This is a genomic window from Phycicoccus sonneratiae, from assembly GCF_016887965.1.
Classification (GTDB): domain Bacteria; phylum Actinomycetota; class Actinomycetes; order Actinomycetales; family Dermatophilaceae; genus Phycicoccus; species Phycicoccus sonneratiae.
Genome location: NZ_JAFDVD010000020.1, coordinates 55,954 through 112,363, shown reverse-complemented (window position 1 = coordinate 112,363; position 56,410 = coordinate 55,954). Strand labels below are relative to the sequence as shown.

Genomic DNA, 56,410 nt, shown 5'->3' with positions numbered 1-56,410 from the left:
CCCGCGACCGCTACGTCGCGGAGGACGCGTGCGGTCGCATCTCGGTGGCGTACGAGCCGCTGCCGGCCGTGGTCGGCCTCGAGAACGCCCGCAGCGCAGCCCGGCTCGTGCACGACGACGTCCCCGGCAACGTCTCGGCGAACCTGCGCCAGGAGGTCGGTGACGTCGACACCGCGATGGCCTCCGCCCCCAACCGCCTGACCCTCGACCTCGAGATCGAGCGCAGCGCCTGCATGCCGATGGAGGGCAAGGGCGTCTATGCCCGGTGGGACGCCGACGACGGGTCGCTGCGCCTGTACTCCTCGACCCAGACGAGCACCGGCGTCCGGGCCGCCGTCGCCGCCAAGCTCGGCATGCCGCTCGCGAAGGTCGAGGTCGTCACACCGGACGTGGGCGGCGGCTTCGGCGTCAAGATCGTCCACCCGTGGCCCGAGGAGGTGCTCGTCCCCTGGGCCGCCCGCCGGCTCGGTCGCGACGTCAAGTGGACCGAGGACCGCCGCGAGCACTTCGTCTCCAGCGCGCACGAGCGCGGGCAGCTGCAGGAGGTCGAGGTCGGCTTCGACGACGACGGCCGTCTCCTCGCGCTCGACGTCCGCTTCTGGCACGACAACGGCGCATACACGCCCTACGGCATCATCGTCCCGATCATCACCGCCACCCAGCTGCTCGGCCCCTACAAGCCCGGCTCCTACCGGGTCGAGTTCTGGTCGATGTACACGAACACCGTTCTCGTGACGCCCTATCGCGGCGCCGGCCGACCCCAGGGCTGCTACGCCATGGAGCGAACCATGGACGCCATCGCCGCGCACCTCGGGCTCGACCGCGCAGAGGTGCGCAGCCGCAACTTCATCCAGCCCGACGAGATGCCCTACGACCACGGCCTGATGTTCCAGGACGGCCGGCCGCTCAAGTACGACTCCGGCGACTTCCCCGCCAGCCTCGCCAAGCTCAAGGCGCTCGTCGGGTGGGACGACTTCGCGGCCTACCGCGAGCAGGCGGCGCGCGAGGGCCGGCGGGTCGGCCTCGGCATCGGCTGCTACGTCGAGGGCACCGGCGTCGGCCCGTACGAGGGCGGGCACGTGCAGGTCGAGACGAGCGGGCGGGTCAACGTCGCCACCGGCCTCACCACCCAGGGCCAGGGCCACCAGACCGTCCTCGCCCAGATCGTCGCCGACGAGCTCGGCGTCAGGCTCGAGGACGTGCACGTGACGACCGGCGACACCCGCCGGATGGCGTACGCCGTCGGCACCTTCGCCTCCCGGGGCGCCGTGATGTCGGGCAACGCCGTCGCGCTCGCGGCGAAGGTGGTGCGCGAGAAGGCGTTGCGCATCGCCGCCGACGCCCTCGAGGTCTCGGCCGACGACCTCGAGATCGCCGACGGCGTCATCTCGGTCAAGGGCGCGCCCGGCACGTCCATCGACCTGCGCACCGTCGCCGTCCTGTCCAACCCGTTGCGCTACGCCTTCGACGCCTCGGCCGCCGCGGCCACGCAGTTCGCCGGCACCTTCGACCCCGACAAGCCGCCGGTCGCCGACGACGACGAGCCGGGCCTCGAGGGCCAGGACTTCTACTCCCCCACCCAGGCGACCTTCGCCAACGGGATGCACGCCGCCGTCGTCGAGACCGACCCGGTCACCGCCGAGATCCGCATCCTGCGCTACTGCGTCGTCCACGACTGCGGGGTCATGGTCAACCCGATGATCGTCGAGGGACAGGTCCACGGCGGCGTCGCGCAGGGCGTCGGCGGGGCCCTCTACGAGCGGATGGTCTACGACGAGGGCGGCCAGCTCCTCAACGCCTCGTTCATGGACTTCCTCGTCCCGTACGCCTCCGAGGTGCCGCACGTCGAGACCGACCACCTCGAGACGCCCTCGCCGCTCAACCCGCTCGGCCTCAAGGGGGCGGGCGAGGCGGGGACCATCCCGGTGTCGGCCGTCATCGCCTCGGCCATCGAGGACGCCGAGGGCTTCCCCATCCGCTCGATGCCGATCAGCCCCGCCGAGCTCTGGGAGCTCCGGCGCACCCGAGCCACCGACCCCGTTCCCGCGCAGGAAGGTCCGTCATGAAGATCACCGGCACCTCGACCCTCGACGCCGCGCCGGACGCGGTCTGGCGCGCGATCCTCGACCCCGCCGTGCTCGCCCGGTGCATCCCCGGCTGCGAGGCGCTGACGACGGTCGGCGAGGACCGGTACGCGATGACCGTCACCGCCGGCGTGGCCGCGATCAAGGGCACCTACACCGGAGAGGTCGCGCTCACCGACATGCAGAAGCCGTCTGCCCTGCGGCTGAAGGCCAACGGTGCCGGCGGGCCGGGCACCATCGACGCCGACGTCCGGGTGCACCTCACCCCGTCCGGCGCGGGCGGCACCGACCTCGAGTACGAGGCCGACGCCACGGTGGGCGGCACGATCGGAGGGGTCGGCCAGCGGATGCTCGCCGGCGTCACCCGGAAGATGGCCGGACAGTTCTTCAGCGCCCTCGACGCCGACATCGCCGGTGCCGGGGTCGGCGTCGGGACCGCAGCACCCGCGGTCGCCGCCGACCCCACCACCGCCGTGGCGGCCGGGTCCCCCACGGCCGTCGGCACGACCTTCGCCGGCCGGGCCGCGACACCACCGGGTGGCGCCACCGGCGGGCGTGACCTCGTGCTCGCCGCCGTCGCGGGCGGGCTCCTCGCGCTCGCCGGCGTGGCGCTCGGCTGGCGGCTGGGGCGGCGGTCCTGATGCGCGCCTTCACCGTCGCCGCCGTCCAGGTCGCACCCCACCCGGGCCCGCTGACCGCCGACTCGGTCACCGCCAACATCGACCGCTGCATCGAGTACACCCGGCGCTGCGTCGAGGCCACCGGCGCCGAGCTCGTCGTCCTCCCCGAGTCGTGCACCACCGGCTTCACCCCCGGCTGCCCCACCGAGGAGCTCTGGGAGCTGGTCTCCGAGGTGCCCGGGCCGGTCACCCGCCGGCTCGCCGACCTCGCCGCCGAGCTCGGCGTCCACCTCGTGTTCGGCACCTACGAGCGCGGCCCGAGCCCCGACGTCGTCTTCAACGCCGCCGTGCTCGTCGACCCGCGCGGCGAGGTCGTCGGCGTCTACCGCAAGACCCACCCGTTCTGCACCGAGGCCGTCGCCGGCGGCGGCTGGGTGACGCCGGGCGACACCGTCACGGTCGTCGACACCGAGCTCGGCCGGATCGGGATGATCGTCTGCTTCGACGGCGACTACCCCGAGCTGACCCGCATCCAGGCCGTCCAGGGCGCCGAGGTCATCGCCCGGCCATCGGCGCTGCTGCGCTCCGCGGACCTCTGGGAGCTCACCTCGCGGGCCCGCGCCTACGACAACCACGTCTACGTGGTCGGCGCCAACGCCACGGGCACCGACGCCGCGGGCGTGCACTACTTCGGCAACAGCCACGTCGTGACGCCGCTCGGACACATCGTCGCCAAGGCCGCGTCGCACGAGGGCTGGGTGTCGGCCCGGCTCGACCCGGCGGAGGCGTTGGCGTCGCTGACCCCCGGCTCGAACATCGGCCAGGGTTTCGACCACCTGCGCGACCGCAACCTCGACCTCATCCGCAACCACCGCGACGACCTCGAGGCCCCAGCCAAGACGTCATTCCCGCACGCCTGATACGCCTCTGAGGTTTAATCTGGTCCACTGATCCGATCCTGCAACCAAATGGGTTGCGGTCATCGGGGTGACCGCCTCACTTGGCATTGGAGGGATCATGACGCGAGCCGCGATCCTCGATGATCGCGCCTTCCTGAGCCGGATGGGATGGTGGCCACCGGCCCCCCGTGCTATCGACCCAGTAGGTTGGATAGCAAACTTCGACGGCGCCGATCGCAACCTAGCCTCTCACCTATTGGATTCGTTTCAGTTCTTTAATAAGGAAACAACCGACGAACTAGTTCTTGCGGCCATCGATGAAGCCGCAAGTCTCGTCCATGCCAGTTCCGAGCTGGCTTGCGACGACTTCCCTGAGAATGCGCTGATCAGTTTTCCGACTGGGGAGACGCCCAATGTAACTGACTCCGGATTCGCCATGGTGCGCAAACTGCGACAGTTGCTTCCCATCCGTGAGGCGAACTGCCTGAGCCCTGACTCCGCAGTGCGTCAACTCGCCGTAAGCGACAAAGTTCTCATCCTTGTAGATGATTTTGTGGGTTCGGGACAACAATTCCGAGAAACCTGGACTCGACGATATCAACTCGGATCCAGCCTCGAAATGAGCTTGATGGACGCCGCTTCCGGCTCACAGATCTTCTACTGTGTCGCCATAATAACGGATTATGGGCGCCAAAGAATCGCGGCGCTAGATCCTCGAATCAAGGTTTGTGCGGGTTACAGTCTGAGTTCAAGGTATTCCATCACAGATCCAGCCACGCACTTGGTTCCTTCTGGAAGGCAGGCAGAGACCATGGCCCTCATAGCCAAGTACAGCACCCGTTGTGGAATTCCTCAGGACCAAAGTCTTGGCTTCCACCGATTAGGTCTCGCAATTGCGTTCGAACACGGTACCCCAGACGCGACGCTTCCTCTCTTCTTTCACGAGGGTCCAGGATGGTCCTCCTTAGTTAAGCGCAGGTGACGATTCCGCATGACCAGTTCTGCGCCGGACAAGAGTAGCGGGACCGCCCACGACGTGGTTACACGCCTTTTCGGCGAACTCCGAGCAGAGTACGTTTCCGATGACGATACGTTCTCCCTACTGCGCAGACCAAGCTATTGGGCCGAGATCGTCGGCGTTCGCCCAGCCTTCCTGTTTGGGGGCCGGGGTACCGGAAAAACCACCGTCTTGCGCGGGCTTTCCTACTCTGGACAAGTGGCCCTATCCCAGGCGCCCCTTTCCGACTGGAAACATATCGGCGTCTACTGGCGAATCGATAGTCTCACGGTTCAGGCGTTTCGGAATGCAGGCCTAGGTGAAGACGTTTGGACTCGCATATTCTCTCATTACTTCAACCTAGTCGCCTGCCTAAAGATATGCGAATTTGTTGAGTGGGCGTTGAATGAGGGTCACATTTCATCCGCAATAACCCCGGACGCAGCGGAGGAGGTCGGACTCTCCCTACATATTGACGGGGCCACCGACATCCAAAGTTTGCGGAAGGGAATCCGGAGATCGATTGTCCGCATGGAGGCCTCGCTAAACAATGCCGCCGACGACCCCTTTGGCAGCCTCTCCCTCCTAGGGGCGCCGCTGTACGGATTAGTAACCGCATTACAGTCAGTACCTGAAATTGCAGGGAAGCCCATTTTCCTACTGCTTGATGAGTATGAAAACCTTCAAGACTACCAACAGCGAATAGTCAATACGCTCGTTCGCCATGCCGGCGACACCCGACTCACGTACAAGGTTGGGGTCAGGGAACTGGGCCTGCGCCAGCATGGCACCCTCGCGGAAGAGGAGTTCATTTCAGAACCAGCCGATTATGCATCGATTGATATTGCCAGACGTCTCGTCGCCGATGACTTTTCAAGATTTGCGCAGGAAGTCTGCGGGGCGAGGCTCTCTGTCCTAGCTCAGGCTCTTTCGATTCCCGCCGTAGGCCTGGAAGAACTGTTTCCCACTCTCTCTGAAGCCGATGAGGCCATTTTGTTGGGGGCTGAGCGGCGTGTCAATCAAGCGCTGTCGCGTATGCCCCAAACCGAACTATCGGCCTCCGCACTACGCGAGTTTCAATCTCTGCCACTTGCAGAACAGTGGCTTGTGGTTTACTGGCAATCGGGCCATCCTGAACTGCGCCTTGGGGATCTCATCGCTGATCGCCTGCAGCGCACCAAGGAGTGGGAGAACCGAAAGAACAACTATCTCTATGCTTCGCTATTCACTCTGTCAACGGGTAGGGGCGCAGCCAAAAAGCGGTACGCCGGCTGGGACCTTCTGTGCAGCGTATCCGAGGGCAATGTCCGATATTTGCTGCAGATTCTTGAGGCAGCTCTGAGATCTTCCATCGGCGAGAAAGGGGAGCTGCCTACTGCATTAAGTGCCCGTCAACAGTCGGACGCCTTGGTCGAGGTTGGCCGTAAGCGCGTCTACGAACTTCAGGGCTTCTCCAACCACGGTCGTGCAATTTCTCGATTGATCTTGGCGTTGGGACGGCTGTTTCAAGTAATGGCCGCGCATCCGGAGGGCCACGCCCCTGAGGTCAACCAATTCCGAGTGACGGGCTTGGAAGAGTTGAATCCAAGCGCTGAGTACGTGAGGGAGATTCTGAGGGCGGGCGTCATGCATGCTGCCCTGGTGCGCTTTCCCGGCGACAAGCGCCGTGGAGTTTCAGGTGAAGTTCGCGAGTATGACTACAGGCCCCATCCGATATTCTCAGCATTCTTTCAATACAGCCACAGGAGCAAGCGACGCCTCACGCTTACGCCAAGCCAAATTCGATCGCTCATCGAAACCCCGCGCAAGGGGATTGACGATGTTTTGGCATCACAGAATCGATCCCCCATATCTGCATTGGATTCGTTACCGGATCAGCTCCTACTACTCGAGGATTTCTACCTAGATGGCGATTAGTCGACACAGGCCATCGTCGGCTCTGCACACTGCTGACTTTCATCCGGGCATATCGAACTTGATCGTCGCCGTGACGAGCGAGCCTAGGACGGCCCTCGGGTCCCAGGAGCGGCTTCGTCTAGAAGCCGAGGGCGCAAGGATCGTGGATATCCACACGTCGCGGGGGGGAGGTTTCGTTGAAAGTGTAGTCGTCGATGGTATGGACAATATTCCTGCCTATCTCAATCTGCGGTCAGAGATGGGCCTGAGGGCGCTGGCATCCGAGTTGCGTGAACGCCATACTTATGTGGACGTAACGGGCCTGAGTTATTCCGTACTTGCGCCATTAATCCGGGCGATGGTGAACGCCAGCGCTCCGTTCTCTGTCCTATACCGCCAGCCTTTGAGGTACGTCGCTGCCGAATCTCCCTCTCCCGGAAGACTCTTTTCAATGCATCCTTCGAGTGCAGGGATGGCCCCACTCCCAGGTTTTGCCTCTTTACGGCCAGATTTAAGCAGTGTGTCCGCACACACTGTAGTCATCTTAGGCTTCGAAGGCAGCCGCATCGATTACCTGATTAATGAAATCGAACCAGACATGGAGCGGCTTCACATTGTCCTAGGTTCGCCTGGCTTTCGTCCCGAATACCCCACCTTTAGCCTTCTCGCTAATAGACAGGCCATTGAGCGCTTCTCCCTTCACGCCAGAATCTGGTTTGCGAATTCTGCTTGTCCATTCTCGCTCTATGAGACACTGGGGCGGATCAAGAGGAAGACGCGTGCGCAGAGACTGCGGGTAGCGCCATTCGGCACCAAGCCACATGCCGTTGGATCCGTTCTCTATCAACTGAAGAACTCGGATAGTACTGAATTGGTCTTTGATCATCCTGTCGCATCGGAAGTTCCTGGCACCGAGGGACGTGGCCGCCTACATCGGTTCGACGTCTCGGACTACCTCGACGCTTTATGAGCACGCACCGTGGCTCGAGTCACCGGGATGACCGCCACTACACGCCTCGTGAGTTGGCCCGGGTGATGACGAAGTATGCGAGGACGTCCCCCCGAGTGGTTGCCGATCTGGCGTGCGGTGATGGCTCCCTCCTTGCCGCGGCAGAAGAGCGCTGGTCTGATCGTCTCGGTTCAGTCCGGGGTAGTGACGTGTCGCGCTCGGTTATTGCTGGACTTCAGTCGATGTATCCGAGATGGAGTCTCGGGACAGCTGACGCTTTCCGCCAGCGGTCTAGATCTGCAAGCCCAATCTGGCGGGGCTTGCCGGAAGTCGACCTACTTCTGCTGAACCCCCCGTTTTCTCACCGCGGCGGTCAGGGGGTCCGAGTAGCGGTCGGTTTGGGCCGGCATCACGCGCTCTCTCCGGGGGTCGCTCTGATTCAGTTGGCTGTGTCTCAGCTCTCTCAGGGTGCAGAGGTTGTGGCTATCCTGCCTAGCAACTCGGTGCGGAACCTACAAGACGAACCTGCCATCGATTTATGGCGACGTTTCCACAGGTTCTCGATCGGGGATGAACTTCCGAGCAGCACGTTCGACAATGTTCGCGCATCGAGCATTCTGGTGCGACTCGAGAAGGGCGCAGGCCCGTCCACCGATCCAGCCTCCCCTCCTTTGTTGCGACGTCTACCCGAGCGGCCAGAAGGATGCCGTTGCATCACCGTCAGACGCGGCCGTGTCAAGATGCACCGAGTCCGTGGCATCCCTCGTTCAGCCTCTTCAGTAGAACTGTTCCATACGACTCAGCTATCCAATCGCACCCCCGTGGAGAACAACGTTCCGGCGGCTTTTGCACACTCGGCACCCTTTGTGACGCTACCCCGCGTGGGATTGCCGAACGAGTCTCAGGTTCAAGCGTTTCATCGCTCGGTAGCTTTGAGCGATTGCGTTTTTGCCCTGACGCCATGCCTCGATCACAATGTTGATTCGCTTGTCAACGACCTGCGGTCGAACCTATCTGTCCTTCGGGCCGCCTACCACGGATCGTGCGCTGCCTACCTGACTATTGGCGACGTGTGTGAAGTGCTACGCGCAATGGGCTGGCACCCGGTTACTGCAACTTGCGAGTGCGGGTGTCGTTGACAGGAATGTGTTCGCCACCTGCATACTCGAATTTGTTGCTGATCCGAGCCGTCTTGGGAATCTAGCGGTGACCGTGTGCGAAGGCGAACGACATCACCTCGCGGGCCCGCGCCTACGACAACCACGTCTACGTGGTCGGCGCCAACGCCACGGGCACCGACGCCGCGGGCGTGCACTACTTCGGCAACAGCCACGTCGTGACGCCGCTCGGGCACATCGTCGCCAAGGCCGCGTCGCACGAGGGCTGGGTGTCGGCCCGGCTCGACCCGGCGGAGGCACTGGCGTCGCTGACCCCCGGCTCGAACATCGGCCAGGGGTTCGACCACCTGCGCGACCGCAACCTCGACCTCATCCGCAACCACCGCGACGACCTCGAGGCCCCGGCCAAGACCTCGTTCCCGCACGCCTGACCGGGTCGGAGCCACCCCACCGGCGTGTCGCGGGCGCGGAGGGCGCACACTGCACTGTGACGTCACGACGCCCAGCGGGCCCCACCACCTACTCCGCACGGAGCCCGTTCCGGGCCGCGGAGGTGGTGCCGGACGAGGTCTTCGAGGTCGGCGACCGCGTCACGCACGACCGGTTCGGCCTCGGACGGGTCATCGTCCTCGAGCCGGCGGCCGTCCTCGTCGACTTCGGCGCCCAGCGGGCGCGCGTCACCAGCCCGTACACCCGGCTGACCAAGCTCTGACGCCTCGCGGAGGCCGTCAGGACGAGGCGGGGTCCCGGCCGGCCCGGTAGTCACCGAACGAGATCCGGCCCTGAGCCCGGTCCAGCACGTGGGCGACCTCGTGCTCGGGCCAGAGCCCACCGTCGCGCGTCGTGCCGAGCACGGCGTCGACGTAGCGCGCCATCCGGGGCTCGAGGCCGTCGAAAAGCTCCGGGTAGGCCCGGGCGTAGCGTGATTCCATCGTGTGAGAAGCCCCCGACCACCGATCCGCGTGCAGTTGTCGTCGGACACCGAACCACACCGTCGCCGAGGGGGGCCGCCGACGACGGAGTCCGTGGCCGTTCGGCCGATGCGGGGGCCGCCCCCGGGACCCGCCCACGCCGGACTTCCCCGGAGGTCCTCCCCCGCCGCCCCGCTCCCGGTAGCCTCGCCGCGGAGGCGTCCGTCGAGGGGCGGCGCCCGACACCCGGGAGGAACGCGCGATGCAGGTCACGATGCTCGTCATCGGAGGCGTCGGCATCCTCCTGCTGCTGGTCTCGCTCGTGCTCGGCGACCTCGTCGACGGGGTCCTCGACAGCGTCGGACCCGACGCCCTCTCCGGGCTGGCCGTCGCCGGCTTCCTCGCGGCCTTCGGGTTCGTCGGGGCCCTCGTGCTCGACGCCGGCGCGTCGAGCACGGTCGCCATCCTCGCCGGACTCGTCGCGGGGGTCGCCGCGGGCGCCGGGGCCGGGTACGCGAGCACGCGCCTCATGCGCGGCGGCGACGAGGCCACCGTCCGGCCGGCCCGCCTCGTCGGCCTCACCGGCACCGTCGTCGAGCCGGTGCCCGTCGACGGCTACGGGATGGTCAGCGTCGTCGCCGCCGGCCACATCACCCGCCTCAACGCCCGCTCCGACGAACCGCTCGGCAGCGGTACCGCCGTCGTCGTCACCGCCGTCCTCAGCCCCACCTCGGTCAAGGTCGCCCGCCGGCAGGACTGACCGGAACCCCCACCGCCCCACCGCAGCACGGAACCGGGGGACCGTGCCGCGCGTCCATCACGTCACCCCACTCACCCTGGGTGCCACCGCGCACCCGGAAAGGTCAGGAACCATGTTCGGGTTCGACGTCTCGGTCGGCCTCGTCGCCGTCCTCGGGCTCGTCCTCCTCGTCGTCCTCACGGGCCTCGTCATCGCCTCCCGCTACCGCGTCGCCGGGCCCAACGAGGCCTTCATCGTCACCGGGCGCAAGGGCAAGGAGGTGAAGAACCCGGAGACGGGCGAGATGTCCACCGACCTGTCCGGCCAGAAGGTCGTCATGGGTGGCGGCATCTTCGTCGTCCCCTTCGTCCAGCGGCTGCACATCCTCGACCTGTCGAGCCGCCGCATCATGGTCCAGATCCGGGGGGCCGTCTCCGGGCAGGGCGTCAAGCTCAACCTCGACGGCGTCGCCATCGTCAAGGTCGGCGGCAACGAGGACTCCATCCGGGCCGCCGCCCAGCGCTTCCTCACCCAGCAGGGCGAGGTCGAGACCTTCACCCAGGAGACGCTCGCCGGCTCGCTGCGCTCGATCGTCGGCTCGCTGACCGTCGAGCAGATCATCCGCGACCGGGCGGCCTTCGCCCAGCGGGTCGCCGACGAGGCCGAGTCCTCGCTCACCGGCCAGGGCCTGGTCCTCGACACCTTCCAGATCCAGGACATCACCGACGACGGCACCTACCTGTCCGACCTCGGTCGCCCGGAGTCGGCGAAGGTCGGCCAGCTGGCCGCCATCGCCGAGGCCAACGCGCGGCAGGCCGCCGAGCAGGCGCGCATCGTCGCCGAGCAGGAGATCGCCGTCAGCCAGAGGCAGCTCGCGCTGAAGACGGCCGAGATCAAGGCCGAGACCGACGCCGCGCAGGCCCAGGCCGCCGCGGCCGGCCCGCTCGCCCAGGCCGACCGTGACCAGGCGATCCTCACCGAGCAGGAGAAGGTCGCCGTCCGGCAGGCCGCGCTCAAGGAGCGCCAGCTCGACACCGAGGTCCGCAAGCCCGCCGACGCCGAGCGCTACCGCGTCGAGCAGGCGGCCGAGGCGTCCCGCAACGCCTCGATCGCCGAGGCGGAGGCCCGCAAGGCGGCGAGCATCGCTGCGGCGCAGGCGGATGCCGAGAAGGCGCGGCTCACCGGTGAGGCCGAGAAGGCCCGCCGCACGGCGCTCGCCGAGGCCGAGGCCGTCGAGGGTTCGCGCCGTGGTGAGGCCGACAAGGCGCTGCGTGTCGCGCAGGCCGAGGCGACCCGCGCCGAGGGTGAGGCGCAGGCCAGCGCCATCCTCGCGACCGGTCAGGCCGAGGCCGAGGCGATGAACAAGCGCGCCGACGCCTTCGCCCGGTACAACGAGGCCGCCGTGCTCCAGATGCTCGTCGAGGTGCTGCCGCAGGTGGCCCGCGAGATCGCCGCCCCGATGGCGGCCATCGACCAGCTGACGGTGCTCTCGACCGACGGCGCCGCGGCGCTGCCGAAGCAGGTGACCGACAACCTCACCCAGACGATGGCGATGCTCAAGAGCACGACGGGCGTCGACCTCCAGTCGCTGCTCCAGAAGTACACGGCCGGCACGCCCGGTGCGTCGGTGTCGGCCGTGTCGGCCGAGGTCGTCCCGGCCGGGGACGCCCCGACGGCCTGACCCTCCCGCTCGACGCGCTCCGCCCCGGCACCCGTGCCGGGGCGGAGCCGTGTCGTGGCCTACCCTGCAGCGGTGGCCAGGGGACTGCTGAGGTGGGGTGGCGCGCTCCTCGTGGTCGCGCTGCTCGTGGCGGGGGCCGGGTGGCTGGGGTACCGGCAGGTCCTTCCGTCGTACCGGCCGACGCTCGCGGCCGGCGAGTCGTACGGCATCGACGTCTCGACCCACCAGGGGTCGGTCGACTGGGCGGCGGTCGCGGGCGACGGCATCGACGCCGCGTACGTCAAGGCCTCCGAGGGTGCCACCTTCGAGGACGACCGGTTCGTCGAGAACTGGCGCGGGGCCCGGGAGGCCGGACTCGAGGTCGGCGCGTACCACTTCTTCACGCTCTGCAAGGACGGCGACGAGCAGGCGGCCAACCTCCTCGGGCGGCTGCGCGAGGTCGGGGCCGACGCGTCGTCGCTGCCCCCCGTCGTCGACCTCGAGCTGAGCGGCAACTGCTCCGCGCGTCCGTCGCGGGCGGTGGTGCAGCAGCGGCTCTCCGACCTCGTCGCGGCGGTCGAGGAGGCCACCGGCCAGCGGGTCGTGCTCTACCTCCTCGACGACTTCGCCGAGCACTACCCGCTGCCGGACGCGCTCGCCGACCGCGACCGCTGGGTGCGCCGGCTGCTGCTGCGGCCCGCCGACGACGGGTGGGCCTGGTGGCAGGTGAGCAGCCGGGCGTCGGTCGAGGGGGTCGAGGGCCCGGTCGACCTCGACGTCGTCGCGACCCGCCCCTGACGACCGCGCCCGGCCGGTTGGGCGAGGATGGCCGTCGACCGGGCGGTCCGTCGGCAGCATCTGCCGAGGCAGCCCGCCGGGCGGCTCGGTTGGATCGGGACATGGCCCAGCAACGACGGATCCGCGTCGGCATCGACACCGGCGGGACGTTCACCGACGTCGTCGCGGTCGACGAGGACTCCGGGGAGGTCGTCACGACGAAGACCCCGAGCACCCCCGCCAACCCCGCGGACGGGTTCATCTCCGGCATCGAGAAGATCCTCGGGCTGATGGGGGCCTCCGGGCACGACCTCACGGCCGTCTCGCACGGCACGACCGTCGCGACGAACAAGCTCCTCGAGGGCAAGGTCGAGCGGCTCGGGTTCGTGACGACCGAGGGCTACGAGTTCATGCTCGAGATCGCCCGCCAGGCGGTGCCGGACGGCTACGGCAACTCGTACTTCTGGGTCAAGCCGGCCCGCATCGTGCCGGCCGACGCGGTGCGGACGGTCCGCGGGCGGCTCGACGTCTCCGGGGCCGAGGTCCGGCCGTTCTCCGAGGAGGACGCCGTCGCGGCCGCCCGCTTCTTCCGGGACCGGGGCATCACGACCATCGGCGTCTGCTTCCTGCACTCCTACGCGAACGACGCGCACGAGCTCGCGATGCGCGAGGTCCTGCGCCGCGAGCACCCCGACGCGGTCGTGTCGATCAGCAGCGAGGTGCTGCGCGAGTACCGCGAGTACGAGCGGGCGATGACGACGCTCGTCGACGCCGCCGTCAAGCCGAACGTCAGCCGCTACGTGCGCAACATCCACGAGCGGCTCGACGGCTTCACCGGTGGGCGGCCGGTGCCGTTCTACGTCATGAAGTCCAACGGCGGGGTGCTCTCGGCCGACGAGGTCGTGCACCAGCCGATCACCACGGTGCTGTCGGGGCCGGCCGCGGGTGCGCTCGGGGCGGCCCTCGTCGCCGAGCGGGCGGGGTTCCCGCGGGTGCTGACCTGCGACGGCGGCGGCACCTCGACGGACGTGTCGGTGGTGCTCGACGGCGAGCCGACGCTGACCACCGAGGGCTCGGTCGGGGCCTACCCGAGCAAGATCCCGATGATCGACGTCGTCACCGTCGGCGCCGGCGGCGGGTCGGTCGCGTGGGTGTCGCCCGAGGGCTCGCTCAAGGTCGGGCCGCAGTCGGCCGGCGCCGACCCCGGGCCGCTCTGCTACGGCCGCGGCGGCACCGAGCCGACCATCACCGACGCGCACGTCGTCCTCGGCCGCATCCCCCCGCACCTGCTCGGCGGGGAGATCCCGCTCGACGTCTCCGCTGCCCGGGCCGGGCTCGAGGCGCTGGCCGAGCGGCTCGGGCTCGATCTCGAGCGGTGTGCCGCAGGGGTGCTCGAGATCTCGGCGTGGAACCAGGCGAACGCGCTGCGCCAGGTGTCGGTCAAGCGCGGCCTCGACGTCCGCGACTTCATGCTGACGACGTTCGGGGGCTCGGGGTCGCTGCTGGCCTGCCGGCTCGTCGACGTCCTCGACCTCGCGGGCGCCGTGGTGCCGAGGGACCCGGGCAACCTCAGCGCCTTCGGGCTGCTCACCGTCGACGTCCGCAACGACTACGTGCAGACGCACGTGGCGCGCCACGACGCGCTCGACCTCGCCGAGGTGGCGTCGGTGCTCGAGGCCCTCACCACGCGGGGCGCGGCGGCGCTGTCGGCCGAGGGGTTCGCCCCGGAGCAGCACGAGTTCGTGCGGACCGTCGACCTGCGGTACTTCGGGCAGGCCTACGAGGTGCGCGTGGCCGCGGGGTCCGGGGCCGTCGACGACGCCTGGGCCGCCGAGGTGGCCGCCCGCTTCCACGACGAGCACCGCCAGCTCTACGGCTACGACTTCCGCGATGACCCCACGCAGCGGGTCGAATGGGTCAACCTGCGCGTCACCGGGGTCGGGCCGATCACCCGCCCCGAGCTCCGCCCCCTCCCCGAGCGACAGAAATCGACGAATGTGTCATCTCCTGCACGGTCAGGCGTCCACGAACCGACGAATGTGTCAGTTCCTGGACACCTCCCGGGGCAGCGCTCGGTGCGGCCGGTCTGCTTCGACCCGGACGACGGGTACGTCGACACCCCGGTCCTCTGGCGCCCCGACCTGCGGGCCGGCGACACCTTCACCGGCCCGGCGGTCGTCGAGGAGTTCGGCTCGACCGTCCCGGTCCACCCCGGCTTCGCGGTGCGCGTCGACGGGTTCGGCAACCTCGTCCTCACCCGGGAGGCCACCCGATGAGCACCGACCCCCGCCTCGCCCCCGACCCGGCCACCGACGTCGACGCCTACCTCGCGAGCGCGCCGGCCAACCCGGCCGGACTGCCGACCGCGTACGAGCACGGCGGCCGGCTCAGCCCTGCGGGGACGGCGGTCGACCCGATCCTCGTCGAGATCGTCCAGGGCACCCTGGCCAGCGTCGAGATGGAGGTCGAGACGGCCATCGCCCGCACGAGCCGCTCGCCGATGATCCGCGATGCCCACGACTTCCGCGCCGGCATCCACGACCGGCAGCTGCGCAAGCTCACCGGGCGCTCGTACTCGGCGCTCGTCCACCCGGTCGTCCGCGACTTCCCCATCGGCGAGATGCACGAGGGTGACGTCTTCTTCCACAACGACGTCTACGAGTCCGAGGGCGGCATCGGGCACCTCCCCGACCTCTGCGTCACCGTGCCGGTCTTCCACGAGGGCGAGGTCGTCGCGTTCGTCCAGGCCTTCGGCCACCACGACGACATCGGCGGCGCAGTGCCCGGGTCGATGCCGAGCAACGCGCGGACGGTGTTCGAGGAGGGCCTGTCCGTCCCGCCGATCAAGCTGTGGGACAGCGGCGTTCCCAACCGAGCAGCCCTGCGCATCATGACGCGCAACAGCCGGATGCCCGACAGCCTCGCCGCCGACCTCGACGCCGAGTGCTCGGCCTGCCTCATGGGCGCGCGCCGCCTCGGCGAGCTCTTCACCCGCTACGGCCGCGACACCGTCGAGGCCGCGTTCGACGCCATCCTCGACGCGACGACCGAGACCTACCGGCGCGAGGTCCTCGACCGCATCCCCGACGGCACCTACGTCTGGGAGGACTACGCCGAGCACGACGGCGTCGACGAGCCGATGCTCCACACGCAGCGGATCACCTTGACCAAGACGAGCACCGGCGGCCCCGGCCCCGGCGACGGCGGCCCGCGCCTCGTCATCGACTTCACCGGGACGAGCGCCCAGGCCAAGGGCCCGATCAACCACTGCGGCGACTACGTCGGCGGCAACTTCCTCAAGAAGTGGCTGGCCCCGATCCTGCGCAACCTCGCCGACTCCCCGGAGCGGATGGCCGAGCTCGACGTCAACGAGGGCGTCGTGCCGCTCATCGAGATGCGGTTCCCGGAGAAGGGGACCCTGCTGACCCCGGTGTACCCCGCGCCGACGAACGCGCGCACCTTCGTCATCCTCCGGCTCCTCGGCGTGCTCGCGGGTGTCGTCGCCAAGGCCGTCGACGGCCGGATGCCCGCCGACCAGGAGACCATCCGCTACACGGGCGTGTACGGCCGGGACGCGCACGGCGACGACTACCTCATGCGCGAGGTGCTCGGCGGTGGCTCCGGAGGGCGCTACTACGCCGACGGCGAGGACACCATCCACGTCGTGCCGGACAGCCGGAACCTGCCGACCGAGTTCACCGAGAGCCGTTTTCCCTTCCGCGTCGAGCGGCTGGGGCTGGCCGTCGACTCCGGCGGCGCCGGGCGGTACCGCGGGGGGCTCGGGTACGAGAAGCACATCCGGATGCTCGAGGACGCCCACTTCATGTCCATCGCCGACCGCTCGATCCTCGCCTGCTGGGGCGTCAAGGGCGGGAAGGCCGGCCGGCCGTTCGAGGTCACCGTCGACCTCGGCGGCCCGGACGAGCGGACCGTCGACGCACTGGCCGACGCCGAGCCGGTGCGGGCCGGACAGGTCATCCGCATCCGCACGACCGGTGGCGGCGGCTGGGGCGACCCGCTCGAGCGCCCCTACGACGAGGTCGAGCGCGACCTGCGCTGGGGCAAGGTGTCCTTCGACGGGGCCCGCGCCGACTACGGCGTCGTCGCCACCGGGACGAGAGACGAGCCGGTCGTCGACGTCGCCGCGTCCGATGCCCTGCGCGACGAGCGTCGTGCGGCCCGCGGCCCCGAGCCGTTCTTCGACCGCGGCCCCGGGTACGCCAGACTGTCGGGAGGCGCCCGCGCCGCCGACGTCGACTGGCTCTGAGGAGGAGCACCGTGTCCGGACCGCTCGACGGCATCACCGTCGTCGACCTCTCGCGTGCCCTCGCGGGCCCGCACGCCTCGATGCTCCTCGGGGACATGGGTGCTCGCGTCATCAAGGTCGAGTCGGCCGGGGGTGACGACACGCGCGGATGGGGGCCGCCGTTCGTCGGTCCCGAGGACGACCCCGTGTCGACGTACTACCTCGCGTGCAACCGCAACAAGGAGTCCATCGTCCTGGACCTCAAGTCCGACGACGGCCGCGACGTCCTCACCCGCCTCGCCCGCCGGTGCGACGTCCTCGTCGAGAACTTCCGGCCCGGCGTGATGGACCGGCTCGGCTTCGGCGTCGAGCGGCTCCACGAGCTCAACCCGGCCCTCGTCGTCCTCTCGGTGAGCGGCTTCGGCCACGACGGACCCGAGGGCGGACGCGCCGGCTACGACCAGATCGCCCAGGGCGAGGCCGGGCTGATGTCGGTCACCGGGCCGGACCCCGACCAGCCGCAGCGCATCGGCGTGCCCATCGCCGACCTGCTCGCCGGCCTGCACGGGGCGTACGGGGTCGCGGCCGCGCTGCGCGAGCGCGAGCTGACCGGTCGCGGCCGGGTCGTACGCACCTCGCTGCTGGCCGCGGTCGTCGGGGTCCACGCGTTCCAGGGCACCGCGTACACGGTCGCCGGCCAGGTCGGACGGGCCCAGGGCAACCACCACCCGGCGCTCGCGCCGTACGGGCTCTTCCACGCGAGCGACGGGCCGGTGCAGGTCGCGGTCGGGTCGCAGGGGCTGTGGGTGCGCTTCGCGGAGGCTTTCGGCATCGACCCCGCCGACCCGCTGCTCGCGACGAACGCCTCCCGCGTCGCGCACCGCGAGCACCTCGTCGAGGTCATCGACGCCGCGTTCGCCGCGTGGCGGGCGGAGGACCTGCTCGCCCGGCTCGCCGAGCTGGGCATCCCCGCGGGCAAGGTCCGCACCATCGACGAGGTCTACGACTGGGACCAGACCCGCTCGCAGGGGCTCGTCGTGTCGGTCGACCACCCGGTGCTCGGACCCGTCGAGCTCCCCGGCCCACCGATCCGGTTCGACGACAACGCCTTCGGCGGTGGTCGCGAGGTGCACCTCCCGCCGCCCGCGCTGGACGAGCACGGGGCGTCGGTCCGCGCCTGGCTCGACGACCTCGACGCGCGCGGCTGACAAGCACCGGGGACTCCTTGGGCAGAACCTGACAACGCGGGCGCCGCGTCGGGCTCCCTAGGGTCGAGTCCTGGGCACCCGCCCGGTGACGGCGGAGGCGAGGTGACATGCGGGTCCTGCTGGCCCTCGGCGGCAACGCGATGACCGGCCCCGACGGCAGCGCCACGCCGGGCGCGCAGATCGCCGCCGTCACGGAGGCGATGGAGGCGGCCGCGCGGCTCGTCGCGGCCGGGCACGAGCTCGTCGTCACGCACGGCAACGGCCCCCAGGTCGGCAACCTCCTCGTGAAGAACGAGCTCGCGGCGCACGTGGTGCCGCCGGTCCCGCTCGACTGGTGCGGCGCCCAGACGCAGGGGACGCTCGGGTTCACGATCCTCGACGCGCTCGACGGGGCGCTCGCCGCCGCCGACGTGGCGCGCCCGGTCGCCGCGCTCGTCACCCGCACCCTCGTCGACCGCGACGACCCCGGCTTCACCCGCCCGACCAAGCCGGTGGGCCGCTATCTGCCCGAGGACCAGGCGCGGCGGATGGTCGAGCACGGCCAGGTCTGGGAGGACCGCGGCGAGAAGGGGTGGCGGCGGGTCGTCGCCAGCCCGGAGCCGCTCGAGGTGCTGGACGTCACCGCCGCCCGCACCCTCCTCGACGCCGGGTACGTCGTCGTGACGGCCGGCGGCGGGGGCATCCCCGTCGTCCGGGACACGGACGGCACCCTGCGCGGTGTCGAGGCGGTCATCGACAAGGACCTCACCGCCGCCCTGCTCGCGCAGGCCCTGCACGCCGACGTCCTCGTCATCGCCACCGACGTCGACCATGCCGCGGTCGGCTTCGGCACCGACGCCCAGCGCGACCTCGGCCGCCTCCCGCTCTCGGAGCTGCACGCCCTCGCCGAGGCCGGCGAGTTCGCGTCCGGCTCGATGGGCCCGAAGGTCGAGGCCGTCTTCCGCTTCGTCGCCGCCGGGGGCCCGCGCGGCGTCATCACGTCACTCACCCACATCACCGACGCCGTCGACGGGTCGTTCGGCACCGTCGTCGAGCCCGACCGAGAGGAATGACCGTGCCCGACGCCATCGAGGTCCGCAAGGTCCCGCTGCACTCCGTCTCCGACGCCTCCGAGCTCGGCGCCCTCATCGACGCCGGTGTGCTGGAGGCCGATCGGGTCATCGCCGTCATCGGCAAGACCGAGGGCAACGGCGGGGTCAACGACTACACGCGCATCATCGCCGACCGCGCCTTCCGCGAGCTGCTCGTCGCCAAGGGCGCCGACCCCGAGCGCGTCAAGGACGTGCCGATCGTCTGGTCCGGCGGCACCGACGGCGTCATCAGCCCGCACGCGACGATCTTCGCGACGGTGCCGGCCGAGAGGGCCGAGCAGACCGACGAGCCGCGGCTGACCGTCGGGTTCGCGATGAGCGAGCAGCTGCTGCCCGAGGACATCGGGCGCACGGCCATGATCTCGAAGGTGGCGGCGGCGGTGAAGGTCGCGATGGAGCGGGCCGGCATCACCGACACCGCCGACGTCCACTACGTGCAGACCAAGACGCCGCTGCTGACCATCGACACCATCCGCGACGCCAAGGAGCGCGGCCACGACGTCTTCACCGAGGACACGCTGACCTCGATGGACGTGTCCAACGGCGGGACGGCCCTGGGGATCGCGGTGGCCCTCGGCGAGATCGACATGCCGCGCGACGAGGACGTGCTGCGCGACCGGTCGCTGTACTCGTCCGTGGCGTCGTGCTCCTCGGGCGTCGAGCTCGACCGGGCGCAGGTGGTCGTCGTCGGCAACGCGCGCGGGGTCGGCGGGCGCTACCGCATCGGGCACTCGGTGATGGCCGACGCGCTCGACCAGGACGGGCTGTGGGCGGCCATCCGCGACGCAGGGCTCGACCTGCCGGAGCGGCCGCACCACTCGGACCTGGGCGGCCGGCTGGTCAACCTCTTCCTCAAGTGCGAGGCCAGCCAGGACGGCATGGTCCGGGGGCGGCGCAACGCGATGCTCGACGACTCCGACGTGCACTGGCACCGGCAGATCAAGGCGGCGGTCGGCGGGGTGACGGCGGCGGTGACCGGGGACCCGGCGGTGTTCGTGTCGGTGTCGGCGGCGCACCAGGGCCCGGACGGCGGCGGCCCGGTGGCGGCCATCATCGACCTCGGGGACGAGCCCACCGGCTACCGCGGCTGACCGCGGGGGCGCGGGGGCCGTCATCCACGATGCAAGCCCTCACGCTCGACGCGGGCCCTCACGCACCACGCGAGGAGCACGGTAGGTGCTCCAGCACTCCATGCCGGTCGCAAGCGATCCCTTGCCACCTGCAACGGTTTCCTGCCCGAGCGCAAGGGATCGCTTGCCGGGCGCACGGGATCTCTTGCCACCTGCACGGGATCCCTTGCAGGTGGCAAGGAGTTCTGTCGCACGTACCATCCCCCTCGGCGGGGCCGTGACCTGCGACGACGCCCTCGCATGCCCGGGGGTACCCGCGGGTAGGGGGAGGTCGTGCCGCCTCCCCACGAACCCGCCGCCCGACCACTCGAGGACCTGCTCTCCGACCGCCGCGCCGACCACCTCGACACCGCCCCCGACTCCACCGTCGTCGCCGCGCTCGCCGGGATGGTCGCCCACCCCGACTACCCCTGCCTCGGCGCACGCTCGGTGTTCCGGCGCGAGGCCGTCACCGCCGTCGTCCTCGACGACCTCACCGACACCTCGCCCGGCGGTGCGCTCGACACCCTCGGTGAGCGGCTGCGCGCCTTCGCCCGCACGGCCGACCCGGCGGGCGACCTCGTCTCCTTCGTCGCCTGCTTTCGCGGCCCCGAGCCGTCCGGCGAGCAGGCCTTCGAAGCCGACCTGTGGGCCGCCCTGCGTCACCTCCACGAGCACGACGCGGCCCCCTGGGCAGGCGCCGTCGCCGCCGACCCCGTCGACCCGCACTTCGCGTTCAGCGTCGGAGGCACGCCGTTCTTCGTCGTCGGCCTGCACCCCGACGCCTCGCGCATCGCCCGGCGCGCGCCCGTCCCGACGCTCGTCTTCAACCTCCACGAGCAGTTCGAGCGGCTGCGCGCCGACGGCCGTTACGCCCGGATGCGCGACACCATCCGCCGTCGCGACACCGACCTCCAGGGCAGCCTCAACCCGATGGTCGCCGACCACGGAGATGCCTCCGAGGCCCTCCAGTACTCGGGCCGCGAGGTGCCGCCCGGATGGACCCCGCCCTTCCACCCCCGACCCCTCGACGAGGAGCCCGCATGAACCCCGCCCGCACCCGGCACCCGCGCACCGGAGGCGCGCCGCCGTACGACGGGGGGCCCGAGGGCCCCGCCGACGGCTGGTGGCGCATCCCCCCGCAGACCGGGCTGGCCGTCGAGCTCGCGCCCGGCGACCGGCTGACCCTCCTCGACCCCTGCGGCGAGCAGGTCAGCGACCTCTACCTCGTGAGCGCCGACGACGTCGCCGAGCAGTTCTCCTCCGGCCGCACGACCGACTTCGGCAACAGCGTCTACGTCTCCACCGGCTCCCTCCTCTGGAGCAACCGGAGCACGATCCTCGCCGAGGTCGTCGACGACACCGTCGGCGTCCACGACCTCACGCTGACCCCCTGCAGCCAGGCGACGTTCGACGTCCTCTACCCCGACCTCGGCGGTGCCCCGCACCCCAGCTGCTTCGCCAACCTCGTCGACGCGCTCGAGCCCTACGGCGTCGACCCGGACCGGATCGGCGTGACGCTCAACGTCTTCATGGACGTGTGGACCGACGACCGCGGCGAGCTGCACATCGACCCGCCGCCGACGCGCCCCGGGGACCGCTTCACGCTCGAGGCCCGGGTGCCGCTGGTCGCCGGCGTCACGGCCTGCTCGGCCGAGAAGTCCAACAACGGCACGTGCACGCCGATCGACCTGCGGGTGGAACGCGCCGGCTGACCCGCGCACGCACCACGCCCGCTGACCCGGCCGAACGGCCGGTGCCGGGCCGGAACGCCTGCGGGACAGGCGGGCACCGGTGATGATCTGCCGGTGACCACCGCCACGACCCCCACCCCGACCACGCCTCGCGACGTCCCCGGGTTCGCCGACCACGAGGGCCGGCGGCTGCGGCCGCGCGTGCCCGCGACCCCTCCCCCGCCGACCGTCCGGCCGTCGTCCGCGACCGCCGGGCTCCAGGCCCTGCTCGCGCTCCCGGTGTTCTTCGGGGTCTTCGCCCTGGCCCTCGCCCTGGGGGGCGGCAGCGGGCGGATGGGAGCGACCGGCCTCCTCGGGTTCTTCGCCGTGGCCGGCAGCGCCGTCGCCGCGCTGGCGTGGCTCGTCCGGCGCTGGGGCCGCGCCCTCGTCGCCGAGATCGAGCAGGGCTACACGACGACCCGCGTCGTCACCGCCTCGTGGTGGTGGCGTCGGTCGAGCGGCACCGGGCAGGGCGTCGCGTGGGACTTCACCGGGCTCTGGTACCTGCGCCCCTCGGGTGAGGTCCGGGCCGCGCCCGTCCCGACGCCGCACCCGCCGGGCTGGTACCCGTCACCGCACGCGCCCAACCGGCTCGAGCTGTGGACCGGTTCCCAGTGGACCGCCCGGCTCGGCGACCGGACGGACGGCCTGCTCCCGACCTGACGCACCACGACGCGGGTGGCGGGGTGGGCCGGACGACCTCAGTGCGCGAAGTGCCGCGTGCCCGTGAAGTAGAGCGTCACGCCCGCGGCCTGCGCCGCCTCGACGACCTCGGCGTCGCGCACCGACCCACCCGGCGCCACGACCGCGCGCACCCCGGCGTCGAGCAGCACCTCGAGCCCGTCGGCGAACGGGAAGAACGCGTCCGACGCGGCGACCGCACCGCGCGCCCGCTCCTCGCCCGCGCGGGACACCGCGAGGTGACAGGAGTCGACCCGATTGACCTGGCCCATCCCGATGCCCACCGAGCCGCCGTCGGCCGCGAGCAGGATGGCGTTGGACTTCACGGCCCGCACCGCGCGCCAGGCGAACTGCAGGTCGGCGAGCGTCGCGCCGTCCGCGGCCTCACCGGCCACGAGCCGCCAGTGCGCGGCGTCGTCGCCACCGGTGACCGACCCCTCCTCGGACGTGACGACCGCCTCGACCGTGTCGCGCTGCTGCACGAGCAGACCGCCGGACACCGGGCGCACCTCGGCGCCGCCGCGCACCGGTGCCGGGCACTCGAGCAGCCGGATGTTCTTCTTGGCCGTCAGCACCTCGAGCGCCTCGGGCTCGAACCCGGGGGCCACGACGACCTCGGTGAAGATGTCGGCGACCGTGCGGGCCATCTCGGCGGTCACCGGACGGTTCGTGGCGATGATCCCGCCGAACGCCGACACGGGATCGCACGCGTGCGCCTTCCGGTGCGCGTCGGCGACGTCGGTGCCGACCGCGATGCCGCAGGGGTTGGCGTGCTTGATGACGGCCACGGTCGGCTGGTCGCCCTGGTCGTACGCGGCGCGCACGGCGGCGTCGGCGTCGAGGTAGTTGTTGTACGACATCTCCTTGCCGTGCAGCTGGGTCGCCTGCGCGAGCGCGGGCGTCGGCTGGAAACCGTTGGTGTACAGGGCAGCCCGCTGGTGCGGGTTCTCGCCGTAGCGCAGCGTTGCCGACTTGGTCCACGTCGCGCCCATCCACGCGGGGAAGCCCGAGCCGTCGCTCGTGTCGACGTAGGCGTTGCCCATCCACGACGCGACGTGCACGTCGTAGGTCGCGGTGTGGACGAAGGCCTCGGCCGCCAGGCGCTTGCGCTGCTCGAGGGTGAAGCCGCCGGCGCGCACGGCGTCGAGGACGGCGCCGTAGGTCGCCGGGTCGGTGACGACCGCGACGCTCGGGTGGTTCTTCGCCGCGGCGCGCACCATCGACGGGCCGCCGATGTCGATCTGCTCGACGACCTCGTCGGGGCCCGCACCGGAGGCGACGGTCGCGGCGAACGGGTAGAGGTTGACGACGACCAGCTCGAAGGCCTCGACGCCGAGGTCGGCCAGCTGGGCGAGGTGGTCGGGCTTGCGGGTGTCGGCGAGCAGGCCGGCGTGGACCATCGGGTGGAGGGTCTTCACGCGGCCCTCGAGGCACTCGGGGAAGCCGGTGAGCTCCTCGACACGGGTGACCGGCAGGCCGAGCGACTCGATGAGCGCGGCGCTCCCGCCGGTCGAGACGAGGGCGACGCCGGCGTCGTGGAGGCCGCGGACGAGCTCGTCCAGGCCGGTCTTGTCGTAGACGGAGACGAGCGCGCGGCGGACGGGGCGGACGTCCTGCGACGGTCCGGGGGCGGAGACGGTGGCCATGGAAGGAACTCCTCGGGGTCGGGTCGGTCACTCCTCGGGGCACCCAGGCGGGCGATGCCCCGACACGTGACTTCCCGGTGGTGCACCACCCGCGCCAGTCGTCTGCGACGAGGGTACCGACGCCCGCCGTGCCGGGCCAAACACACCTCCGGACCGTCAGCCGCCGTACGGCGACGGCGGCAGCGGGTCCGGCCACGAGGCGCCGAGCACGCGGTCGACCTCGAGCACGACGACCACCCGCTCCGGGTTCGGCCGGGGCTGCCGGTACCGCACGGCGTAGCGCTCCTCCGCGTCGCGGACGGAGCCGGCGTCCTCGAGCACCCGCGTCGTCCCCTCGAGCGAGAGCCACCGCCGCCGGTCGACCTGCGCCAGGGCGGCCCGCCGGCCGGCCCGGGCCTGCACCACCTTCGCGCTCCCCCGGCTCGCGATGACCCGCGCGACGAGGGCGTCCTCGTCCCACGTGAAGCCGACGGGCACCACGTGCGGGCTCCCGTCGCGACGCAGGGTGGTGAACGTGGCGAGGTGCCGCTCGCGGAGGAACTCCAGTGCCGCGGGGGACAGCTCGGCGGGGGTCAGCGCCACGAGCGGTCCGCCGCGAGCCGTGAGAGCACCTCGACGAGCATCGCCCTCTCCTGCACCTTGATCCGCTCGTGCAGCGACACGACGTCGTCGTCGTCCTCGACCCGCACCGCGCGCTGGTCGATGATCGGGCCGGTGTCGACCCCGGCATCGACCCAGTGGCAGGTGCACCCCGTGACGCGGACCCCGTGCGCCAGCGCGTCACGGACCCCGTGCGCACCGGGGAAGCTCGGGAGCAGCGCCGGGTGGGTGTTGACGACCCGCAGGGTGTCGAGCACCTCCGGCCCGAGCACCTTCATGAACCCGGCGGACACGACGAGGTCCGGCCCGTGCTCGGCGAGGAGGCGGGCCAGCGCGGCGTCCCAGTCCTCGCGGGTGTCGAAGTCCGGGACCCGGCAGACGAAGGTCGGGATGCCCCGCGCCCCCGCGCGCTCCACCCCGCCGGTGCCGTCACGGTCGGCGCCGACGACGACGACCTCGAAGGGAGGTGCGTCGGCGTCGAGGAGGGCCTGGAGGTTGGTGCCCGAGCCGGACACGAGCACGGCGAGCCGCAGCGGCGCGTCGCTCACCGGCGCAGCCGCCACGCGTCGCGCAGGACGTAGCCGACCGCTCCGACGAGCAGCTCGGCGAAGAGCACGAGGGTGAGCTCGGTGGCCGGTGCGCCGATGCTCGAGAGGCGGAACTGGCCGAGCGAGCCGCCACCGACGAGGTCGAGCAGGCCGAGGACGACCGCCGTCGTCGCACACGCGGAGGTGGCCACGACGAGCTTGGTGCGCAGCCGCGAGAGCCGGGCGACGGTGGCGACCGCCCGCCGCCCCACCCACGCGCCGGCCGCGACGAGCAGGAGGACGCAGACGACCCCGACCACCCCGGGGAAGTGCCCGGGCTGCGGCAGCGCGCCGAGGACCGGGACCATCGGCAGCAGACCGCTCTCGGCGCCGTCCCACGAGATGCCGGCGCCGTCGACGACCGAGAAGCCCGGACCGGCGACGAACGAGACGACCCAGGTCGCGAGGTTCGGCAGCCCGGCGAGCTGGGCGCCGAGCAGCACGGCCGAGCCGGTGCCGTCGGGCGCGAGCCCGGCCTGCACCGCGGCGACCTGCGGCCACGACACGACGACGGCCACGACGACGACGAGGGCGCCGAGGCCGACGAGCAGCCCGGCGCCGGCGACCCCGGGGCCGACGCCGCGGGCGACGACGTCCGGCAGCACGGGGACGACCCGGGGGCCGAGCACGTCCGGGTCGTCGCGCCCGACGGCATGCAGGGCGATGCCGAGGCCGAGCAGCGGCACGACGAGCAGCGGGAGGACGACGCTCCACGGGTGGGGAGGCATCGGCCCTCGCGCCGCGAGGACCCAGCCGACCCCGACGACGAGTGCGTACCCCGCCCACCACGCACCGGCGGCCGCCGCGAGCGGCCGCGGCAGCAGCCCGGCCCAGTGACCGCCCTCGGTGCTCACGCGGACCATGGCCTCGCGAGCCCCGTACCGCGCGAGGACGACGAGCACGGCGAGCCCGAGCAGCGGGACGAGCGAGACGGTGGCCGCGCCGGCCACGAGGTGCGCACCGCCGACGAGGAGCCAGAGCGAGGCACCGACGGCGACGGCGTCACCGCCCCCGGCGCTCGAGCGCGGGTCCGAGCCCCACGCGAGGAGCACGGGCCCGAGGACGACGAGGGCCGAGACCAGCCCGGTCGCGACGCCGATGAGCCCGGAGCGGCGCCACCCGGGGCCCCACGGCGAGCCCCCCTCGACCTCGGGGTCCGCGGACCCGGGCAGGGCGGAGCGCAGGCGATCGGTGACGGTCATCGCGACCAGTGTGCGACAGCCGGTCCCCGCGCCGCCGGAGCCGCGCCGTCAGGAGGAGCGCGACTCCATGATCTCGCGCATCAGCTGGGCGGTCTCGGACGGCGTCTTCCCGACCTTGACGCCGGCGGCCTCGAGGGCCTCCTTCTTCGCCTGCGCGGTGCCGGACGATCCGGAGACGATGGCGCCCGCGTGGCCCATCGTCTTGCCCTCGGGGGCGGTGAAGCCCGCGACGTAGCCGACGACCGGCTTCGTGACGTGCTCCTTGATGTAGGCCGCCGCGCGCTCCTCGGCGTCGCCGCCGATCTCGCCGATCATGACGATGGCGTCGGTGTCGGGGTCGTTCTCGAAGGCCTCGAGGCAGTCGATGTGCGTCGTCCCGATGACGGGGTCGCCGCCGATGCCGACCGCGGACGAGAAGCCGAAGTCCCGCAGCTCGTACATCATCTGGTAGGTCAGCGTGCCGGACTTCGAGACCAGGCCGATGCGGCCCGGGCCGGAGATGTCGGCGGGGATGATCCCGGCGTTCGCGGCGCCGGGGCTGATGAGGCCCGGGCAGTTGGGCCCGATGATGCGGGTGCCGCCCTTCTCGGCGGCGTAGTTGTAGAACTCCGCGGTGTCCTTGACGGCGACGCCCTCGGTGATGACGACGAGCAGCGGGATGCCCGCGTCGATCGCCTCGACGGCGGCGGCCTTGGTGAAGGCGGCGGGGACGAACGCGACGCTGACGTCGGCGCCCGTCCGCTCCATCGCCTCGGCGACGGTGCCGAACACGGGGACGGAGACGCCGCCCTCGAACTCGACGTCGGTGCCGGCCTTGCGCGGGTTGACGCCGCCGACGACGGCGGTGCCGGAGCGCAGCATCCGCTGCGTGTGCTTCATGCCCTCGGAGCCGGTCATGCCCTGGACGATGACCTTCGAGTCGGCGGTGAGGAAGATGGCCATGGGTGTCGTGTCTCTCTTCTCTAGCGCTCGGGGTCAGTTCTGGGAGGCCAGCTCGGCAGCCTTGCGCGCGGCGCCGTCCATCGTCTCCTCGATGATGACGCGCGGGTGGTTGCGCTCGGCGAGGATGCGGCGGCCCTCCTCGACGTTGTTGCCGTCGAGCCGGACGACGAGCGCGCGGTCCTCCTCGTCGCCGAGGGCGTCGAGCGCGCCGACGATGCCGTTCGCGACGGCGTCGCACGCGGTGATGCCGCCGAAGACGTTGACGAACACCGACTTCACCTGCGGGTCGGACAGGATGATGTGCAGCCCGTTGGCCATCACCTCGGCGCTGGCGCCGCCACCGATGTCGAGGAAGTTGGCCGGCTTCTGGCCGCCGAACACCTCACCGGCGTAGGCGACGACGTCGAGGGTGCTCATGACGAGCCCGGCGCCGTTGCCGATGATGCCGACCGAACCGTCGAGCTTGACGTAGTTGAGGTCCTTCTCCTTGGCCGCGGCCTCGAGCGGGTCGGTCTCGCCGGAGTCCTCGAGGGCCTCGTGGTCGGGGTGGCGGAAGCCGGCGTTGGCGTCGAGCGACACCTTGCCGTCGAGGGCGACGATCTCACCGTCCTCGGTCTTCACGAGGGGGTTGACCTCGACGAGCGTGGCGTCCTCCTCGCGGTAGACCGTCCAGAGGGTCGTGAGGACCGGCTCGATCTTCGCGGCGGTGTCGGCGTCGAAGCCCGCGGCCTCGACGATCTCGCGGGCCTTGGCGTCGTCGATGCCGACGTTGGGGTCGACGGCGATGCGGGCGAGGGCCTCGGGGCGCTCGACGGCGAGCTGCTCGATCTCCATCCCGCCCTCCTTGCTGCACATCGCGAGGTAGGTGCGGTTCGCGCGGTCGAGGAGGATGGAGAAGTAGTACTCCTCGGCGATCCGGGCGCCCTGGGCGATCATCACGCGGTGGACGGTGTGACCCTTGATGTCCATGCCGAGGATGGCGGAGGCGTGCTCGAAGGCCTCGTCCGCGGTCTTCGCGACCTTGACGCCGCCGGCCTTGCCGCGCCCTCCGGTCTTCACCTGGGCCTTGACGACGGTGACCCCGCCGCTCGCGGTGCCGATGCGCTCGGCGGCCTCCTTCGCCTCCTCGGGCGTCGTCGCGACGGCCCCGGCGAGCACGGGCACACCGTGCTTCTCGAACATGTCACGGGCCTGGTACTCGAAGAGGTCCACGAGGCGATCCGTCCTCACTGTCGGCGAAGGGTGGTCCGCAGGGCACTGTAACGGCGCACCGCCGACAGGTTCGCACCGGAGGCGGCCGATGGGGGCAATCTCACCCCCAGCGGTCGGGTGGCGCGACGGACGGCCCGCCCGCGGGCGGGGGTCGAGGGCCCTCGGGACGACGAACGGGCCGGCGCGCCCGTGGCGCGCCGGCCCGTCACCGGGTGTGGCTGCTCAGTTGGCGCAGGTCTGGTTCCCCTTGGGCGCCGCGATGGCGTTGAAGGCCTTCTCGACGGCGACGCACTGGGCGCTGTTCTTGCCGTAGAGCTCCTTGGCCGAGGCGATCGCCCCGTTGCGGGCCGCGCCGTAGTTGCTCGACGAGGTGAGCTTGGTCGTCAGCGTGCGGTACCAGACACGCTCGGCGACGAGGTGGCCGACACCGGTCATCGACGACCCGTCGCACGTGGGGCTCGTGTACGTGACACCGCCGACGGTCTTGGTGCCGCTGCCCTCGGAGACGAGGTAGTACCAGTGGTTCAGCGGCCCCGAGGAGTAGTGGACGTCCATGCGCCCGATGCTGCGGCTCCAGCACCCCGGGCTCTGCCCGTCGCGGCTCGGGTCGTCCATGTAGCGCAGCGGGGTGCCGTTGCCGTTGATGTCGATCTTCTCGCCGATGAGGTAGTCGCCCGGGTCGGACGGGTTGCTCGCGTAGAACTCGACCGCGGCACCGAAGATGTCCGAGGTCGCCTCGTTGAGGCCACCGGACTCCCCGCGGTAGCTGAGCCCGGCGGTGTTCTCGGTGACGCCGTGGCTCATCTCGTGGCCCGCGACGTCGATGCTCGTCAGCGGGTGGGTGTTGCCCCGGCCGTCGCCGTAGGTCATCTGGGTGCCGTCCCAGAAGGCGTTGACGTAGCCGCTCGCGAAGTGCACCCGGCTGCGGGCGCCGACGCCGGTGTTCCAGATGCCGGCCCGGTTGTGCACGGACTGGTAGTAGGCGTAGGTCTGCTGGGCGCCCCACTGGGCGTCGGCGGCGGCGGTGTCACGGGCGCTCACCGACCCCGTGCCCCAGATGTCGTCGGCCCCGGTGAACTCGGTGCCGGTGCCGGACGTCAGGCCGAACATGTCGGTCGTGTAGTTGCCCACGGAGTCACGGAGGCGGAAGCCCGCGCCGCCGGTGACGGTGTTGAGGGTGACGACGCCGGAGTACTGCGTGTTGCCGGTGCCCTCGTGGATCGCCTCGGCGCGGTCGAGCACGGCGCCGGTGCGGGCGTCGACGTAGGTGCGCAGGCGGCTCGGGGTGCCCGTGGACCGCACGCCCTCGGTCGTGACCTCCCAGGCCAGCCGGTTGCTCGAGCCCGCGGCGTACACGACGAGCGCGGCGGCCGACGAGGTCGGCCGGTAGCCGGCGGACCGGCCGGCCGTGGCGCGGGCCGCGGCGGCCGTGACCTTCGGGGTGCGGGAGGCGACGGCGAGCGGACGGGTGGTCGCGAGGTGCTTGTCGCGGACCCGTCCGTCGGCGGCCTTCGTGACGACGAGGTCGCCCCCGACCACGCGCAGCCCGCCGGAGGTGCGGTCGTACCGCACGTGCCGGGTCCCGTCCGGGTCGAGGACGACGCTGCGCACGGTGAGGGCCTCCCCCGCCGGGAGGCCGAGGGCGCGGGCCGTCGGCGTGGTGCGACGGCCCTCGTCGGCGCGGGCCGCGGCGACCCGCGCGGTGGCCTCGCGGTACTGGCCCGCGGCGGGCGTCGGGGTCGGGACGGCGGTCGCGGGTGCGGCGGCGACGACGCCCGCGGTCATGGTGGCGACCAGGGCGGAACCGGCCAGCAGTCGGCGGGGCATGGGTGAGCTCCTCGTGTTCGGGTGAGCGCGATGATAGGGCGGCTCCGGAAACGCGCGCAGGCGAACGGGTGTGCGCTTTTTTGGGGCGGCTCCGTAAACGCGCGCTGGCGACGGGGCCGCCCGGCCCGGACACCATCCGAACGGCCCCCTCGGGACCCCGGACACCGGCGGTGGGCCGGCACGCGGTCGCGTGCCGGCCCACCGTCGGACGGGGTCGGGTCAGCCGACGGTCAGCGCCGTGTCGTCGACGACGAACGACGTCTGGAGCGAGGAGTCCTCGGTGGCGGTGAACTTCACCGTCACCGCCTTGCCCTTGTAGGCGATGAGGTTGAAGGACTTCTGCACGTACGACCCGTTGGCGTTGGCGTTGCTGTACGTCGCCAGCGTCGTGGTCGTGCCGCCGACGACGACCTGCGGGCGCATCGTGTCGTAGGCGGTCGTGCCCGACTCCGAGGTGTCGATGCGCACCCAGAAGGACAGCGTCGCCGAGGTGGCGGTGGCCGGGATGGTCACCGTCTGCTGCTCGGTCTCGGTGCCGGCCGAGCCGTTGCCGCCGAGCCACATCTTCCAGCTGCCGGTCCGCGCCGGGCGGCCGGTGTTGTTCGTGACCGGGCCGGCGGTGCCGGTCCAGACCGTCGCGCCGGACTCGAAGCCGGCGTTCTGGAGGATGTTGCCGCCGGTGGGCGGCGGGGTGGTGCCCCCGCCGCACGACTGGGCGCCGACCGGGACCGAGATCGCCGAGAACGCGCTCTCGACGGCGGTGCACACGGCCGCGTTGCTCGGGAAGAGCTCCTTGGCCGAGGCGATGGCCCCCTCACGGGCCGCCGCGTAGTTGCTCGTCGAGGTGAGCTTCGTCGACAGCGTGCGGTACCAGACCTTCTCGATGTTGGTCCGGCCCGCGCCGGTGACGGTCGAGCCGTTGCACGTCGGGCTGTTGTACGAGACCCCGTTGACCGTCTTGGCGCCGCTGCCCTCGGAGGCCAGGTAGAACCAGTGGTTCAGCGGGCCCGAGGAGTAGTGCGGGTCGAGGTTCTTCGTCCCGGTGGTCCAGCAGTCCTGGCTCGCACCGTCCTTGGACGGCTTGTCCATGTAGCGCAGCGGGGTGCCGTTGCCGTTGATGTTGATCTTCTCGCCGATGAGGTAGTCACCGGGGTCGGCCGCGGAGTTCGCGTAGAACTCGACGGCGGTGCCGAAGATGTCCGAGGTCGCCTCGTTGAGGCCGCCCGCGTCGCCGGTGTAGGCCAGGCCCGCGGTGTTCTCGGTGACGCCGTGGCTCATCTCGTGCGCGGCGACGTCGATGCTCGTCAGCGGGTGGGTGTTGCCGCTGCCGTCGCCGTACGTCATCTGGGTGCCGTCCCAGAAGGCGTTGACGTACGCGTTGCCGTAGTGGACGCGGCTGCGGGCGCCGGTGCCGTTGTTCCAGATGCCGGCGCGGCCGAGCTGGGTGTTGTAGTAGGCGTAGGTCTTCTCGGCGCCGTACTGCGCGTCGACCCCGGCGGTCTGCCGGCTGCTCGCGGCCCCGGTGCCCCAGACGTTGTCGGCGTCGGTGAAGAGCGTGCCCGCCGCGGTCGAGCTCGTCGACCCGTTGAGGTCGGTCGTGTAGTTGCCGATGCTGTCCTTGAGCTGCCAGGTCGAGCCGCTCTGGGTCGTGTTGAGCGTGACGGTGCCGGAGTACATCGAGTTGCCGGTGCCGTTGACGATCTCGTCCCAGCTGCTGATGACGGCGCCGGAGCTCGCGTCGACGACGGTGTGCAGGCGGCTCGGGGTCTGGTCGGCCTTGACCCCGGTCGTCACGACGTCGTAGGCGAGGCGCGGGCTGCCCGAGCCGGCCCAGACGACGAGCTCGCCCTGGCTCTTCTCGCCGGTGGCCCGGGAGCGCTCGGCGCCGGCCGCGACGGCCGAGGACTTCGCGACCTTCGGGGTCGTCGAGGGGGCCGAGACATCCTTGCGGTTCGCGTTGTACCGCACCGACTCCACCGCGCCGGCCTTGCTCTTCTCGACGACGAGGTCGCCGCCGAGGACGCGCAGGCCCTTCCACGTGCGGTCGTAGCGGACGTGCTGGGTGCCGTCGCGGTCGGTGAGGACCGAGCGGGCGACGAGCTTCTCGTCGGAGGCGAGACCGAGGGCCGCGTGGTCCGGGCCCGGGGAGGAGGCGGCAGGAAGTGCCGTGGCAGGGGTGGTGCCGACAGCCGTCGCGGCGGGGACGCCGACGACGATGGTCGCGAGCGCCGCGCCGATGGCGAGGCCTGGGGTGAGTCGTCTCACGGTCGGTTTTCTCCTTCAGGGGGTCACGCCCGGATCCGGGCACGAGGGGAAACGTGGCCCTCGATCACCGACCGCGACAAGACTTCTTGCGAAGTTTTGACCCGGACGCCGGAACTCTTTACCGCCGACGGACGTGACCTTGACCATCGGACGGTCCCTTCCGGGGAGAGGGCCGCGGACCTACAGTGGGCCGCGCCATGAGCACCGCCCCGCAGGAGCACCGCGAGGTCCGGCGCGGGAGCACCGTCGTCCCGTCGTCGGTGTCGACGCTGCCCCGGGGCGCGGTGCGCGCGGCCCGCGCCCTCGTCGACCCCGCCGTGCTGGCCGGTGCCGCGGTCGAGGCGGTCTGGCTCGGGGCGCACGTCGCGACGTGGCCGCTGGGCCTGGTCCACGGGGGTCGCACCCGCACCGAGCCGGCCTACCGCCTCGAGCACCTGCCGCCGGTGCAGCGCGGGATGCTCGTGTCCGACGTCGAGGCCGCGGGGACGCCGATCCTCCTGGTCCACGGCATCGTCAGCAACCGCTCGATCTTCACCGTGCTGCGCCGCGGCCTCACCCGTCGCGGCTTCTCGAACGTCTTCGCGATGAACTACGCGACGGTCGCCACCGATGTGCGCACGGCCGCGCTGCGGCTGGCCGAGGAGGTCGAGGCGGTGTGCCAGCAGACCGGCTTCGAGCGGATCCACGTCATCGGGCACAGCCTCGGCGGCCTCATCGCCCGCTACTACGTGACCCGCCTCGGCGGCGACGTCCGCGTGCACACCCTCGTCACCCTCGGGACCCCCCACGAGGGGACCTGGGCGGCCTACGCGGTGCCGACCCGGCTGATGCGGCAGATGCGTCCGGGCAGCGGCCTGATGCGCGAGCTGGCCCGCCCCGTGCGCGGCTGCCGCACCCGGTTCGTCGCCTACTGGTCCGACAGCGACATCGCCGTCGTCCCACAGCGATCGGCGGCCCTGCGCCACCCCGACCTGTCCGCCCGGACCGTGCGCCTCCACGGCGCCGGCCACCTCACGCTGCCGATGCTCGGCGAGGTCGTGCACGGCATCTCGGCCGCGCTCACCCAGCTCGACGCGGACGGCGCCACGGTGCGCCGCGGGGTGACACCGTTGTCGCGCCGGGACTGACGGCAGGCCGTCCGGCATCCACGGAGTGGGACGTTCCTGAGGAAATCTTCAGGAGGAATTCCGCCGGGGTTCCGGTGTTTCCGCAGGTCAGCGGGGTCCGGGTCAGCGAGGTCGGGTCGCGGGGGCCGAGGCGGCCGGCCCCCGGGTTTGTGTCACGGAATGGTCACGGTACGGTGTACCGGCCCCGCCAGGTCCCCTGCCCGCCACCCCCCGAGGTCCAGCCCGTCGTGAGTTCCCGGAACTACACCGGGCGCCACTACGCCGGACGCCACCGCGTCCAGCAGCGTCGTGCGCGTCTCCCCCGAGCCCTCAGCTCCGGCTTCGTCCTGCCGACGGCCGCCGCGGGCGTGCTCGTGGTCACGGCCACCGGGGCCACCGTCGCCGAGTCGGCACCGCAGAGCTTCGACCTCACCGGTCAGCAGACCGCGATGGCCCGCACGCAGGAGTCCGCCGCCGAGCAGGCCGCCACCGACATCGCCGAGCGCCGCCAGGCCGCCTCCATCCAGTCCGCCGCCTTCCGCGGCCGTGTCGAGGCCCAGGACCGCGCCGCCCGCGCCGCGAAGCGCAAGGCCGTCGCCGAGGCCAAGGCCAAGGCCGAGGCCGCCAAGCGCGCGAAGAAGTGGGTCCGCCCGATCCACATCTGGAACATCACCTCGGGCTACGGCTGGCGCTGGGGCAAGACCCACGACGGCATCGACCTCGCCGCTCCCACGGGCACCCCGCTCTACGCGATGTCCAAGGGCACGGTCATCAAGGCCGGCTGGGAGAACTCCTTCGGCAACAAGGTCGCCATCCAGTACTGGGACGGCAGCGTCATCTGGTACGGCCACATGAGCCGCATCGACATCCAGACCGGCGACTCGGTGATGCCGGGCGACCAGGTCGGCCTCGTCGGCAACACCGGCCACTCCTTCGGCTCGCACCTGCACTTCGAGGTGCAGAAGGAGACGACGGCCGACACCCCCCTCGACCCCGTGCCCTGGCTGAAGAACCACGGCCTCTGGTGAGGCCCGCGCCTCCGGGCGCACCCGCACGACGTCCCGACCCCGGCCACCGGCCGGGGTCGCGTCGTCCCCGGGTCAGATCTTCTCGAGCGGCGCGAAGCGCAGGACGAACCGCTTGACCCCGAGCTCGCCGCCGAAGTCGACCTCGGCCTGGGTCTTGTCGCCCTCGCCCATCGTCCGGACGACCGAGCCGAGGCCGTAGGTGTCGTGCGTGACCCGGTCGCCGGGCGAGAGCTGGATGATCGGGCGGTTGCCGGGCGAGCGGACCCCGGGACGCGCGGCGAGCGTGGCGACGGCCGGGCGCTGGTCGCGCCGGCCGACCGCCGCGGCCCCCGAGAGCTCGCGCTCCCACTCGACGAGGTCGGCGGGGATCTCGTCGAGGAAGCGGGACGGCGGGTTGTACTGCGGTGAGCCCCACGCGGATCGGACCGCCGCCCGGGACAGGTGCAGCCGCTCGCGGGCCCGGGTGATGCCGACGTAGGCCAGCCGCCGCTCCTCCTCGAGCTCCTTGGCGTCGCCGAGGCTGCGCAGGTGGGGGAACGTGCCGTCCTCCATCCCGGTGAGGAAGACGACGGGGAACTCGAGGCCCTTGGCGGTGTGGAGGGTCATCAGGGTGACGACGCCCTGCTCCTCGGCCTCGTCGTTCTCGGGGATCTCGTCGGCGTCGGCGACGAGCGAGACCTGCTCGAGGAAGTCCTCGAGGCTGATGACCTCGCCGGTCTCGCGGCGGGCGTCGTCGAACTCGCGGGCCACGGCGACGAGCTCGGCGAGGTTCTCGACGCGCGTCTCGTCCTGGGGGTCGCGGCTGTCGCGGAGCTCGGCGAGGTAGCCGCTGCGGTCGAGGATCGCCTCGAGGAGGTCGGAGACGCCGGCCTCCTCGTCGTCGCGGACCTTCCCGAGGTCCTCGAGGATGGCGGTGAACCCGGCGATGGCGGCCACCGACCGGGTGGCGATGCCGGGGGCGTCCTCGGCCCGGCCGAGCGCGGCGACGAACGGGATGCGCTCGCGGTCGGCGAGCGCGGCGACGCAGGCCTCGGCGCGGTCGCCGATGCCGCGCTTGGGGACGTTGAGGATGCGGCGGAGGTTGACGGTGTCGGTGGGGTTGGACAGCACCCGCAGGTAGGCGAGCGCATCCTTGACTTCGCGCCGCTCGTAGAACCGCGTGCCGCCGACCACCTTGTACGGCAACCCGACCCGGACGAAGACCTCCTCCAGGGCACGCGACTGCGCGTTGGTGCGGTAGAAGACGGCGACGTCGCCGGGACGGACCCCGTGGTCGTCGGAGAGCCGGTCGATGGAGCGGGCGACGAAGGAGGCCTCGTCGTGCTCGTTGTCGGCGACGTAGCCGACGATCCGCGAGCCGTCGCCGCTGTCGGTCCAGAGGTTCTTGGCCCGGCGCCCCTCGTTGCGGGCGATGACCGCGTTCGCGGCCCGCAGGATGGTCTGCGTGGACCGGTAGTTCTGCTCGAGGAGGATGGTGCGCGCCTGCGGGTAGTCCTCCTCGAACTCCTCGATGTTGCGGATGGTGGCGCCGCGGAAGGCGTAGATGGACTGGTCGGCGTCGCCGACGACGACGAGCTCGCTCGGCTCGACGCCGTGCTCCGTCCGGGTGTCGTCGGACCCCACGAGCTCCTTGACCAGCTGGTACTGGGCGTGGTTGGTGTCCTGGTACTCGTCGACCATGACGTGCCGGAACCGGCGGCGGTAGTGCTCGGCGACGTCGGGGAAGGCCTGGAACATGTGGACCGTCGTCATGATGAGGTCGTCGAAGTCCATGGCGTTGGCCTGCCGCAGCCGGCGCTGGTACTCGGTGTAGGCCTCGCTGAGCACCTGCTCCTGGTGGGTGCCCTCCTCCGAGATCCGCCGCGCGAAGGTCTCCTCGTCGACGAGCTCGTTCTTGAGGTTGGACACCTGGTGCCCGAAGGCGCGGGGGTTGTAGCGCTTGGGGTCGAGGTCCATGTCGCGCAGGACCATCGCCATCAGCCGCTGGCTGTCGGCGGCGTCGTAGATGGAGAACTGCGAGCGCAGCCCGACCTTGTCGGCCTCGCGGCGCAGGATGCGCACGCAGGCGCTGTGGAAGGTCATCACCCACATCGCCTTGGCGCGGGGGCCGACGAGGTCGGCGACCCGCTCGCGCATCTCGGCGGCGGCCTTGTTCGTGAAGGTGATGGCCAGCACCTGTCCGGGCTGGACGCCCCGGTCGGCGAGCAGGTGGGCGATCCGGACCGTGAGGACCCGGGTCTTGCCCGAGCCGGCGCCGGCGACGATGAGCAGCGGCGGGCCCTCGTGGAGCACCGCCTCGCGCTGCTGGGGGTTCAGCCCCGCCAGGAGCTCGGCGGTGTCCGGCCGGGCGCCGGCGGCCGGCCCGCCCTCGGGGCCGCGGCCCTCCGCCGCTGCCTCCGCCCACGTCGGGATGCCCGCCGCGTTGACGAGGGCCGCGTGGGCGCTCGTGTGGGTGGCGGGGTCGACGTGCGGGGGCTGGCCGGTACCGAAGTCGAGGCCGTCGAAGAGGGTGCTCATCTCGGGGTCCACCCTACGTCCCGGGTGCGACGCCCCGGCGGGCAGTGAGTGGCCCTCCGCGGGTGGGCGACCGGTGCAGGGGGGTGGTCGACGCGCCCTCGGAGGGCCTGGTCCGAGGATAGGACCCGACGACGTGCCGTGTCTAGGGTTTGTCCAATGCTCCCCGGGGCCGGCCCGGGGAGTGCTCCCCGGCCGGAAGGGGTCCGTCCCGCCCCAGAGCGGTGCTAGCGTCACGCCCGGCCCGCGCACCCGCGGGCCTCCGTCCGGGGAGGAACCGCACATGCTCATCTGGGGGTGGGGACGCAAGTCCCGCAGCCGGCAGGTCAACGCCGCCGAGGCGCTGCTCGTCAACTTCGCGTACTTCAGCCTGTTCTTCGTCTTCACCGTCACCTGGGGCGCGCGCTACGCGCTGGCCCGCGTGCAGGAGGACGGTGCCGTCTCGTACCGCGACCTCACGCCCGAGCAGGCGATGGCCGCCGCCCAGGGCGGCGAGCTGCCCGCGCCGACGCCGTGGCAGCGCTTCAGCCTCCTCGGCCTGCTCGTCGCGGTCGTCCTGGCCGTCGGCATCGGGGCGGCGCTCTCCACCTCCTGACCTCTACTCCCGTCCTCAGGACCGGGCGTTCGAGTCGGGGTCGGTGAGGAAGCGCCGCAGTCGTGACCACCGGGAGCGACGAGGGCCGGGGGCGGCGGGAAGGCCGCTGCTCTGACCCCTGTCCTGCCGGAAGAGCACGCACGCTCCTGCCACCCCGACCGAGACGTACAGCCAACGCGGCGCGTCGAGCAGGGTGGGGCTCTCCGGCCCGTGGTCCGGCAGCAGGCTCATGCCCCAGCCGAACAGGACCATGAGCGCGACGATGACCGCTCCACGGACCACCCAGTCGGGGACCGCACTGCGTCGGCCCGCCGACCGGGCGGCCCGGCGGGTCAACCAGAGGTCGAGGGTCCACGGCAGGACGGCCACGACGACGACGAACGGGACCGTCCCGAGCGCGTCGTCCAGCGTGACGCCCACGTCGCGCGTCCACGACCCGCCGGTCACCAGGGCCGGCATCGCGCCGAACATCGCGCACGCCGCGACACCCTGCACCGCGAGGTGTCGCAGGACGTCCCACACCGTCGGGGGTTCGACCCACCGGGCGGCATAGTCGGCGGGCTGGCCGAAGGCCTCGACCGGGTCCTCACCGGTGGCCCGCACGTGGTCGAGGACGTCGTGCACCACCTCGACCACGCGCCCTTCCGGCAGCCCGGCCAGGCGCAGCTGCTGGGCCAGGAGCCTGCAGTAGACGCCGACATCGACGTGCATCGGCTCCAGCGGCTTCATCCCCTCCATGTCAACCCTCCAGTGCTCTCGTCATCCGGTCGGCGAAGGACGTCCACCCCGCACGCCCCTCGTCGAGCGCCGCACGGCCGCCGGCCGTGAGGAAGAAGTAGCGCCGCGGCGGCCCGGCCCCGCCGGTGACCCACTCGCTGCGCACGAGGCCCTCGTCCTCGAGCCGACCGAGCACCGGGTAGACGGTGCCGCCCTTGAGACCGCCGAGCTCCGCATCCGCGAGCGAGCGCAGCAGGCCGTAGCCGTACGCCGACCCCTCCCGGGCGAGCGCGGCGAGGACCGCGAGGTCGAGGACCCCCTTGAGCCACTGGCTCTCGCGGTCGGCGCGCGGCGCGGGGAGGGACATGCACCGATGGTGGCGCCCACTAGATCGGGATGTCAACTAGTTGGCCATACCATCTACCAGCCGGTCCTCCCGTCGGTCGGCACCCGCCCGTCGGTCCGTCCCCCTACGGTGGGGGCATGGCCTCGCGCAAGGGTGAGTTCGGGGAGCCGGTCGTCCTCGACGTCGACGGCTTCGACGTGCGCGTCTCCAGCCCCGACCGCGTGTACTTCGGCGCGCGCGGCGAGACCAAGCTCGACCTCGTCAACTACTACCTCTCGGTCGGCGACGGCATCGTGAACGCCCTGCGCGAGCGGCCGTGCATGCTCCACCGGTTCCCCGACGGCGTGACCGGCGGCCAGAAGGTCCACCAGAAGCGGCTGCCGCGGGGCGCCCCGCCGTGGGTCGAGACGGTCCGCCTGCACTTCCCCCGCTACGGCCTGCACGCCGACGAGCTGTGCGTCACCCGGCTCGCCGACGTCGCGTGGGCCTGCCAGATGAGCACCGTCGAGTTCCACCCGTGGAACAGCCGCCGCGCCGACACCGAGAAGCCCGACGAGTGGCGCATCGACCTCGACCCGATGCCCGACGCGCCGTTCTCCCGCGTGCGCCGGGCGGCCCACGTCGCGCACGAGGTGCTCGACGAGCTCGGGGCGGTCGGCTGGCCGAAGACGAGCGGCGGCCACGGCCTGCACGTCTACGTCCGCATCGCCCCCGACCACGGCTTCGGCGACGTCCGCCGGGCCGCCCTGGCCTTCGCGCGCGAGGTCGAGCGCCGGCTCCCCGACGACGTCACGACCACCTGGTGGCGCAAGGACCGCGACCCCGCGGCCGTCTTCGTCGACTACAACCAGAACGCCCGCGACCACACCATCGCCGCCGCGTACTCGGTGCGCGGCAACGACATCGGCACGGTGTCGGCCCCGATCACCTGGGACGAGGTCGACGACGCCGAGCCGAACGACTTCACCATCGCGACGATGCCCGCCCGCTACGCGGAGCTCGGCGACCTGCACGCCGGCATCGACGACGCCGTCTTCGACATCACCCCGCTGCTCGAGTGGGCCGAGCGCGACGAGGCCGAGGGCGCGGAGACGCCGCCCGAGCCCGAGGACGACACCGGGAAGCCCTGATGGACCTCGTCGTGCCGCCGGGACCCGGTGTCCCGCAGGGGTTCACGGTGCCCGCCTCCGACCTCGTCGAGCGGTTCTCCCGGTCCTCCGGCCCCGGCGGGCAGGGCGTCAACACCGCCGACAGCCGGGTCGAGCTCGAGGTCGAGGTCGCCGTGCTGCCGCTCACCGACGCCCAGCGCCGTCGCCTCCTGCGGGCCGTCGGACCCCGGCTCGTCGACGGGCGGCTCGTCGTCGCCGCCTCCGAGCACCGCCAACAGCGACGCAACCGCGTGGCCGCCCGCGACCGGATGGCCGCCCTGCTGCGCGACGCGCTGGCCCCGCCTCCGCCGCCCCGCCGGGCCACCCGCCCGACCCGCGGGTCCGTCGAGCGACGGCTCGACGCCAAGCGCCGGCGGGCCGACACCAAGGCGGCACGGGGCCGGCCCGGTCCGGACGCCTGACCTCGGCGATTCGGTCGTCACGGGGGCCCCGGGCTACGGTCGACGGGTTTGCCCACAGGAAGGTCCCCGATGTCCGTGTCCACGCCCACCGCCGCGCCGAGCCGCTCCGACCGCGGTTTCCTCGGCCACCCCGCGGGGCTGTCGACCCTCTTCGTCGTCGAGCTGTGGGAGCGCTTCAGCTACTACGGCATGCGCGCGATCCTGCTCTACTTCCTCGTCGACACCACCGCGAACGGCGGGCTCGGCATCGCCGAGGCGACGGGCACGTCGGTCGTCGCGATCTACGGCTCGGCCGTCTACCTGCTCTCGGTGCTCGGCGGGTACGCCGCCGACCGGCTCGTCGGCGCCCGGCGCTCGACGCTGTACGGCGGCCTGGTCATCATGGCCGGGCACCTCGCCCTGTCGGTGCCGGCAGGCGCGACGGCCTGGCTGGGCATCGCCCTCGTCGCGCTGGGGACCGGCCTGCTCAAGCCGAACATCTCGGCGATCGTCGGCCGGCTCTACGCTCCCGACGACGCCCGCCGCGACGCCGGCTTCTCGATCTTCTACATGTCGATCAACCTGGGCGCGCTCTTCTCCCCGCTCGTCGTCGCCTTCCTGCGCGACCGCTGGGGCTACCACGCCGGCTTCTCGGCCGCCGCGGTCGGGATGGGTCTGGCCCTCGTCGCGTTCGTCCTCGGCCGGCGCACCCTGCGCGGTGCGGGCGACGACGTCCCCAACCCGCTGGCCGACCGCGAGCGGCGCCGCCTGCCGCTGGTCGCCGCCGGCGGGGTCGTCGCCGTGGCGCTGCTCGTCCTCCTCGCGTCGACGTGGCGCGACAGCGTGCTGCTCGCCGTCGTCGACGCCATCTCGGTGCTGGCCATCGGCACGCCCGTTGCGTACTTCGTCGTGATGTTCCGGAGCCGGAAGGTCGAGGCCACCGAGCGGACGCACCTCGCCGCGTACCTGCCGCTGTGGGTGGGCGCGGTCCTCTTCTGGATGATCTTCGAGCAGGCCGCCGGGAAGATGGCGCTCTTCGCGCAGGAGCGCACGGTGACCTCGGTCGGCGGCCTCGAGGTCGACCCCGAGTGGTTCCAGTCGGTCAACCCGCTCGCCATCATCGCCCTCGCCCCGCTCTTCGCCCTGCTCTGGGTGCGGCGGGCCGGGCGCTTCCCCTCGACGCCGGCGAAGTTCGCCACCGGCGTCACGCTCATCGGTGCCTCCGCGTTCGCCATGGCGTGGGCGTTCGGCACCTACGAGGGCAACACCGCCCCCGTGTACGTCCTCGGCGGCGTCTTCGTCCTCCAGACCGTCGCCGAGCTCTTCCTCTCCCCCGTCGGGCTGTCCGCCACGACCCGCCTGGCCCCGACCGCCTTCGCGAGCCAGGCGATGGCCCTGTGGTTCCTCGCGACGGCCGCCGGGCAGGCGCTCGCGGCCCAGCTCATCACGGCGATGGACGGCCTCGGCGACTCCGCGTACTACGTCGTCAACGGGGTGGCGACCCTGGCCGTCGCCGCCGTCATGTGGGCGCTCGTGCCGTGGATCCGCCGGCGGATGTCGAGCGCCGAGGTCGTCGCCGGCTCCTGAACCGGGCTCGGCGGCCGCCCTCAGCCGAGGCGGTCGACGAGGCGGACCACCTCGGCGGCGCAGCCCCAGGAAAGGGTGACGCCCGCGCCGCCGTGACCGACGTTCGTCACCACCGGCCGTCCGTGGCGCTCGTGGACCCGGAGGTCGACCGCGGGCGCGACCGGGCGCAGGCCGACCCGCGACCCGAGCACCTCGGCGTCCCGGAGGGCCGGGACGGCCGCGCGGCACCGCTGCACGATCGCCGCGTGCACCGCGGGGTCCGGCTCGTCGGAGGCGTCCGGCACGTCGGTGCCGCCGCAGACCACCCACCCGGGGTGCGGCAGCACGTAGGTCAGGCCGCCCCCGAAGTCGTCGTCGACGAGCCAGCGCTCGATGCCGGGGTTGGCCAGCAGCGCGACCTGCCCGCGGGAGGCGGTGACGTGCAGCCCGGGCAGCAGCTCGGGGGCGCGCAGGCCGCCGGCGAGCACGACGACGTCGTCCTCGAGGTCGTCGAGGTCGTCGACGCGGGCGACCTCCAGCCCGACCCCGGCGGCGACGCACCGCTTCTCGAGCCAGTCGAGGTGCACCGGCATCGCCACGAGCGGCAGTCGGGCGACGACGCCGGAGGTCGCGCCGTCGGGCAGCTCGTCGGGGGTGGCCTCGCGCCAGGTGCGGACGCCCTCGGTCCACCAGCGGTCGGGGCCGCCGCGCTCGACGAGCAGCCCCTCGCGCAGGGTCACCCCGGCGGTCGGGTCGTCCGCGAGGGCGGTGAAGCGCTCGAGGGCCACGAGGCCCCACGCGACGACGCGGTCGCGTGGCTCGACGTGGTACGGGAACCAGAGCCCGCCCGCGACCGCCGAGACGGTGCCGGCCGCGGGCACGTCGCGGACGCACCGCACGTCGTGCCCGGCCTCCGCGAGGCCCAGGGCCGACGTCAGCCCCACGACGCCTCCACCGACCACCGTCACGCGTGCCACGGCCCCATCGTCCCGAGGTCGGCGCCCGGGCGGCGGGCGCCACGCCGGGGTGACCGGTCGTACAGTCGCGGGATGGAGCGCCTCGACCCCCATCCGGTGACCGGGACGCCGCTCCCCTCCCCCGCACCGCCGGGCGCGGGCTGGCCCGGCGACCCGGCCGACGACACCACGCCGGTGGCCACCACCGCCGCGCAGGTCCGGCGGCTGGCCTCGACGGCCTCCTCCGTCGACGAGCTCCAGGCGCGGATCTCGGTGTGCCGGGCCTGTGCCCGCCTCGTGCGCTGGCGCGAGGACGTCGCCCGCTCCGGACGCCGGGCCTCCTTCGCCGACCAGCCGTACTGGGGCCGTCCCGGCCCGTCCTTCGGCGACCCGGACGCGCCGGCCCTCCTCGTCGGGCTGGCCCCCGCGGCCAACGGCACGAACCGCACCGGGCGGATGTTCACCGGCGACTCCTCGGGCGACTTCCTCTGGGCGGCGTTGCACCGCACCGGGTTCGCCGCGCAGCCGACCTCGGTCGCGGCCGGCGACGGACAGGCCCTCACCGGGCTGCGCATCGTCGCGGCGGTGCGCTGCGCCCCGCCGGAGAACAAGCCGACCCCCACCGAGCGGGCCACCTGCTCGGCCTGGCTGCAGCGTGACCTCGAGCTGGCCGCGCCGCGGCTGCGCTCGATCCTCTGCCTCGGCGCGATCGGGTGGGACGCGACGCTGGCCGCTGCGCGGGCGCTCGGCTGGGACGTCCCGCGCCCGAAGCCGCGCTTCGGCCACGGCGTGGAGGTCGCCCTGGGCCGGCCGGACGGTCGGACCGTGAGGCTCGTCGGGTGCTACCACGTGAGCCCGCACAACACCTTCACCGGCCGGCTCACCCCGGCGATGCTCGACGAGGTGCTCCTGGGGCTACGGGCGTAACCCGTTCGCGCGCAGGGGCCCACGCGGCTACCGTCGGTGGATGATCGTCCTCGCCACCCCCGACGCCCGGATGCAGCGGTCCTACCTCGCCGCCCACGACGAGTTCGCCGCGATCGGCGAGGGGCACCGGGACGGCGACGGGGTGTGGGTCGAGGAGCCGGACGAGGGCGGCTTCCCCGGCGTCGCCTTCACCCGGGCCGAGCTCGAGACGTCCGAGGGGTTCGAGCGGTTCGCGGCCCGGCGGCGCGACCAGGCCCGCGAGGACGCGCCCCGCCTCACCGGTCACGTGCCGTGCACCTTCTTCTGGGTCGTCGACGACGCCGACCCGGACACCTACCTCGGGTCGCTGTCCGTCCGGCACCGGCTCACGCCGTTCCTCCTCGAGGTCGGCGGCCACATCGGGTACTCGGTGCGCCCCTCGGCCCGCCGGCGCGGCATCGCCACCGCCGCCCTGCGGCTCGCCCTGCCCGAGGCGGCGGCGCTCGGCATCGACCCGGTGCTCGTCACGTGCGACGACGACAACGTCGGCTCGGCCCGGGTCATCGAGGCGAACGGCGGCGTCCTCGAGGACGTCCGCGGCGACAAGCGCCGCTACTGGGTGCCGGCCGGCGCCTGAGCCCGTCCTAGGGTGGCGGGATGAGCGCCCTCCACGGACCCGCCCTCGTCGTCACCTCCCCCGGGGGCCCGGACGTCCTCGCCGTCGAGGACCGGCGCGCGGACGACCCCGGCACCGGCGAGCTGCTCGTCGAGGTGGTCGCGGCCGGCGTCAACTTCATCGACGTCTACCAGCGCGAGGGCGTTTACCCGATGAGCACGCCCTACGTCGCGGGCAACGAGGGCGCCGGCACGGTCCGGGCCGTCGGGGCGGGCGTCGAGGGGTTCGCCGTCGGCGACCGCGTCGCCTGGCCCCAGAGCATCGGCAGCGCGGCGGCGTTCACCGTCCTGCCCGCGGACGGTGTCGTGCACGTCCCCGACGGGGTCGACCTCGACGTCGCCGCGGCGGTCATGCTCCAGGGCCTCACCGCGCACTACCTCGTGACGAGCACGTTCCCGGTGGCCGACGGCACGGTGGCGCTCGTCCACGCGGCGGCCGGCGGGGTGGGCCAGCTGCTCGTGCAGATGGTGCGGGCGCGGGGCGGCGTCGTCGTCGCGACCGCCGGCGGGCCGGAGAAGTGCGCCACCGCCACCGCCCTGGGCGCCGACCACGTCATCGACTACCGCGCCGTCGACGACCTCACCGGCGCGGTGCGCGAGGCGGCGGGCCGTGGCGTCGACGTCGCCTACGACGGGGTCGGCAAGGACACCTTCGACGCCTCGCTCGCGAGCCTGCGGCCCCGGGGCACACTCGCCCTCTTCGGCGCCGCGAGCGGGCAGGTGCCGCCCTTCGACATCCAGCGCCTCAACGCCGGCGGGTCGCTCTTCCTCACCCGGCCGAGCCTCGGGCACCACCTCGCGACGCGCGAGGAGCTGCAGTGGCGGGCGCGCGAGGTGTTCGCGGCGGTCGCCGACGGGTCGCTCGCCGTGGGCATCGGCGGCCGGTACCCGCTGGCCGACGCCGCGCAGGCCTACCGCGACCTCGAGGGCCGCCGGACCCAGGGCAAGCTGCTGCTCCTGCCCTGACCTGCCGCCCGGCCCCACGGGTATCGGGTCACCCGATACGGGTGCGCTTCACCCGAGAACCGTTGTCGGGTGAAGCGCAGGGTTATCGGGTCACCCGATACGCGTGAGGCGCCGCCGAGCGCCGGCGGTCAGCTCGCGGTGGTCCAGAGGACGGCGACGAGGACGTTGAGCAGGGCGAGCGCCCCCGCCGCCGTGACCAGCTGCGGACGCGACCCCTTGCCCTTGCGCTCGGCCGCGCCGGCGATCTCGGCGCAGGCCACGACCGCGATCGCGACGACGAGCTTGACGGCGATCTTGGTGTTGTTCACCTCTTCGTCGTTGGCCTGCACGAGGCCGACGAGCGCGATGCCGGTGAGCAGCTGGGCCCGCGCGCCCCACAGCAGGTACGGCGTGACGACGCCGCGCGAGAGGAACAGCGCGCTCCCGATGATCGCGGCCATGCCGAGCAGGTGGAGGACGACGAACACGTTCACCAGGAGTTCCATGGCGACAGCGTAGGACCCCCGGGATCAGACGAGCCGGCGGCCCATCGCCCAGGCGGTCAGCTCGTGGCGCGAGGAGAGCTGGAGCTTGCGCAGCACCGACGACACGTGGGTCTCGACGGTCTTCACCGAGATGAACAGCTCCTTGGCCACCTCCTTGTACTGGTAGCCGCGCGCGATGAGGCGCATCACCTCGCGCTCGCGGGCCGACAGGCGGTCGAGCTCCTCGTCGACCTCGGCGATCTCGCCGGCCGCCGCGCCGAACGCGTCGAGGACGAAGCCGGCGAGCCGCGGCGAGAACACCGCGTCGCCGTCGGCGACCCGGCGGATGGCCGTCACGAGGTCGCGCGCGTTGATCGTCTTCGTGACGTAGCCCCGCGCACCGGCCCGGATGACGGCGATGACGTCCTCGGCCGCGTCGGACACCGACAGCGCGAGGAAGCGCACCGGCTTCCCGTCGGCGGTCTCTACCCCGGCGCACCCGCGGATGACGTCGCCACCGCCGTTGCCCGACCCGCCCGGCAGGTGCACGTCGAGGAGCACGACATCCGGTGTCTCGGACCGGATGACGGCGATCGCGGCGTCGACGTCCGGGGCCTCGCCGACGAACTCGCAGACGGCGCCGCCACCGGCCATCGCCTCGGTCAGCTCGGCCCGGACCCCGGTGCGGAACATCCGGTGGTCGTCGACGAGGACGACGCGGATGGGGGCCGGGGCGGCCGGGGTGCTCTGGCTGGTCATGACTCTTCTCCTTCGATGGACGGCAGGCGCAGCTCGACCTCGGTGCCGTCCTCGCGCTGCCGGATGCGGGCGGACCCGCCGTGGCGGTGCATCCGGCCGAGGACCGACTGCCGGACACCGAGCCGGTCCTCGGGCACGGTGTCGATGTCGAAGCCCTCGCCGCGGTCGCGGACGAACGCCTCGACCCCGGTGGGACCGATCTCGACGTAGGCGGTGACCGGCGGGGCGCCGTGGCGCACGGCGTTGAGCAGGGCCTCGCGCATCGCCCGCGACAGGGCGGCGCCGTGCTGCTCGAAGGGCCGGTCGCCGGTGACGACGAGGTCGACGGGCACGCCGTGGAGGTCCTCGACCTCGTGGGCCACCTCGGTGACCGCGGCCGCGAGCGAGGACTGCGACCCCTGCGGCCCGTCGTACAGCCAGGTGCGCAGCTCGCGCTCCTGGGCCCGGGCGAGGCGGGTGACGGCGGCCGGGTCGGCGGACTGGCGCTGGATGAGGGCGAGGGTCTGGAGCACGGAGTCGTGCAGGTGCGCGGCGATGTCGGCGCGCTCGGTGGCCCGGGCCGCGGCGACCTGCTCGCGCCGCAGGTCGCCCCAGAGCCGCACGGCCCACGGCGCGGCGAGGATGAGCGCCCCGACGAGGACGGCGAACGCGGCGAGCACGGCGTCCCAGAGGACGCTCACCGAGCTGCCGCGCGTGACGAGCACGAGGATGCCGACGATGGCCAGCCCGGTGCCGAGCGCGACGCGCACCCAGCCCATCCCGTCGCGGCCACCGGTGAGCCACCGCGAGCGCTGGGTCTGGTCGAGGTTCGACCACGCGACGACCGCCCCGACGGCGATCACGAACGTCGGGACGAGGACCGATCCGCGCGCCGAGACCCCGACGCCGGGCACGAGCAGCGCCCCACCCGCGAGGACGAGGACGCCGCCCGCCACGAGGAGCACGACCCAGCGCCGGCGCTCGGTCCACGTCGTGGAGGTGAGCGGACCCGACCCGTCGACCTCCCCCTCGGGCGTCATCGCCCAGAGGAAGAGGTAGGCGGCGACGCCGGCACCGCCGGAGAACGCGAGGACCACGAAGGCGATGCGCACGAGCCGGCGGGACACCCCGAGGTGACGGGCGACGGCGGCGCACACCCCGGGCGACCACCCGCCCGAGCGGTCGCGGACCAGACCCGGGCGCGCGGGAACCGGCTCCGGCGCGGGGCCGGAGTCGGTGCGCACGCGGGTCGCCGCGGGCTCGTACGGTGTGGGCACGACACCATCCTGACGCACGTGGGGGCGGCTGCGACCCCCTGCCGGGGTCCGGTCAGGGGGTGCTCAGGGTCGACCCTCATGGCCGCGGGGGGTCGCTCGCCGCCAGAGTGGGTGCCATGACGGACACCTCCTCCTCCCAGACCCCGCCCGCCGGCGGCCCGACCGTCCTCGACGACGGCCTCGAGCGGCTGCGCGGCGTCGGCGTCCGGCGCGACACCGACCGCCGCTGGTTCGGCGGGGTCTGCGCCGGCATCGCCGCCCGCTTCGACGTCGACCCGCTGCTCATCCGCGCGGCCGCCATCGCCCTGACCATCGCCGGCGGCATCGGCCTGCCGATCTACCTCGTGCTCTGGCTGCTGCTGCCGGACCGCGGCGGCGAGATCCTCGGCGAGCGCGCGATGCGCCACGGCGACGCCTGGGCCATCGTCCTCGCGGTGCTCACCGGGGTCGTCGTCCTCGGCGCCCTCGTGTCCATCGGGTCCGGCGGCGACGCCTGGGGCGGCTCGTTCTGGCTGCTCGTCCCGGTCGCCCTCGTCGTCTGGTTCCTCGCCACCCGCAGCCGCTCGTCCCGGTCCTCCGCGTGGACCGGCCAGACCGCCTACCCGCCACCCCCACCCCCCGGAGGTACCCCGATGTCGACCCCGTCGACCCCCTACGCGGCCCCGGCCGCGGGTCCCGCGCCGAGCGCGCCGCCCGCCGGCTACCGCCACCCGCCGACCCCGTACGGCCAGCCCGCCTACCCGGGCGCGGCGCCGACCGCGCCCCGCGCGCCCTACGGCGGCACGCCGACCCCGCCCGTCCCACCGCGCCCGATCGCCCCGCCCCCGCCGCCCGTGCCGCCGGCCCCGCGCCGGCGCCGGCCCAGCGGCTTCGTCGGGCTCGTCACCCTCGGCCTGGTCATCGCCCTCGTCGGCCTCGGCGTCGCGATCGCCGACCCGGTGGGCTTCCCGGGCGAACCGGGCGTCCTCGGCCTCGTCCTCGCCCTCGCCGGGGCCTCCGCGGTCGTCCTCGGCCTCGGCGCCACCGGCCGGGCCTCCGGCTTCAGCGGCTTCCTCGTCATCGCCCTCGGGCTGACCACGGTCTTCGCCGCCCTCGTGACGCACATCCCGGCCACGAACGGTGTCGGCGACCGGATCTGGACCCCGACGACGACCACCCTGCCGGCCAGCTACCACCTCGGCGTCGGGGACGCGCGGCTCGACCTCGCCGGGCTGGCCGGTCTGCCCGAGACGAGCACCCCGCCGACCATCGACGTCAGCGTCGGTGCCGGCGAGCTGCAGGTGGTCGTGCCCGAGGGCCTCGACGTGCGCATCGAGAACCAGATCGGCGTCGGCGACCTCACCCACGAGGCGCGCACCGCGGGCAACGGCCTGAGGACCGTCGACAACCGGTCGGGCACCGACTACACCCAGGACGTCACCGTCGGCGACGACACCCCCGTGCTCGTCGTCTCGACCGAGATCGGCATCGGCGACGTCACGATCATCGAGGAGCGCTGAGCATGACCACCGACGACACCACCCGCCCCCTGAGCGCCGACCTCGGCCTCGAGGACCGCGACGACGACACCACGACGACGGACACCGGCAGCGCACCGGCCACGGCCCCGGCAACGACTCCCTCCCCGGCCACCGCGCCGTCGCCGGTGGGCCCCCCGGAGCAGGGACCCCCGGCCCCGCGCTACCGCTCCGGCCCGGCGCCCTTCGCCCTCCTGCTCGGCATCCTCGGCCTCGTGACGGCCGGTGCCGTCCTCGTCACCGAGCTGACCGACGTCGACCTGCCGTGGAACGACCTCGGGCCGTGGACCATCGTCGCCGGCGGGGCCCTCGTCCTCCTCGTCGGCCTGGTCGGGCTGCGCAGCAGCCGGGCTCAGGACTGAGGCCAGGCTCCCGGCACCGGGACCCCCGCGGCGCGCAGGGCCGCCGGGATGCTCGCGACGACCGGCACCGCGCCGAGGTCGTCGAGGGGCACCCACCGGGCGTCGGACGTCGACCCGCCCACGTCGTGCACGACGGGGCGGGTCGGTCGTGTGCAGCGGGCGGTGTGGACCAGGCGCACCGCGTGGTAGTCCTCGGCCCCCCGCTCGGAGCGGCCGACCCAGTGCTGGGTCATCACGTCGACGAACTGCACGTCGTCGACGACCTGGCCGGTCTCCTCGAGCACCTCGCGCACGACCGCCCCGGCCACGGACTCCCCCGGTTCGAGGCCACCCCCGGGCAGGTTCCAGCGACCGTCCGCACCGGTGCGCGGGGCGAGCTGGGTGAGGAGCAGCCGCTCGTCGGCGACGACGACGGCGTAGGCGGCGACCCGCTGGTGGGGCCGGACGACGGCGCGGTCCTCGGTGGCCAGCCCCGGCCCGTGCGGGCCGTGCCGGACGCGTAGCGGCGTCACCGGCACGACCTCGAAGCGCAGCACGAGCCGGCCGAGCACCCCGTCGACCCCGGTGCTCCGCCCGCTCCAGCCGCGCGCGGCCAGCCCGGCCACCGGGTCCTCGCCGTGCCCGAGCACGAACTCGACGACCGGCGCCCCGCCCCGCTCACCCCGGACGACGATCACCCCGGCGCCCCCGCCCGGCGGTACTCGGCGAGGGTCGCCGCGACCGTGCCCGTCCAGTCCTGGCGCGGCGGGTGCGCCGCGAGGTGCGCGCGCATCCCCTCGCGCAGCCCCGCGTCACCGGCCAGCCGCGCGACCGCCTCGGCGACCCCCGCGTCGGAGGGAGCGAGCAGGCCGTCGACGCCGTCGGTGACGATGTCGTCGACGCCGGTGCCGCGTGGGGCGACGACCGGCAGACCGGCCGCGTGCGCCTCGAGGGCGGCGATGCCGAAGGCCTCGAGCCGGGCCGTCGAGACGTAGAGGTCGCCGGAGTGGTGCAGCCGGCGCAGCCCCTCGCGGTCGAGCCGGCCGGGCATCGACACCCAGTCCATCCCCCGGGCCCGGACGAAGGCCTCCATCGCCCGGCGCTGCGGTCCCTCGCCGGCGAGCGTGGCGCGCAGGGGCACGGCGGGGTCGAGCAGCGCGCGGGCGCGGTGCAGGGCCCCGAGGAGGGCCAGCGGCCGCTTGCGGCTGACGAGGCGCATCGCCGTGACGACGTGCACGCCGGCCGCGGCCTCGCGCGGCGGGGCGCCTCGGTCCGGCGCCCACCACGCGGCGTCGATGCCGTTGTTGAGCACGGCCACCTCGACGTCTCCCGCCGCGGCGCGCACCCGCCCGGCGGCCATCGACGACACCGCGCTGAAGGCGACCCCGCGGCGCGCCCACCGGCCGAGGTGCCCGACGACGCGGAACACCGGGGCCGAGCGGGCGATGACGCAGTGGAACGTGGCCGCCACCGGCAGGCCCGCCGCGAGCGCGGTGCGGACGAGGTCGGTGGCGAACGGGCTGACCACCCCGAGGTGCGCGTGGGCGACGTCGAAGCCGCCCGCGTCGAGCCGCCGGCGCACCTCCGGGGGCGCGAACGGGTTGACGGGCACGCCGTTCGGCAGCGGCAGGGCCATGCGGTGGACGAGCACGCCGTCCTCCTCGGCGGTGCGTGCTCCGTGCCGCTCGCCGTCCGGACCGGTGGTCGCCGTGAAGACCTCGACCTCGTGCCCCGCCCGCGCGAGGTGGTGCGCGAGGTCGTGCACCTGCCGCTCGATCCCGCCGAGCCGGGGCGGGTAGCAGTCCGACAGGAGGGCGACCTTCACGAGGGTCCACCCTGCCATGCGAGAGGATGGCCGACGATGTCCCGCACGCTCGTGGCGTTCCACGCCCATCCCGACGACGAGGCCCTGCTCACGGCCGGCACGATGGCCCGTGCCGCGGCCGAGGGGCACCGCGTCGTGCTCGTGCTCGCCACCGACGGCGGGGCCGGCCTGGCGGCCGAGGAGCTGCGCCGCGACGGGTCGCTGGGGACCCGCCGGCTCGCCGAGGCCGAGCGGTCGGCGTCGGCCCTCGGGGTGGCCCGGGTCGAGTGGCTCGGCTACGCCGACAGTGGGTCCGGGCCGGAGCCGGAACCGGACGCCCCCGGCGTCGCACGGTTCTGCCGGGCGCCCTTGGAGGAGGCCGCCGAGCGGCTCGCCGCCGTCCTCACCACCGAGCGCGCCGACGTCCTGCTCTCCTACGACGCGAACGGCGGCTACGGCCACCGCGACCACCGCCGGGTGCACGAGGTGGCGGCGCGGGCCGCCGAGATCGCCGGCACCCCGAGGGTCCTCGAGGCCACGGTGCCCCGCGACACCATCGTGCGCGCCATCCGGCTCGTCGGGCGGGTCTACCGCTTCCCGGCCGAGTTCGACCCGTCGAGCTTCGAGCGCGCCTTCACCGCGCGGGCCGACATCACCCACCGCGTCGACGTCCGCCGGTACGTGCGGGCCAAGCGGGCCTCGATGCGGGCCCACGCCTCGCAGGCCACCGGCGGCGGCGCCGCCGAGGTCGGTGCCGGCGGCCAGACCGGCGACCGGACCCTCGGGGCGTTCCTCCGCATCCCCCGCCCCCTCTACGATCTGGTGTTCGGGCGCGAGTGGTTCCGCGACCCGTCGAGACCAGCAGGGGGACACGTGGCGACCGACGTCTTCGAGGGCCTGCCGTGAGGGCGGCCGGGGTGCACGTGCCCACGCACCGCCGCCAGCTCGTGCAGTTCGGGCTCGGGCTCGGGCTGGCCGTCGTGCTGCTCGTCTGGGGCCTGCCCTACTTCGCGAAGACGTCGTGGGGCGACATCTGGGACGTCATCCGCACCGTGCCCCCGCTGCACGTCGTCGGCTTCCAGGTGCTCATGCTCCTCGGGCTGTACTGCTACACCTTCACCTTCACCGGGTCGCTGCGCGGGCTGACGCACGGCAAGGCGCTCATCATCAACCTCTGCGGCTCGTCGGTCTCGAACCTCCTGCCCGGGGGCGGCGCGGTGGGCCTCGCGGCGACCTACGCGATGTGCCGCTCGTGGGGCTTCTCGCGCCGCGCCACCTCGACGTCGGCGATCGTCACCGGCGTCTGGAACGTGCTGGCCCGCATCGCGCTGCCGGTCGTCGCCATCCTCGTGCTCGTCATCGGCGGGGTCACCCTGCCCAAGGCCCTCACCGACCTCGCCGTCGCCGGGTCGCTCACCGGGCTCGGGGTCATCGCCGTCATCGCCGGGATGCTCGCGAGCGAGCGGGTGGCGCAGCGCCTCGGCGGCCTCCTCGACCGGCTCATCGGTCCGCTCGTGCGCCGCCGCCGGCCGGACTCGACGATGAGCGTCGAGGACCTCGTGCGCGACCTGCGGGGCCGGATCATCGACGTCGTCCGCTGGCGCTGGTGGTCGATGACCCTCGGCATGGTCGGGTTCTTCGGCGCCTACTACGTGCTCTTCGTGCTCGTGATGCGCGAGACCGGGGTGATGCTCCCGCTCAACCTGCTCTTCGCCGCGTACGCGATCGGCCGGCTGCTCACGGCGGTCGGCATCACGCCGGGGGGCGTCGGCGTCACCGAGGTCGCGACGACCACCGTGCTCGTCGGCTGGGGCGCCGGCAACGCCGAGGCCACCGCCGGGGTCGTGCTCTTCTCGATCATCACCCACCTCATGGAGGTGCCGCTCGGCGGTCTCGGGTGGCTGCTCTGGTCGGTGAGCGCGAAGACCGAGCCGCCCGCCGAGGGCGAGGAGCCGGTCTTCGCCGGCCACGCCTGAGGCCTCGAGGCGCCGAGTTCAGCGGGGTCAGCCGGCGAGGAAGGCCGCGACCGCCCCGTGCAGCGCCGCGAGGTCGTCGACGTGCACGAGCTCGCGCGTCGAGTGCATCGAGAGCAGCCCGACGCCGATGTCGACCGTGGGGATGCCGAGCCGGGTGGCGGCGATCGGGCCGATGGTCGAGCCGCCCGGGATGCTGTTCGGGTTGACGTAGTGCTGGAAGGGGACGCCGGCCCGGTCGCAGGCCGCCGCCCACAGCGCCTCGCCGCGGGCCTCGGTCGTGTAGCGCTGCCGGGCGTTGACCTTGAGCAGCGGGCCGCCGCCGGGGCGCGGGCGGTTCGTCGGGTCGTGCTTCTCGGGGTGTCCGGGGTGGACGAGGTGGCCGGCGTCGCTCGAGAGCAGCCAGGACGCGCGGAAGGCCCGGGCCGCGTCCGAGCGTCCGGCACCCAGCCCCTCGAGCACCCGGCCGAGGACGTCCTCGAGGAACGGTCCGCCGGCGCCGGTGACCGACGCCGAGCCCACCTCCTCGTGGTCGAAGGCGGCGAGGACCGGGATGTGGGCGCCGTCGGCGGGCGCCTCGAGCAGGCCGAGCAGCCCGGCGTGGACGCTCGTGAGGTTGTCCATCCGCCACGAGGCGAAGAGGTCGCCGTACGCCCCGATGCGCGCCGGCTCCTGGGTGTCGGCGAGGAAGAGGTCCCAGGCGACGGCGTCGCCGACGAGCTCGCGCAGCCAGTGCGCGGCGTCGACGGGGTCCGGGCCGTCGGAGGCCCCCACGACCGGCAGCAGGTGGCGCTGGACGTCGGGGGTGAAGCCGTCGTTGACCGCGCGGTCGAGGTGGATGGCCAGGTGCGGGATGCGCGCCACCGGTCCGGAGCGCACGAGCCGCGTGCTGCCGTCGGCGTCGACGACCCGGCCCGCGACGGCGAGGTCGCGGTCGAACCACGACGGGAAGGTCGGACCGCCGTAGACCTCGACGTTGAGCCGCTCCCACCCGTGCTCGCGGACCACGGGGTTCGGCTTGAGCCGGAAGGTCGGGCTGTCGGTGTGCGCACCGATTACGCGGAACGGGGTCGTCGGTCCGGCGCCGGCCGGGATGCGCCAGGCGATGACCGCGCCGTCGCGGACGACGACGTAGCCGCCGGCGTCGCTCGGCCAGGCGGCGGACTCGTCGAGCTCGGTGAACCCCTCGGCGACGAGCCGGTCGCGCGCCACCGCCGCGGCGTGGAAGGCCGTCGGCGAGGCCGTGACGTACTCGGCGAACTCGGTGGCCAGGCGGTCGCGGGTGGCGGCGGTGCTCATCCGGCCATCCTGTCAGCCGGGCGCGGGAGAGCGGGTCAGCGGGTGCCGACGAGCCGGCGCACCTGGCGGCCGCGGGCCTCGTCGGCGAGCGGGTCGCTCATCGGCTCGGGCTCGAAGGGGCCTCCGGTGGCCCGCTCGGCCGCGACCGCGATGAGCGCGTCGCTGACCATCGGGTTCGCCGGGAGCAGCGGCCCGTGCAGGTAGGTGCCGATGACGTTGCGGGTCCGGGCGCCCTCGGTGCCGTCCTCGCCGTTGTTGCCGTAGCCGGCGAGGACGCGCCCGAACGGCTGCTGTCCCTCGCCGAGGACGGTCGACCCGGAGTGGTTCTCGTAGCCGACGACCGGCCCCCACTCGGTCTCGACGCACACCGGCCCGACCATCCGCTTGTCGTTGCCGCGGGTCGTCACGTCGAGGATGCCGAGCCCGGGCAGCTCCTGGCCGGTGACGGTGTGGAAGGAGTTGCCGAACAGCTGGTACATGCCGCAGATCATGAGCATCGGGACGCCGTCGGCGGCCATCGAGGCCAGGGTGGGGCCGACGGCCTCGAGGTCGGCCTCGACCCGGGCCTGCCCCGAGTCCTGGCCGCCGCCGCCCATGAGGAGGTGGGCGTCGTCGCGGAACGGGCTGCCGGGGTCGTGGAGGACGACCTCGGCGGTGTACCCGTGCCGGCGGATGCGGCTCGCGAGCGCGTGGGTGTTGCCGCGGTCGCCGTAGATGCTCATCTCGCGCGGGTAGAGGTGGACGAGGGTGATCGTGCCCTTGCTCGGGCCGTCGGGCGCCAGCAGCTCGGTGGTGCTCATGCCGGGGCGTCCTCTCCGAAGTGGGCCAGGCCGTGCCGGGCGGCCAGCGTCCGGCGCAGGGCCATCATCGCCGTGTACGTGCAGAAGATGCGCTTCGGCTCGTCGGGATGGGCGGCGACGAAGGCGTCGAGGGCCTCGTCGAGGTCGGGGACGACGCGGTCTGTGTGGACGTCGTCGTAGTGCAGGCGCAGCGCCATGTCGTAGGCCCGCACCCCGCTGGTCAGGGCGACGCCGCGCTCGCGGAGGGAGGCGAAGCTGACGTCGTAGAGCCAGG

At 72.6% G+C, this 56,410-nt stretch carries 54 protein-coding genes and 1 riboswitch (2 of these 55 running past the window's edge); of the genes, 33 read left to right on the top strand and 21 right to left on the bottom strand.

The window, feature by feature from the left end:
* The 9 genes from cutA to JQN70_RS16700 form a co-directional block, all read left to right on the top strand.
* Window positions 1-2,066 carry the 3' portion of an aerobic carbon-monoxide dehydrogenase large subunit gene (gene cutA, locus JQN70_RS16740; protein WP_204132515.1) on the top strand. 340 nt of this gene lie to the left of the window's left edge, so 2,066 of the gene's 2,406 nt are visible here — the last part of the coding sequence; its start codon lies off the left edge, out of view; it ends in the stop codon at window positions 2,064-2,066.
* On the top strand, window positions 2,063-2,725 hold the full coding sequence (locus JQN70_RS16735) for an SRPBCC family protein (RefSeq protein ID WP_204132514.1): 663 nt from the start codon (window positions 2,063-2,065) through the stop codon (window positions 2,723-2,725). The genes cutA and JQN70_RS16735 overlap by 4 nt, the downstream gene beginning before the upstream one ends.
* Window positions 2,725-3,624, top strand: coding sequence for a carbon-nitrogen hydrolase family protein (locus JQN70_RS16730; RefSeq protein ID WP_204132513.1), 900 nt, complete (start codon window positions 2,725-2,727; stop codon window positions 3,622-3,624). The genes JQN70_RS16735 and JQN70_RS16730 overlap by 1 nt, the downstream gene beginning before the upstream one ends.
* 97 nt (window positions 3,625-3,721) lie before the next feature.
* Window positions 3,722-4,585 (top strand): phosphoribosyltransferase-like protein, encoded by an 864-nt coding sequence (locus JQN70_RS16725; protein ID WP_204132512.1) that lies wholly within the window; start codon window positions 3,722-3,724, stop codon window positions 4,583-4,585.
* 9 nt (window positions 4,586-4,594) lie between these two features.
* Window positions 4,595-6,517 (top strand): ORC-CDC6 family AAA ATPase, encoded by a 1,923-nt coding sequence (locus tag JQN70_RS16720; protein WP_434063753.1) that lies wholly within the window; start codon window positions 4,595-4,597, stop codon window positions 6,515-6,517.
* A 142-nt stretch (window positions 6,518-6,659) separates the two neighbouring features.
* Window positions 6,660-7,466, top strand: a complete 807-nt coding sequence (locus JQN70_RS16715) for a hypothetical protein (RefSeq protein ID WP_204132510.1) — start codon at window positions 6,660-6,662, stop codon at window positions 7,464-7,466.
* Complete coding sequence (locus JQN70_RS21170; protein ID WP_204132509.1) at window positions 7,463-8,584, top strand: N-6 DNA methylase; 1,122 nt, start codon at window positions 7,463-7,465, stop codon at window positions 8,582-8,584. Before JQN70_RS16715 ends, JQN70_RS21170 begins: the two co-directional genes overlap by 4 nt.
* Before the next feature lie 92 nt (window positions 8,585-8,676).
* Window positions 8,677-8,994: a nitrilase-related carbon-nitrogen hydrolase gene (locus JQN70_RS16705; protein WP_307836045.1), complete on the top strand. Its 318-nt coding sequence runs from the start codon at window positions 8,677-8,679 to the stop codon at window positions 8,992-8,994.
* Window positions 8,995-9,116: 122 nt separating this feature from the next.
* Complete coding sequence (locus JQN70_RS16700) at window positions 9,117-9,275, top strand: hypothetical protein (protein ID WP_239111737.1); 159 nt, start codon at window positions 9,117-9,119, stop codon at window positions 9,273-9,275.
* Between the two features lie 16 nt (window positions 9,276-9,291).
* On the opposite strand, the gene JQN70_RS16695 is transcribed toward JQN70_RS16700, so the two are convergent.
* A complete protein-coding gene (locus tag JQN70_RS16695) occupies window positions 9,292-9,495 on the bottom strand; it encodes a hypothetical protein (protein ID WP_204132507.1) in 204 nt (67 codons plus the stop codon).
* A gap of 241 nt (window positions 9,496-9,736) precedes the next feature.
* Between JQN70_RS16695 and JQN70_RS16690 the strand changes: the two genes are divergently transcribed.
* From JQN70_RS16690 to JQN70_RS16640, 11 genes are all read left to right on the top strand, one after another.
* Window positions 9,737-10,234 carry an NfeD C-terminal domain-containing protein gene (locus tag JQN70_RS16690; protein ID WP_204132506.1) on the top strand — a complete coding sequence of 166 codons (498 nt, stop codon included), beginning with the start codon at window positions 9,737-9,739 and terminating at the stop codon, window positions 10,232-10,234.
* A gap of 112 nt (window positions 10,235-10,346) precedes the next feature.
* Entirely contained in the window at window positions 10,347-11,894 is a 1,548-nt protein-coding gene (locus tag JQN70_RS16685) for a flotillin family protein (protein ID WP_204132505.1), read from the top strand.
* 72 nt (window positions 11,895-11,966) lie between these two features.
* Window positions 11,967-12,671, top strand: a complete 705-nt coding sequence (locus JQN70_RS16680) for a GH25 family lysozyme (RefSeq protein WP_204132504.1) — start codon at window positions 11,967-11,969, stop codon at window positions 12,669-12,671.
* A gap of 101 nt (window positions 12,672-12,772) precedes the next feature.
* On the top strand, window positions 12,773-14,926 hold the full coding sequence (locus JQN70_RS16675; protein WP_204132503.1) for a hydantoinase/oxoprolinase family protein: 2,154 nt from the start codon (window positions 12,773-12,775) through the stop codon (window positions 14,924-14,926).
* Window positions 14,923-16,917, top strand: coding sequence for a hydantoinase B/oxoprolinase family protein (locus tag JQN70_RS16670; RefSeq protein ID WP_204132502.1), 1,995 nt, complete (start codon window positions 14,923-14,925; stop codon window positions 16,915-16,917). Before JQN70_RS16675 ends, JQN70_RS16670 begins: the two co-directional genes overlap by 4 nt.
* An 11-nt stretch (window positions 16,918-16,928) precedes the next feature.
* The gene (locus tag JQN70_RS16665; protein ID WP_204132501.1) at window positions 16,929-18,104 is read left to right on the top strand and encodes a CaiB/BaiF CoA transferase family protein; all 1,176 of its coding nucleotides are present in this window, start codon (window positions 16,929-16,931) and stop codon (window positions 18,102-18,104) included.
* Window positions 18,105-18,211: 107 nt separating this feature from the next.
* On the top strand, window positions 18,212-19,156 hold the full coding sequence (locus tag JQN70_RS16660; protein WP_204132500.1) for a carbamate kinase: 945 nt from the start codon (window positions 18,212-18,214) through the stop codon (window positions 19,154-19,156).
* A 2-nt stretch (window positions 19,157-19,158) separates the two neighbouring features.
* Window positions 19,159-20,286, top strand: coding sequence for a barbiturase (gene bar / locus JQN70_RS16655; RefSeq protein ID WP_204132499.1), 1,128 nt, complete (start codon window positions 19,159-19,161; stop codon window positions 20,284-20,286).
* Window positions 20,287-20,598: 312 nt separating this feature from the next.
* Window positions 20,599-21,351 (top strand): guanitoxin biosynthesis heme-dependent pre-guanitoxin N-hydroxylase GntA, encoded by a 753-nt coding sequence (gntA, locus tag JQN70_RS16650; protein WP_204132498.1) that lies wholly within the window; start codon window positions 20,599-20,601, stop codon window positions 21,349-21,351.
* Window positions 21,348-22,019, top strand: a complete 672-nt coding sequence (locus JQN70_RS16645) for a DUF1989 domain-containing protein (RefSeq protein WP_204132497.1) — start codon at window positions 21,348-21,350, stop codon at window positions 22,017-22,019. The genes gntA and JQN70_RS16645 overlap by 4 nt, the downstream gene beginning before the upstream one ends.
* Window positions 22,020-22,112: 93 nt before the next feature.
* On the top strand, window positions 22,113-22,700 hold the full coding sequence (locus tag JQN70_RS16640) for a hypothetical protein (RefSeq protein ID WP_204132496.1): 588 nt from the start codon (window positions 22,113-22,115) through the stop codon (window positions 22,698-22,700).
* Between the two features lie 38 nt (window positions 22,701-22,738).
* On the opposite strand, the gene purH is transcribed toward JQN70_RS16640, so the two are convergent.
* The 8 genes from purH to JQN70_RS21070 all read right to left on the bottom strand — a co-directional run bounded on the left by purH (window position 22,739) and on the right by JQN70_RS21070 (window position 32,999).
* Entirely contained in the window at window positions 22,739-24,364 is a 1,626-nt protein-coding gene (gene purH, locus JQN70_RS16635) for a bifunctional phosphoribosylaminoimidazolecarboxamide formyltransferase/IMP cyclohydrolase (protein ID WP_204132495.1), read from the bottom strand.
* A gap of 34 nt (window positions 24,365-24,398) precedes the next feature.
* A riboswitch (ZMP/ZTP riboswitch) is annotated at window positions 24,399-24,476 on the bottom strand.
* Window positions 24,477-24,520: 44 nt separating this feature from the next.
* Window positions 24,521-24,946 carry a TIGR03618 family F420-dependent PPOX class oxidoreductase gene (locus tag JQN70_RS16630; protein WP_204132494.1) on the bottom strand — a complete coding sequence of 142 codons (426 nt, stop codon included), beginning with the start codon at window positions 24,944-24,946 and terminating at the stop codon, window positions 24,521-24,523.
* Window positions 24,937-25,512 (bottom strand): phosphoribosylglycinamide formyltransferase, encoded by a 576-nt coding sequence (gene purN, locus JQN70_RS16625; RefSeq protein ID WP_307836043.1) that lies wholly within the window; start codon window positions 25,510-25,512, stop codon window positions 24,937-24,939. Before purN ends, JQN70_RS16630 begins: the two co-directional genes overlap by 10 nt.
* On the bottom strand, window positions 25,509-26,753 hold the full coding sequence (locus JQN70_RS16620) for a cell division protein PerM (RefSeq protein WP_204132492.1): 1,245 nt from the start codon (window positions 26,751-26,753) through the stop codon (window positions 25,509-25,511). The genes purN and JQN70_RS16620 overlap by 4 nt, the downstream gene beginning before the upstream one ends.
* Window positions 26,754-26,801: 48 nt before the next feature.
* Window positions 26,802-27,695 carry a succinate--CoA ligase subunit alpha gene (gene sucD, locus JQN70_RS16615; protein ID WP_204132491.1) on the bottom strand — a complete coding sequence of 298 codons (894 nt, stop codon included), beginning with the start codon at window positions 27,693-27,695 and terminating at the stop codon, window positions 26,802-26,804.
* 33 nt (window positions 27,696-27,728) lie between these two features.
* A complete protein-coding gene (gene sucC / locus JQN70_RS16610; protein WP_204132490.1) occupies window positions 27,729-28,907 on the bottom strand; it encodes an ADP-forming succinate--CoA ligase subunit beta in 1,179 nt (392 codons plus the stop codon).
* Window positions 28,908-29,129: 222 nt separating this feature from the next.
* A complete protein-coding gene (locus tag JQN70_RS16605) occupies window positions 29,130-30,734 on the bottom strand; it encodes a M4 family metallopeptidase (protein ID WP_204132489.1) in 1,605 nt (534 codons plus the stop codon).
* Window positions 30,735-30,953: 219 nt separating this feature from the next.
* On the bottom strand, window positions 30,954-32,999 hold the full coding sequence (locus JQN70_RS21070) for a M4 family metallopeptidase (protein WP_204132488.1): 2,046 nt from the start codon (window positions 32,997-32,999) through the stop codon (window positions 30,954-30,956).
* Between the two features lie 197 nt (window positions 33,000-33,196).
* Between JQN70_RS21070 and JQN70_RS16595 the strand changes: the two genes are divergently transcribed.
* Both JQN70_RS16595 and JQN70_RS20620 read left to right on the top strand, forming a co-directional pair.
* On the top strand, window positions 33,197-34,126 hold the full coding sequence (locus tag JQN70_RS16595) for an esterase/lipase family protein (protein WP_204132487.1): 930 nt from the start codon (window positions 33,197-33,199) through the stop codon (window positions 34,124-34,126).
* 227 nt (window positions 34,127-34,353) lie between these two features.
* Entirely contained in the window at window positions 34,354-35,133 is a 780-nt protein-coding gene (locus tag JQN70_RS20620; protein ID WP_204132486.1) for a M23 family metallopeptidase, read from the top strand.
* A gap of 72 nt (window positions 35,134-35,205) precedes the next feature.
* Here JQN70_RS20620 and pcrA read toward each other — a convergent pair whose 3' ends face one another.
* Window positions 35,206-37,650, bottom strand: coding sequence for a DNA helicase PcrA (gene pcrA, locus JQN70_RS16585; RefSeq protein WP_204132485.1), 2,445 nt, complete (start codon window positions 37,648-37,650; stop codon window positions 35,206-35,208).
* Between the two features lie 280 nt (window positions 37,651-37,930).
* Between pcrA and JQN70_RS16580 the strand changes: the two genes are divergently transcribed.
* The gene (locus JQN70_RS16580) at window positions 37,931-38,242 is read left to right on the top strand and encodes a hypothetical protein (RefSeq protein ID WP_204132484.1); all 312 of its coding nucleotides are present in this window, start codon (window positions 37,931-37,933) and stop codon (window positions 38,240-38,242) included.
* Between the two features lie 15 nt (window positions 38,243-38,257).
* Here the strand turns inward: JQN70_RS16580 and JQN70_RS16575 are convergent, their stop codons facing one another.
* Window positions 38,258-38,980, bottom strand: a complete 723-nt coding sequence (locus JQN70_RS16575) for a hypothetical protein (protein WP_204132483.1) — start codon at window positions 38,978-38,980, stop codon at window positions 38,258-38,260.
* A 1-nt stretch (window position 38,981) separates the two neighbouring features.
* The gene (locus JQN70_RS16570; RefSeq protein WP_204132482.1) at window positions 38,982-39,326 is read right to left on the bottom strand and encodes a PadR family transcriptional regulator; all 345 of its coding nucleotides are present in this window, start codon (window positions 39,324-39,326) and stop codon (window positions 38,982-38,984) included.
* Window positions 39,327-39,442: 116 nt separating this feature from the next.
* Between JQN70_RS16570 and ligD the strand changes: the two genes are divergently transcribed.
* From ligD to JQN70_RS16555, 3 genes are all read left to right on the top strand, one after another.
* Window positions 39,443-40,435, top strand: coding sequence for a non-homologous end-joining DNA ligase (ligD, locus tag JQN70_RS16565; protein ID WP_204132481.1), 993 nt, complete (start codon window positions 39,443-39,445; stop codon window positions 40,433-40,435).
* Entirely contained in the window at window positions 40,435-40,875 is a 441-nt protein-coding gene (gene arfB, locus JQN70_RS16560) for an alternative ribosome rescue aminoacyl-tRNA hydrolase ArfB (RefSeq protein WP_434063752.1), read from the top strand. Before ligD ends, arfB begins: the two co-directional genes overlap by 1 nt.
* Before the next feature lie 69 nt (window positions 40,876-40,944).
* Complete coding sequence (locus tag JQN70_RS16555; RefSeq protein ID WP_204132480.1) at window positions 40,945-42,441, top strand: peptide MFS transporter; 1,497 nt, start codon at window positions 40,945-40,947, stop codon at window positions 42,439-42,441.
* Between the two features lie 20 nt (window positions 42,442-42,461).
* On the opposite strand, the gene JQN70_RS16550 is transcribed toward JQN70_RS16555, so the two are convergent.
* Window positions 42,462-43,397: an FAD-dependent oxidoreductase gene (locus tag JQN70_RS16550; RefSeq protein WP_204132479.1), complete on the bottom strand. Its 936-nt coding sequence runs from the start codon at window positions 43,395-43,397 to the stop codon at window positions 42,462-42,464.
* A gap of 72 nt (window positions 43,398-43,469) precedes the next feature.
* Between JQN70_RS16550 and JQN70_RS16545 the strand changes: the two genes are divergently transcribed.
* The 3 genes from JQN70_RS16545 to JQN70_RS16535 are packed head-to-tail and all read left to right on the top strand — an operon-like array spanning window position 43,470 to window position 45,923.
* Window positions 43,470-44,303, top strand: a complete 834-nt coding sequence (locus tag JQN70_RS16545; protein ID WP_204132478.1) for a uracil-DNA glycosylase — start codon at window positions 43,470-43,472, stop codon at window positions 44,301-44,303.
* Window positions 44,304-44,343: 40 nt separating this feature from the next.
* On the top strand, window positions 44,344-44,919 hold the full coding sequence (locus JQN70_RS16540; protein ID WP_204132477.1) for a GNAT family N-acetyltransferase: 576 nt from the start codon (window positions 44,344-44,346) through the stop codon (window positions 44,917-44,919).
* Window positions 44,920-44,939: 20 nt separating this feature from the next.
* Window positions 44,940-45,923, top strand: a complete 984-nt coding sequence (locus JQN70_RS16535) for a quinone oxidoreductase family protein (RefSeq protein ID WP_204132476.1) — start codon at window positions 44,940-44,942, stop codon at window positions 45,921-45,923.
* A gap of 128 nt (window positions 45,924-46,051) precedes the next feature.
* Here JQN70_RS16535 and JQN70_RS16530 read toward each other — a convergent pair whose 3' ends face one another.
* From JQN70_RS16530 to JQN70_RS16520, 3 genes are read right to left on the bottom strand one after another with little or no spacing between them, the layout of a single operon-like run.
* Window positions 46,052-46,408 carry a hypothetical protein gene (locus JQN70_RS16530; RefSeq protein ID WP_204132475.1) on the bottom strand — a complete coding sequence of 119 codons (357 nt, stop codon included), beginning with the start codon at window positions 46,406-46,408 and terminating at the stop codon, window positions 46,052-46,054.
* Between the two features lie 24 nt (window positions 46,409-46,432).
* Entirely contained in the window at window positions 46,433-47,146 is a 714-nt protein-coding gene (locus JQN70_RS16525; protein WP_204132474.1) for a LuxR C-terminal-related transcriptional regulator, read from the bottom strand.
* Window positions 47,143-48,402 carry an ATP-binding protein gene (locus JQN70_RS16520; protein WP_307836042.1) on the bottom strand — a complete coding sequence of 420 codons (1,260 nt, stop codon included), beginning with the start codon at window positions 48,400-48,402 and terminating at the stop codon, window positions 47,143-47,145. The genes JQN70_RS16525 and JQN70_RS16520 overlap by 4 nt, the downstream gene beginning before the upstream one ends.
* A 116-nt stretch (window positions 48,403-48,518) precedes the next feature.
* Here JQN70_RS16520 and JQN70_RS16515 point away from each other — a divergent pair, with 116 nt between their 5' ends.
* Window positions 48,519-49,901 carry a PspC domain-containing protein gene (locus tag JQN70_RS16515; protein ID WP_204132473.1) on the top strand — a complete coding sequence of 461 codons (1,383 nt, stop codon included), beginning with the start codon at window positions 48,519-48,521 and terminating at the stop codon, window positions 49,899-49,901.
* A gap of 2 nt (window positions 49,902-49,903) precedes the next feature.
* Window positions 49,904-50,281: a hypothetical protein gene (locus JQN70_RS16510; protein ID WP_204132472.1), complete on the top strand. Its 378-nt coding sequence runs from the start codon at window positions 49,904-49,906 to the stop codon at window positions 50,279-50,281.
* Here the strand turns inward: JQN70_RS16510 and JQN70_RS20295 are convergent.
* Both JQN70_RS20295 and JQN70_RS16500 read right to left on the bottom strand, forming a co-directional pair.
* Entirely contained in the window at window positions 50,272-50,958 is a 687-nt protein-coding gene (locus JQN70_RS20295; protein WP_204132471.1) for an NUDIX hydrolase, read from the bottom strand. The two genes, JQN70_RS16510 and JQN70_RS20295, sit on opposite strands and share 10 nt — an antisense overlap.
* Window positions 50,955-52,085 (bottom strand): glycosyltransferase family 4 protein, encoded by a 1,131-nt coding sequence (locus JQN70_RS16500; protein WP_307836041.1) that lies wholly within the window; start codon window positions 52,083-52,085, stop codon window positions 50,955-50,957. Before JQN70_RS16500 ends, JQN70_RS20295 begins: the two co-directional genes overlap by 4 nt.
* Before the next feature lie 36 nt (window positions 52,086-52,121).
* On the opposite strand from JQN70_RS16500, the gene JQN70_RS16495 reads away from it, so the two are divergent.
* A complete protein-coding gene (locus JQN70_RS16495; RefSeq protein WP_204132469.1) occupies window positions 52,122-52,970 on the top strand; it encodes a PIG-L deacetylase family protein in 849 nt (282 codons plus the stop codon).
* 11 nt (window positions 52,971-52,981) lie between these two features.
* Window positions 52,982-54,040 (top strand): lysylphosphatidylglycerol synthase transmembrane domain-containing protein, encoded by a 1,059-nt coding sequence (locus tag JQN70_RS16490; protein WP_307836040.1) that lies wholly within the window; start codon window positions 52,982-52,984, stop codon window positions 54,038-54,040.
* Window positions 54,041-54,067: 27 nt separating this feature from the next.
* Here JQN70_RS16490 and JQN70_RS16485 read toward each other — a convergent pair whose 3' ends face one another.
* The 3 genes in view from JQN70_RS16485 to JQN70_RS16475 are tightly spaced (at most 35 nt apart) and all read right to left on the bottom strand, a layout consistent with a single transcriptional unit that may run on beyond the window.
* Entirely contained in the window at window positions 54,068-55,336 is a 1,269-nt protein-coding gene (locus tag JQN70_RS16485; protein WP_204132468.1) for a M18 family aminopeptidase, read from the bottom strand.
* 35 nt (window positions 55,337-55,371) lie between these two features.
* On the bottom strand, window positions 55,372-56,136 hold the full coding sequence (locus JQN70_RS16480) for a type 1 glutamine amidotransferase (RefSeq protein WP_204132467.1): 765 nt from the start codon (window positions 56,134-56,136) through the stop codon (window positions 55,372-55,374).
* On the bottom strand, window positions 56,133-56,410 hold the 3' portion of the coding sequence (locus JQN70_RS16475; RefSeq protein WP_204132466.1) for a Mur ligase family protein. It continues 1,021 nt past the right edge of the window; 278 of the gene's 1,299 nt are visible here — the last part of the coding sequence; the start codon falls outside the window, past its right edge; it ends in the stop codon at window positions 56,133-56,135. The genes JQN70_RS16480 and JQN70_RS16475 overlap by 4 nt, the downstream gene beginning before the upstream one ends.

Bases quoted from the DNA above. Each gene is read 5' to 3' on its own strand.
- JQN70_RS16735 (WP_204132514.1), top strand. From the start codon at position 2,063: ATGAAGATCACCGGCACCTCGACCCTCGACGCCGCGCCGGACGCGGTC.
- JQN70_RS16730 (WP_204132513.1), top strand. From the start codon at position 2,725: ATGCGCGCCTTCACCGTCGCCGCCGTCCAGGTCGCACCCCACCCGGGC.
- JQN70_RS16725 (WP_204132512.1), top strand. From the start codon at position 3,722: ATGACGCGAGCCGCGATCCTCGATGATCGCGCCTTCCTGAGCCGGATG.
- JQN70_RS16720 (WP_434063753.1), top strand. From the start codon at position 4,595: ATGACCAGTTCTGCGCCGGACAAGAGTAGCGGGACCGCCCACGACGTG.
- JQN70_RS21170 (WP_204132509.1), top strand. From the start codon at position 7,463: ATGAGCACGCACCGTGGCTCGAGTCACCGGGATGACCGCCACTACACG.
- JQN70_RS16695 (WP_204132507.1), bottom strand. From the start codon at position 9,495: ATGGAATCACGCTACGCCCGGGCCTACCCGGAGCTTTTCGACGGCCTC.
- JQN70_RS16690 (WP_204132506.1), top strand. From the start codon at position 9,737: ATGCAGGTCACGATGCTCGTCATCGGAGGCGTCGGCATCCTCCTGCTG.
- JQN70_RS16685 (WP_204132505.1), top strand. From the start codon at position 10,347: ATGTTCGGGTTCGACGTCTCGGTCGGCCTCGTCGCCGTCCTCGGGCTC.
- JQN70_RS16675 (WP_204132503.1), top strand. From the start codon at position 12,773: ATGGCCCAGCAACGACGGATCCGCGTCGGCATCGACACCGGCGGGACG.
- JQN70_RS16670 (WP_204132502.1), top strand. From the start codon at position 14,923: ATGAGCACCGACCCCCGCCTCGCCCCCGACCCGGCCACCGACGTCGAC.
- JQN70_RS16660 (WP_204132500.1), top strand. From the start codon at position 18,212: ATGCGGGTCCTGCTGGCCCTCGGCGGCAACGCGATGACCGGCCCCGAC.
- JQN70_RS16645 (WP_204132497.1), top strand. From the start codon at position 21,348: ATGAACCCCGCCCGCACCCGGCACCCGCGCACCGGAGGCGCGCCGCCG.
- purH (WP_204132495.1), bottom strand. From the start codon at position 24,364: ATGGCCACCGTCTCCGCCCCCGGACCGTCGCAGGACGTCCGCCCCGTC.
- JQN70_RS16620 (WP_204132492.1), bottom strand. From the start codon at position 26,753: ATGACCGTCACCGATCGCCTGCGCTCCGCCCTGCCCGGGTCCGCGGAC.
- sucD (WP_204132491.1), bottom strand. From the start codon at position 27,695: ATGGCCATCTTCCTCACCGCCGACTCGAAGGTCATCGTCCAGGGCATG.
- JQN70_RS16605 (WP_204132489.1), bottom strand. From the start codon at position 30,734: ATGCCCCGCCGACTGCTGGCCGGTTCCGCCCTGGTCGCCACCATGACC.
- JQN70_RS16595 (WP_204132487.1), top strand. From the start codon at position 33,197: ATGAGCACCGCCCCGCAGGAGCACCGCGAGGTCCGGCGCGGGAGCACC.
- pcrA (WP_204132485.1), bottom strand. From the start codon at position 37,650: ATGAGCACCCTCTTCGACGGCCTCGACTTCGGTACCGGCCAGCCCCCG.
- JQN70_RS16580 (WP_204132484.1), top strand. From the start codon at position 37,931: ATGCTCATCTGGGGGTGGGGACGCAAGTCCCGCAGCCGGCAGGTCAAC.
- JQN70_RS16575 (WP_204132483.1), bottom strand. From the start codon at position 38,980: ATGGAGGGGATGAAGCCGCTGGAGCCGATGCACGTCGATGTCGGCGTC.
- JQN70_RS16570 (WP_204132482.1), bottom strand. From the start codon at position 39,326: ATGTCCCTCCCCGCGCCGCGCGCCGACCGCGAGAGCCAGTGGCTCAAG.
- ligD (WP_204132481.1), top strand. From the start codon at position 39,443: ATGGCCTCGCGCAAGGGTGAGTTCGGGGAGCCGGTCGTCCTCGACGTC.
- arfB (WP_434063752.1), top strand. From the start codon at position 40,435: ATGGACCTCGTCGTGCCGCCGGGACCCGGTGTCCCGCAGGGGTTCACG.
- JQN70_RS16555 (WP_204132480.1), top strand. From the start codon at position 40,945: ATGTCCGTGTCCACGCCCACCGCCGCGCCGAGCCGCTCCGACCGCGGT.
- JQN70_RS16545 (WP_204132478.1), top strand. From the start codon at position 43,470: ATGGAGCGCCTCGACCCCCATCCGGTGACCGGGACGCCGCTCCCCTCC.
- JQN70_RS16540 (WP_204132477.1), top strand. From the start codon at position 44,344: ATGATCGTCCTCGCCACCCCCGACGCCCGGATGCAGCGGTCCTACCTC.
- JQN70_RS16535 (WP_204132476.1), top strand. From the start codon at position 44,940: ATGAGCGCCCTCCACGGACCCGCCCTCGTCGTCACCTCCCCCGGGGGC.
- JQN70_RS16530 (WP_204132475.1), bottom strand. From the start codon at position 46,408: ATGGAACTCCTGGTGAACGTGTTCGTCGTCCTCCACCTGCTCGGCATG.
- JQN70_RS16525 (WP_204132474.1), bottom strand. From the start codon at position 47,146: ATGACCAGCCAGAGCACCCCGGCCGCCCCGGCCCCCATCCGCGTCGTC.
- JQN70_RS16515 (WP_204132473.1), top strand. From the start codon at position 48,519: ATGACGGACACCTCCTCCTCCCAGACCCCGCCCGCCGGCGGCCCGACC.
- JQN70_RS16510 (WP_204132472.1), top strand. From the start codon at position 49,904: ATGACCACCGACGACACCACCCGCCCCCTGAGCGCCGACCTCGGCCTC.
- JQN70_RS16495 (WP_204132469.1), top strand. From the start codon at position 52,122: ATGTCCCGCACGCTCGTGGCGTTCCACGCCCATCCCGACGACGAGGCC.
- JQN70_RS16485 (WP_204132468.1), bottom strand. From the start codon at position 55,336: ATGAGCACCGCCGCCACCCGCGACCGCCTGGCCACCGAGTTCGCCGAG.
- JQN70_RS16480 (WP_204132467.1), bottom strand. From the start codon at position 56,136: ATGAGCACCACCGAGCTGCTGGCGCCCGACGGCCCGAGCAAGGGCACG.